This window comes from Microbacterium sp. lyk4-40-TSB-66, assembly GCF_030209475.1.
In the GTDB taxonomy this organism is placed as follows: Bacteria; Actinomycetota; Actinomycetes; order Actinomycetales; family Microbacteriaceae; genus Microbacterium.
Genome location: NZ_JARVRW010000006.1, coordinates 56,754 through 114,424, shown reverse-complemented (window position 1 = coordinate 114,424; position 57,671 = coordinate 56,754). Strand labels below are relative to the sequence as shown.

The following is a 57,671-nucleotide window of genomic DNA, read 5'->3' as shown; positions in this document are numbered from 1 at the left end:
GTGGCGGTGACGTCGAGGAAGGTGACCTCGTCGGCGCCTTGGTCGAAGTAGAGCTTGGCGAGCTCGACAGGATCACCCATGTCGCGCAGGTCGAGGAAGTTGACGCCCTTGACGACGCGACCGGCCGCGACGTCGAGGCAGGGGATGACGCGACGCGCGAGGGTCATCAGAGCCTCGCGGCGAGGATCTCGGTGACGAGGATCGCGCGGGCCCCGATCGCGTACAGCGCGTCCATGACCTGATTGACGTCGCGGCGGGGGCTCATCACGCGCACGGCCACCCACTCGGGGTCGCGGAGCGGCGAGATCGTCGGCGACTCCAGACCCGGGGCGACGGCGACGGCCTCCTCGATCAAGTGCGCGGGCAGGTCGTAATCGATCAGCACGTAGGTGCGGGCGGCGAGGACACCGCGCAGGCGGCGCAGCAGCGTCTCGGTGCCCTCGGCCTCCTGCGGGCCGGCGATGAGCACGGCATCGGATTCGAGCAGCACGGGCCCGAAGATCTCGAGCCCCGCCTGACGCAACGTCGTGCCGGTGGAGACGACGTCAGCGACGGCATCCGCGACTCCGAGCTGCACCGCGGACTCGACCGCGCCGTCGAGGGGCACGATGTCGACGGCGATGCCGCGTTCGTCGAGGAAGGCGTCGACCAGGCCCGGGTAGGCGGTGGCGACGCGAAGGCCCTCGAGGTCGGCGATGTCGCTGAAGCGCCCGGGACGGCCGGCGAAGCGGAAGGTCGAGCCGGCGAAACCGAGCGACTCGACTTCGCGGGCACCCGGCATGCGGGCGTCGAGCAGCAGGTCGCGGCCGGTGATGCCGACATCCAGCGCGCCGGAGCCGACGTAGGTCGCGATGTCACGGGGACGGAGGTAGAAGAACTCGACCTCGTTCAGGGGGTCGACGGTGTAGAGGTCTTTCGAGTCGCGACGTCCGGTGTACCCGGCCTCCGAGAGCATCTCGGCGGCGGTCTCGGCGAGCGACCCCTTGTTCGGCACGGCGATTCGCAGCATGACGGGGGCTTTCGTGTTGAAGTGAGCGGTGAAGGCGGAGCGGGGCTCAGAGATGTCGGTAGACGTCCTCGAGCGTCAGGCCCTTCGCGAGCATGAGCGTCTGCAGGTGGTACAGCAGCTGCGAGATCTCTTCGGCGGCGGCCGCGTCGGACTCGTATTCGGCGGCCATCCACACTTCGGCGGCCTCTTCGACGATCTTCTTGCCGATGGCGTGCACGCCCGCGTCGAGCTGCGCGACGGTGCCGGACCCCTCGGGTCGCTCGACGGCCTTGGCGCTGAGTTCCGCGAACAGGTCGTCGAAGGTCTTCACGGTTCCAGGGTATCGGGTCGGCGGGGGTGGGGCTGTCGCGGGGCGGTGGGGTGGGGGTGCGGGGCGGCGGCGGAATTGGGGGGCGGGTGGGGTGGCGAGGGGCTTGGGGCGGGCGGAGGCTGATCGCGCATAAACGCGATCTGTGCGCTTAAACACGACGGCAGCGTGTTTATACGCATGGATGCTGTTTATGCGTGGTCACTCGGCGTCGCACCGGCGCGCGCGGAGTCGCGGCATCTGTGTCCGAAATCGGTCGGGAGGCGCGTTTCGCGGGTGGTCCGGGCGCGTGGGTGGCTCCGGGTGGCGGTCCGCTCCGTGTGTCGCGGAGTTCGGGCGGCGAGGATGGGTCACGCATAAACGCGATCTGTGCGCATAAACAGGCCCGGAGCGTGTTTACGCGCACGGATGCTGTTTATACGTGACCGCTCGGCGGGGGCGTCGGCGGGGCACGGCGGGTGCGGGCGCAGGCGCAGCCGCGAGCGCGGGTGGCGCGGAGTTTCGGCGGGGTTGATCACGCATAAACGCGATCTGTGTGCATAAACGGGCCCGCAGCGTGTTTACGCGCATGGATGCTGTTTATGCGTGGTCGCTTGGCGCGGGCGGGGCAGCCACGGGCGCAGGCGCAGCCACGGGCGCAGGCGCAGCCACGGGCGCAGGCGCAGCCGCGAGCGCGGGTCGCGCGGAGTTTCGGCGGGGCTGATCACGCATAAACGCGATCTGTGCACATAAACAGGCCAGCAGCGTGTTTATGCGCACGGATGCTGTTTATGCGTGATCGCACGGGGCACAGGCGCCGGGCGGGGCAGGCGCAGGCGCAGGCGCGGCCGGGCGCGGGCGCCGTGGCGACGCCGTGGGAGCCGGCGGCGGAGGCCGGCGCCTCCCGTGACGCTCAGTGGCGGTGGCGGGAGGCCGTGGTGCGGAGCGACTGGATGGCGACGTCGGGGTCGTCGGCGCCGAAGACCGCGGAACCGGCGACGAAGGTGTCCGCCCCGGCCTCGGCGGCCTGCGCGATCGTGGACTCGCCGATGCCGCCGTCCACCTGCAGCCACACGCTTGAGCCGCGCCGCTTCGCCTCGTCGGCGAGCGCGCGGAGCTTGGGCATGGTCTCTGGCATGAAGGACTGGCCGCCGAAACCGGGCTCCACGGTCATGACGAGGATCTGGTCGAACTCGTTGAGCGAGTCGAAGAGGTTCTCCACGGGCGTGCCGGGCTTGACGGCGACGCCGGCGCGCGCGCCGATCGAGCGCAGTCGTCGCGCCAGGGCGATCGGGGACGCCGCGGCCTCGAGGTGGAAGGTGACGGATGCCGCGCCGAGCTCGGCGTAGGCCGGAGCCCAGCGGTCGGGATCGTCGATCATCAGGTGCACGTCGAGGGGCACCGGGCTGGTCTCCTGGATTCGCGCCACCATCTGCGGCCCGAACGTGAGGTTGGGCACGAAGTGGTTGTCCATGACGTCGACGTGCACGAAGTCGGCTCCCGCGATGCGCGCGAGCTCGGCCTCCATGTTCACGAAGTCGGCGGCGAGGATGCTCGGGTTGATGCGGGAGGCGTCGGTAGGCACTCGACCATTATGGGCGCCTTCGCCGAACGCGTGAGTCGCCAGAAATCGTCGCTTCGCGCGGCTCGGAAGCGACAGATCTTGGCCACTCACGCGGGGGGAACGGGAACGTCAGCGCTTGCGCAGCAGGGCGATCGACATCGCGTCGGTGCCGTGGCGGTGGGGCCAGAGCTGCGCGCGGAGCGAGCCGTCGGCCTGGTCGGGCAGGTCGATCTCCTCCGCGGCCACGGCCCGCACGACCGCGCGGGCGTCGAGCTCTTCGACCGCGTCGCCGAGCTCGCGTCTGACCTCGGCGAGCACACCGGAGGTCTCGGCCAGATGCGGCGAGCACGTCACGTATGCGACGACGCCCCCGGGCTTCAGGGCCTCGAAGGCCGCGAGCACCAGATCCTGCTGGAGGGCGGTGAGGTCGGGCACGTCGGACGGGGTCTTCCGCCATCTCGCCTCGGGTCGGCGCCGCAGCGCCCCGATACCGGTGCACGGGGCGTCGACGAGGATGCGGTCGTACTCCCCCGGCATCCGGGCGGCGCGCTCGCGCCCGTCCTCCTCGCTCACCTCGACCTCGAGGGGCACGGATGCCACGGCCTGTCGCACCAACCCTGCGCGCGCCGGGGAGATCTCGTTGGCGTCGAGTGTCGCACCGTGGGCGAGCGCCTCGGCCGCGAGCAGGGCGGTCTTGCCGCCGGGGCCGGCGCAGAGGTCGAGCCACCGCTCGCCCGCCTGCACCGGGAAGGCACGACTGAGGGCGAGGGCGGCGAGTTGCGATCCCTCGTCCTGCACGCGGATACGACCGCCGGTGGCGCGGATGAGGCCCTCGGGGTCTCCGCCGCGGGTGGTGAACGCGGTGGGCGCGAAGCGGGTCGTCGCCGCGTCGTCGGGCACCTCGGCGAGACCGGGAAGCGCGATCATCGCCACGCGTGGGGCGACGTTGTCGGCCTCGAGCAGGTCGGCGAGCTCGTCGGCGCGGCCCTCGGCGGTCAACGCGCGGCGCAGGGCCCGCACGATCCACACGGGGTGCGATGTGGTGAGCCCGATCCGCTCGTCGTCGCTGCGGGCGGCGGCGGCGATGCGATCCATCCACTGGCCGGGCGTGTCGCGCGAGACACGACGCAGCACGGCGTTGGCGAACCCCGCCGCGCCCTTCCCCCCGCCGTGCCGACGGGCGAGTTCGACGGACTCGTTGACCGCGGCGTGGGAGGCGACGCGAGTGGAGAGCAGTTGGTGAACGCCGAGGCGGAGCGCGTCGAGCACGGAGGGGTCGATGCGATCGACGGTGCGGTCGGCCGCGGCGGCGATGATCGCGTCGTAGGTTCCGCGGCGGCGCAGGGTGCCGTACGTCAGTTCCGTCGCGAGACCGGCGTCTTTGGCATCCAGTCTCGCCCGCACGATCGCGTGCGGCAGCAGCAGATTGGCGTAGGCCTCATCGCCCGAGACGGCGCGGAGGACCTCGTAGGCGACGGCGCGCGCTCCCTGCACGCTCATGCGCCGAGCACCGGTTCGTCGGAGCGGAGACCTCGGAACCAGTCGCCGGCGGCCATCGCCCCCTTGCCCGCGGGCTGCACGGAGTCGAGGCGCAGGGGCCTCGTCCCGGTTCCCACGATTACTTCTCTGCCGGATGCCGCGACCCTGCCCGGCGGCAGCGGCGGCGCCTCGGTGGGAGCGGCCCGCAGCACCTTGAAGCGGGCGCCGTCCAGGGTCGTGTGGGCACCGGGCTCGGGCGTCACGCCGGAGATGCGGTGGAGGAGGGTTTCGGCATCCTGGGTGAAGTCGAGGGCGCCGTCGTCGAGCGTGAGCTTGGGCGCGAGGGTCGGTTCGCCGAGCTGCGGGGTCGCGACCGCCGTGCCGTCGGAGATGCCGTCGACCACTCGAGCGAGAACGGGTGAACCGATCTCGGCGAGGGCGTCGAGGACGTCGGCGGTCGTGGCGCCGGGGGGCACGTCGTAGCGCTCCTCGTCGAACACGGCGCCCGCGTCGAGCGCCGCGACGAGCTGGAAGACGCTGGCACCGGTCACGGTGTCACCGGCGATCAGGGCGCGCTGCACGGGGGCTGCGCCCCGCCAGCGCGGGAGGAGCGAGAAATGCAGGTTGATCCACCCGTGCGCGGGGGCCGACAGCAGCGGCTCGCGCACGAGTCCGCCGTAGGCCACGATCACGCCCAGGTCGGGCGCGAGTGCGGTGATTCGCTCGGTCACGTCGGCGTCGAGGCGGTCGGCCTTGATGATCGGGATGCCGAGGTCGCCGGCGGCCTGGGCGACCGGCGACGGCGTGAGGACGCGCTTGCGTCCGAGCGGGGCGTCGTTGCGGGTGACGACCGCGACGATCTCGTGCGGGCCGGTGGCCAGGGCGCGGAGGGAGGGGACGGCGACGGCGGGAGTGCCGGCGAAGACGAGGCGCATGGTTCTCCTCAGGCGGTTCGGGGCGGGTGGATCCGGGCGGGTGCGCCGGCACGGACCACGGAGGCGTGCGGCCGGAGGCGCGCGGCGCTCACAGATCGGGCTCGGGGATGTCGAGACGGACTCTGAGCGTACTGCGCGGCTTCGGGCCGCGATCCTTGCGCGACTTTCGGGCGCGCAGCGCATCGGCGATGACTCCGGCACGTAGGGCCTCGGCCACTGCTCGTCCGTGGGCGTAATCGAAACGCACGAGCGCGCGCGAGGTCGCGACGTCGGGGGTCTCCGACGTGTCGACCGGCCCGAGGATCGCGAGCGGATCGAGGTCGGTCACCGTCTCGCGGAGAGACGCGAGCAGGGTGTCGACGCTGCGGGAGTGGCCGTCGACGCTCGCGACCCGCACCGAGGGCGGCATGCGCAGGGGCGCCCGGTCCACCAGCTCGGCGCGGGCGTAGGCGGGTTGCGTCCAGGTCGCGAGCGCACGGGCGACGGGCCCCGCGACGCCGACGAGGTGCACGGGCGCGCCGGGTGCGGCGAGAGCCGCGGCGTTGGACCACCAGCGCAGGCAGCTCTCACCGATGCGCAGGGCTTCGCTCTGCAGCATCCGGTCGCCGTCGAGCAGGATGACGGCGCGGTAGCCTCCCCGAGCGATCGGCTCGGCGCCGCGGGTGGCGATGACCAGCGCCGGCTGGCCGTCGACCTCGGCCACCGGGTGGGCCCCGTCGGCGATGATCACGCGCGTGTGGGGGAAGGCGCGGCCGAGCTCGTCGGCGGTGCGCTCGCTACCCGACGACGCCATGCGCAGCTTCGTCGAGCCGCAGTGTCCGCACGTCCAGGCGTGGGCGCTGCGACCGCACCATGCGCACACCGGGGTCGCTCCGGGGCGAGCCGCGCGGAGGGGCCCGGCGCAGTGCGCGCACCGGGCGGGGCGACGGCAGTCGGCGCACACGAGCGACGGGGCGTAGCCGGGGCGGGCGACCTGCACGAGCACCGGGCCGTTCTGCAGGGCCTCGCGCGCCGCCGCGAACGCGGACGAGGGCACCCGGGACTGGCGCTGCTCCCCCTCGCGCGTCGCGCTCAGCACGATGCGCGGGCTGGGGCGGCGGGCCTGGGCGATCTCGCGCACGTATCCCACGTCGACGAGCCTCTGCACGTCGGTCGTGCGCGTGTGCCCGGCGAAGACGAGGGCCGAGCCCTCGAGCTCCTGGCGCACCAGGGCGGCATCGCGGGCGTGAACGCCCGGAGAGAGCGGCTCCGACAGAAGGGAGTCGCCGTCGTCCCAGATCGCCACGAGGCCGGTGTCGTGCGCGGGCGCGTACACGCCCGAGCGTCGTCCGACCACGATGCAGGGGACGGATGCCAGGGTGCGCAGGTACTGCGCGTAGCGGGCGGGCCCCGACTGGTCGGCGTCGTCGCGCACGATGGCATCCGGGGTCACGAGCTCGCCGAGGGCCGCGAGCAGCTGCGCCTGGTCGCGGTAGTCGGGCACGACGAGCACGGCGCTCCTCCCCCGCGACAACGTGTGCACTGCGGCGGCGGCGAGGAGATCGGCCCAGGCGCCGCGAGGAAGCTCGGGGTGCGGGTGCGGCGGTGCGTCGAGCGCGAGACGCTCGCCGGCGTCGAGAGCTTCGGCCAGCCCCGGATACGCGCGCAGCGCGACGTCGGACCGCTCGCGGGCGGCCGGTACGACGTCGGGCGTCCCGGGCGGCGGGGCCGCGGCCCAGGCCTTCTCGGCACGGACCATGCGCCGGGGGACGGCCAGTCGCAGGACGTCGCTGACGGATCCCGCGGCGCGATCGGCGACACGGCGCGCGAGTGCGAAGAGGCGTTCGGGCAGCACCGGCATGGGCGAGACCACGGCCTCGACCGACGACAGCGGGCGCTCGGTGCCGTCGTCGGCGACCACCTCGATGACGAAGGCGTCCATCATGCGCCCGGCCGAACGCAGCGGCACCTTGACCCGCACGCCCGGGGCGACGTCGGCGACGAGCGGGTGCGGGACGGCGTAGTCGAACAGGCGATCCAGCTGCGGTACGGGCGATTCGAGCTGCACGCGGGCGACACGGCGTTCGCTCACGGGTGGACTCCGTGGGCGCCGGCGCACGAGCGGGCGCCGTCGGCGAGGGGCGTGCGGACGGCGATGCCGAGGTTCTCTCGACCGCCGGGTTGCTCCCGACCGCTGAGATGCTCTCGACCGCCGGGTCGCTCCCGACCGCCGGGTCGCTCCCGACCGCCGGGTCGCTCCCGACCGCTGAGATGCACTCGACCGCCGGGTCGTTCCCCGACGCCGCGGCGCTCCCGCAGGCTGGGGCGCCCGTCAGCCCCGGACTGCTCCCGAACCAGGGGTGCGAGGCTTGCACGAACAGGGGCGCGGCGCGCTGGGGTCGCCGTCATCACCGCACCGCCGCGTCGCCGGCTACGCCGAGCGGCGCCCGCCCGCACGCTCAGATTCCGGCGGCCGCGCGCAGCTCGTCGACGCGATCGGTGCGCTCCCACGTGAAGTCGGGAAGTTCGCGGCCGAAGTGGCCGTACTTCGCCGTCTGCGCGTAGATCGGGCGCAGGAGGTCGAGCTGCTCGACGATGGCTGCAGGCCGCAGATCGAACACGTCGCGGATCGCGCGGACGATCACGTCGTCGTCCACGTGCGCCGTTCCGAACGACTCCACGTACAGGCCGACGGGATTCGCCTTGCCGATGGCGTAGGCGACCTGCACCTCGAGGCGGTCGGCGAGGCCGGCGGCGACGGCGTTCTTCGCGACCCACCGCATGGCGTAGGCGGCCGAGCGGTCGACCTTGGACGGGTCTTTCCCGCTGAAGGCTCCGCCGCCGTGGCGGGAGGCTCCGCCGTAGGTGTCGATGATGATCTTGCGGCCGGTGAGGCCCGCATCGCCCTTGGGGCCGCCGATGACGAAGGGGCCGGCCGGGTTGATGTAGTACTTCACGTCGGGGAGCTCGAGACCGGTCTCGGCCAGCACGGGGTCGATGACCTCGGCCTGCACCTGCGCGCGCAGGTCTTCCTGCGAGATGTCGGGGTGGTGCTGAGTGGACAGCACGACGCTGTCGACGGTGCGCGGGGTGAAGCCCTCGTAGCCGAGCGTCACCTGGGTCTTGCCGTCGGGACGCAGGAACGGCAGCGCTCCGCTCTTGCGCACCTCCGCCAGCCGCTCGGCGATGCGGTGCGCCGTCCAGATGGCCATCGGCATGAGCTGGGGGGTCTCGTTAGTCGCGAAGCCGAACATGATGCCCTGGTCGCCGGCACCCTGCAGGTCGTGGGGGTCGACGGATCCGCGCTCGCGCTGCTCGAACGCCTTGTTGACGCCGGCGGCGATGTCGGAGGACTGCGCGCCGATCGAGACGGAGACGCCGCACGACTCGCCGTCGAACCCGGTGTCGCTCGAGGTGTACCCGATGCGGTTCACCACGTCGCGGACGATCGCGGGGATCTCGACGTACGCCCGGGTCGACACTTCGCCCGCCACGTGGACGAGTCCGGTCGTGACGAGGGTCTCGACGGCCACACGCCCCGTCGGGTCGTCGGTGAGGATGGCATCCAGGATGCTGTCGGAGATCTGATCGCAGATCTTGTCGGGGTGTCCTTCGGTGACGGATTCGGACGTGAACAGGCGTAGGTCGGTCAAGACGACTCCGGGAGGCTAGCGATCAGGGAACGGGCACAAGTATGCCCCGCACGGCGGTGAGCCGCCCGGGGCATCGTCACATCTGTGAACACTTCACGAGTGAGCCGGTGAAGGCGGTGGATCACTCCGCGGCGCGAAGGCGCAGCTTGTCTTCGTGGATCTCGTGCAGCGCGATCGTGAGGGGCTTGTCTTCGACGGTCGAGTCGACGAGCGGGCCGACGTTGTCGAAGAGGTTTCCCTCGTGCAGGTCGGAGTAGTAGTCGTTGATCTGACGAGCGCGCTTGGACGCGTAGATCACGAGCTGGTACTTCGAGTCGACCTTGTCGAGCAGAGCGTCGATGGGCGGGTCGATGATGCCCTTGTCACGTCCGGCCATGGGGAACCTCCTGGTTCGGCGGGATGGGGTGGATGCGGCGCCGGAAGCGCCGAAGCATCATGCCATTCTAGCCGACGCCGACCCGGCGTGTGCCGAGGGCGTCGGGGTGGGTCGTGGCGTGCCGGTTCGGGGCGGATCCTGCTCTTCGGGGCGGTGATCCCATGCCCCGAGGGGCGGATCCCGCCCCGAACCGGAAAACCATGGGTCGTCAGCGCTGCGCGGCGGCCAGCGCCACGACGTCGGCGGCGGCGGATGCCACGTCTTCGTTCACGACGCGGTAGTCGAACTCGTTCTGCGCGGCGAGCTCGACGCGGGCGGTGCGCAGACGTCGGGCGCGCTCCTCGGCATCCTCGGTCCCTCGTCCGACGAGTCGTTGCACGAGTTCGTCCCAGCTCGGCGGCAGCAGGAACACCAGCGTCGCCGAGGGGTCGGCGGCGCGCACCTGTCGTGCCCCCTGCAGATCGATCTCGAGCAGGGCGGTGCCGCCCTCCGCGAGCACGCGCTCGATCGGTTCGCGGGGCGTGCCGTAGCGGTTCTGGTTGTGCACGACGGCCCACTCCAGCAGCTCGCCCGCCGCCACCATGCGGTCGAACTCGGCGTCGTCGACGAAGTAGTAGTGCTGCCCGTCGACCTCCCCGGGGCGGGGGTTCCTGGTGGTCGCCGACACCGAGAGGTGGATCTGCGGGTAGTGCTGCTTGATGTGCGCTGCCACGGTGCCCTTACCGACCGCCGTGGGGCCGGCGAGCACGATGAGCCGACTGCGACCGTCGCGCGGACCGGGCTCGGGCCAGCGGGTGTCGAGGAAGCCGCGCAACGCGTCGCGCTGGCGCGTGCCGAGACCGCCCAGCCGCTTCACCGGCGAGATGCCGAGCGAGACGAGGATGCGATCGCGCTTGCTCTCACCGATCGCGGGGATCGCGGTGAGGAACTCGGTCACGCGCATGGCTCCGGCCGGAGACAGCGGATCGGCGAGACCCCGCCGCAGCAGCTCCTGCGGCGAGATGACGCGGCTGGACACGTCGCGTTTCAGCGCGGCGCGCTCGCGGCGCGCCTCGACGGCGCGGCGTGAGGCGGCGGCGCGGTCGACCTCGGGCGGGCGACGGGCGTCAGCCATGCAGGGTCTCCCGATACAGCGCGGCGCGCTCGTCGATGCGGGCGGCGAGACGGTCGGGTCCGACCGCGAGGATGCTTCGGCTCTCGTTGGCCACGACCGCCTTGGCGACGTATCCGAAGAGGCGACCGAGATCCGCGGGCTCGGCGCCCTGCGCACCGAAGCCGGGCGCGAGGATCGGCATTCCGGCGAGGGCCACGTCGCCGAGACCGAACGCGGCCCGGTCGACGGTCGCGCCGACGACGACGCCGATGGAGCCGAACGCCCCGGGGGCGCCGATGTTCGCCTCGTTCACGTCGTGGGCCACGCGCGCCGCGACGTGCTCGTGATCACCGACGGCGAGCACGTCGTCGACGATGGCGCTCTGCAGCGCTCGCGCTTCGGGATTGCTCGTCGCCGTGAGCACGAATGCTCCCTTGCGGTGTCGCAGGGCCAGCGAGAGCGTGTCGCGCAGCGACTCGGCGCCGAGGTACGGCGTCAGGGTCACGGCATCCGCCTCGAGGGGCGCTCCGGGTTCGAGCCAGGCGTGGGCGTAGCCCTCCATGGTCGTGCCGATGTCACCGCGCTTGGCGTCGGCGATCACGAGGAGCCCCGCTTCGCGCGCCGCGGCCATCACGTCTTCCAGAGCCGCGAACCCGCGCGAGCCGTAGCGCTCGTAGAACGCCACCTGCGGCTTCACGACACCCACGCGACCGGATGCCGCCTCGACGACGCGCAGGCCGAACGCGCGCACGCCCTCGGCCGTGGCGTTCAGCCCCCACGCCGACAGCAGCGCGGCGTGGGGGTCGATGCCGACGCACAGCGGGCCGTGCGCGTCGAGGGCGGCGCTGAGCCGCTGCCCGAACGGCTCGCTCACAGACGACCCGCGCGATCCACGGCGTATTCCTGGAGGCTTCGGACCTCGAAGCCGTCCTTCATGGCACCCAGCGCGCTCACCGCGGCACCGAGCACGGCCATCGTGGTGAACAGGGCCTTGTCGGCGGCGACGGCGGCCGCGCGGATCTCGTAGCCGTCGGCGCGCGCCGACCCGCCGCTCGGGGTGTTGACGATCATGTCGATCTCCCCGGCGTTGATGAGGTCGACGACGTTGCGCTGACCGGAACCCTGCGTCTCCGAGTACTTCTCGACGACCTGCACCCGGATGCCGTTGCGGGCCAGGATCTCCGCCGTGCCCTCGGTCGCCATGAGCTCGAAGCCGAGTTCCTGGAGGCGGTGGGCGGGCAGGATCACGGCGCGCTTGTCGGCGTCGGCGACCGAGATGAACACCGTGCCGGACGTCGGCATCCCGCCGTACGCGGCCTCCTGCGACTTCGCGAACGCGGTCGGGAAGTCGCGGTCGATGCCCATGACCTCACCGGTGGAGCGCATCTCGGGTCCGAGCACGCTGTCGACGGTGTGACCGTCGGCCGTGCGGAAGCGCTTGAACGGCAGCACGGCTTCCTTCACGGCGACGGGGGCGTCGAGCGGAACGCGCGATCCGTCCTTCTCGGGCAGCAGTCCCTCGGCGATGAGCTCGGCGACGGTGTTGCCGGCCATGATGCGGCTGGCGGCCTTGGCGAGCGGGATGCCGAGGGCCTTGGACACGAACGGCACCGTGCGGCTCGCGCGCGGGTTCGCCTCGATGACGTAGAGCACGCCGGCCGAGATCGCGAACTGCACGTTGAGGAGCCCCCGGACGCCCACGCCCTTCGCGATGGCCAGGGTCGCCTCGCGCACGCGGTCGACCTCGGTGCGGCCCAGCGAGACGGGAGGCAGGGTGCACGAAGAATCGCCGGAGTGGATGCCGGCTTCCTCGAGGTGCTCCATGACACCGCCGATGTACAGGTCGGTGCCGTCGTAGAGCGCGTCGACGTCGAGCTCGATCGCGTCGTCGAGGAAGCGGTCGACCAGCAGCGGCAGGCCCGGTCCGATGATGGCCTGGTCGGCGACGCGCACGAAGTAGTCGCGCAGCGCCTCGGTCGAGTACACGATCTCCATGCCGCGGCCGCCGAGCACGAAGCTCGGGCGCACGAGCACCGGGTAACCGATCTCCTCGGCCACCGTCACCGCACCCTCGACGTCGATGGCCGTGCCGTTGCGCGGGGCGATGAGGCCGGCCTCGTCGAGCAACCGCGAGAAGAGCTCGCGCTCCTCGGCGAGGTCGATCGCCTCGGGGCTCGTGCCCAGGATGGTGTAGCCGGCGGCCTCGATGCCCTTGGCAAGGCCCAGCGGGGTCTGCCCGCCGAGCTGGCACACGACGCCGAGGATCTCACCGGACTGCGACTCCGCGTGCAGCACCTCGAGCACGTCTTCGAGCGTCAGCGGCTCGAAGTACAGGCGGTCGGAGGTGTCGTAGTCGGTCGACACGGTCTCGGGGTTGCAGTTGACCATGACGGTCTCGTATCCGGCATCCGACAGCGCGAAGGACGCGTGCACGCACGAGTAGTCGAACTCGACGCCCTGGCCGATGCGGTTGGGGCCCGAACCGATGATGACGACCTTCGTGCGGTCGGAGGGGGTGACCTCGGTCTCGGCGTCGTACGAGGAGTAGTGGTAGGGCGTGAGCGCCGGGAACTCCCCCGCGCACGTGTCGACGGTCTTGTAGACCGGGCGCACGTCGAGCGCGTACCGCGCCTCGCGCACCTCGGCCTCGTCGAGCCCGCGGATCTGCGCGATCTGCACGTCGCTGAAACCGTGCTCCTTCGCGATGCGGAGGGTGTCGGCATCCAGGTCATCGGCCCCGCCGATGTGGGCGGCGACCTCGTTGATCAGCACGATCTGGTCGATGAACCAGGGATCGATCGCGGTGGCGTCGAACGCCTGCTCGGGCGTGGCGCCGAAGCGCAGCGCCTGCTGCAGCACGACGATGCGACCGTCGGTCGGGGTCTTCGCGATCTCGAGCAGCTCGTCGACAGAGCGGGACTCGTCGCCCCAGTGGAAGCTCGAGCCGCGCTTCTCGAGGGAGCGCAGAGCCTTCTGCAGGGCCGTGGTGTAGTTGCGGCCGATCGCCATGGCCTCGCCCACCGACTTCATGGTGGTGGTGAGCGTCGTGTCGGCGGCGGGGAACTTCTCGAAGTTGAACCGCGGCACCTTGACCACGACGTAGTCGAGCGTGGGCTCGAAGCTCGCCGGGGTCACCTTGGTGATGTCGTTGGGGATCTCGTCGAGGCGGTAACCGATGGCGAGCTTCGCGGCGATCTTGGCGATCGGGAAGCCCGTGGCCTTCGACGCCAGCGCCGACGAGCGCGAGACGCGCGGGTTCATCTCGATGACGATGATGCGCCCCGTCGCGGGGTCCACGGCGAACTGGATGTTGCAGCCACCGGTGTCGACGCCGACCGCGCGGATGATGTCGATACCGATGTCGCGCAGGCGCTGGTACTCGCGGTCGGTCAGGGTCAGCGCGGGCGCCACCGTGATGGAGTCACCGGTGTGCACGCCGACAGGGTCGACGTTCTCGATCGAGCAGACGACGACCGTGTTGTCGGCGGTGTCGCGCATGAGCTCGAGCTCGTACTCCTTCCACCCGAGGATCGACTCCTCGAGCAGCACCTCGTTGGTGGGCGAGTCGTGAAGGCCCGCGCCGCCGATGCGGCGGAGGTCGGCCTCGTCGTACGCGAAGCCCGAGCCGAGGCCGCCCATCGTGAACGAGGGGCGCACGACGAGCGGGTACCCGAGCTTCTCGGCACCGGCGATCAGCTCGTCCATCGAGTGGCAGATGACGGATGCCGCGACGTCGGCGCCCGCTTCGATGACGAGCTCCTTGAAGATCTGGCGGTCCTCGCCGCGGTTGATCGCGTCGAAGTCGGCGCCGATGAGCTCGACGTCGTACTTCTCGAGGATGCCGCGCTTGTGCAGCTGGATGGCGGCGTTCAGGGCCGTCTGCCCACCGAGGGTGGGGAGCACGGCATCCGGCTTCTCCTTGGCGATGATCGACTCGATCACCTCGGGGGTGATCGGCTCGATGTAGGTCGCGTCGGCGAAGTCGGGGTCGGTCATGATCGTCGCCGGGTTGGAGTTGACGAGGATGACGCGCACCCCCTCTTCGCGCAGCACGCGGCACGCCTGGGTGCCGGAGTAGTCGAACTCGCAGGCCTGACCGATGACGATCGGGCCGGAGCCGATGACGAGGACGGAGTTGATGTCGTCGCGCTTAGGCATTGTTGTCTTCCTGGGTCGAATCCTGAGCGTCGGTGGGCACCTGCACCGCGGCGGCCGGTCCCGGAGTCGGGCGACCGTCCATCGTCGCGAGGACCATCTCGCGGAAACGGTCGAACAGGTAGTTGGCATCGTGCGGTCCCGAGGCGGCCTCGGGGTGGTACTGCACGCTGAACGCGGGGATGTCGAGGGCGCGCAGACCCTCGACCACGTTGTCGTTGAGGCCGATGTGGCTGACCTCGACGCGTCCGAAACCGTTGGGGCTGTCGACGATCCGGTCGAGGGGGGCGTCGACGGCGAAGCCGTGGTTCTGCGAGGTGATCTCGACGCGGCCGGTGGTCTTGTCGAGCACGGGCTGATTGATCCCGCGGTGGCCGAACGGCAGCTTGTACGTGCCGAAGCCGAGGGCGCGGCCCAGCAGCTGATTTCCGAAGCAGATGCCGAAGAACGGCAGACCATCGCCCAGGACGGCGCGCAGGAGCTCGACGTGCTGATCGGATGCCGCGGGGTCACCGGGGCCGTTGGAGTAGAACGCCGCGACCGGCCCGATGGCGCGGATCTCTTCGATGGTGGCCGACTGCGGGAAGACGTGCACGTCGAAGCCGCGGGCGGCGAGGTTGTCGATCGTCGACTTCTTCACGCCCAGGTCGAGCACGGCGAGGTTGCCGATGCGCTCCGACGTGGCGGGGGTGACCTCGACGGCGGTGACGGACACCTCTGCGCTCAGGTTGCGACCGGCCATTCCGGGGGCCTCGCGGACGCGGCGCAACTGCTCGTCGGCGTCGAGGTTCGCCTCCTCGCCCGAGAACACCCCGCCGCGCATGCTGCCGAGGGAGCGGATGCGACGGGTGACGGCGCGCGTGTCGATGCCGGAGATGCCGACGATGCCGTCTTCGACGAGCGCGTCGTCGAGCGAGCGGTCGGCGCGCCAGTTCGACACCACGCGCGAGGGGTCGCGCACGACGTAGCCCGCGACCCAGATGCGGCGGGATTCGGGGTCTTCGTCGTTCACACCCGTGTTGCCGATGTGGGGGGCCGTCTGCAGGACGATCTGTCCCGCGTACGAGGGGTCGGTGATCGTCTCCTGGTAGCCGGTCATGCCGGTCGCGAAGACGACCTCGCCGAGGGTCTCACCGCGCGCACCGTACGCGCGGCCGATGTAGCGGGTGCCGTCTTCGAGCACGAGGACGGCGGGGTCTCGCGAGATCCGCGAGGAAGGGATCAGGGCGGTCATGCGTCGCTTCCTGTCGTGGTGATGAGGGGACGGATGGCGTCGGCCAGCGCTTTAGCCGAGGCATCCTGAGGTCGGAGGTAGGTGTCGACGACGGTCTCGTCGTCGATGCGCCAGCTGACGCGCGTCAGGCCGCCCGCCTCGACCACACGGTCGATGGCGACGGTGGCCTGGGCGGCATCCACGAGCCGGTCGCGGGTGAGCGCGATGCGGGGCTGACCCGGAAGGTCGAGCGCGACGCCGGCCGTGGTGACGGTGACGTCGACGCGGGAGCGGAAGCCGAGGCCCTTGATCGCGAGTCGTTCCAGCGGCTCGTCGTGTCGGGTCGTGGCGACGTAGAGACCCGGGAACACCGCGGTCTCGACGGCGTCGTCGGGCAGCTCCCCCACGGGGGCCGTGTAGCGCGCATCGCGCCGCGTTCGTCGCACCCAGGCCCACGCGAGCAGGGCCAGCGCGATCACGGCCACCGCGGCCATGACGAGCAGGGCGCCCTCACGCGTCATGAGAGCACCCCCGGCGCGTCGAGCAGGGATCCGTCGGCGACGGTGGGGATGCCGGCGCGCACGGTCCAGCGCACCTCACCGGGCAGCTCCCGGCCCAGGTACGGCGAGTTCTTGCTGCGTCCGCGCAGGTCGGCGACGGCGAAGGTGCGCGACGGGCGCGGGTCGTACAGCGTGAAGCTGGCCGGCTGACCGGCGGCGACCGGCGTGCCGTGACCGTCGAGGCGTCCGATGCGCGCGGGGGTCTTCGACAACACGCGTGCGACGTCGGCCCAGTCGAGCAGGCCGGTGTCGACCATCGCCTGCTGCACGACCCGCAGGGCGCTCTCGAGGCCCACCATGCCGTTGGCCGCCGCCGCCCACTCGCAGGCCTTCGCCTCGGCGGGGTGCGGCGCATGGTCGGTCGCGACGATGTCGATCGTGCCGTCGGCGAGACCCTCGCGCACGGCCATCACGTCTTCTTCGCGACGCAGCGGCGGGTTCACCTTGAACCGCGCGTCGTAATCGCGCACGAGCTCATCGGTCAGCAGCAGGTGGTGCGGGGTCACCTCGGCGGTGACGTTCACGCCGCGCTTCTTGGCCCAGCGGATGATGTCGACCGAACCCGCCGTGGAGAGATGGCACACGTGCAGGCGCGAGCCGACGTGCTCGGCGAGCAGGACGTCGCGGGCGATGATCGACTCCTCGGCCACCGCCGGCCAGCCGGTGAGACCGAGCTCGGCCGACACGGCACCCTCGTTCATCTGCGCGCCCTCGGTCAGGCGCGGGTCCTGTGCGTGCTGCGCGACGACGCCGTCGAAAGCCTTCACGTATTCGAGCGCTCGCCGCATGATCAGCGGGTCGAAGACGCAGAAGCCGTCGTCGCTGAAGACGCGCACGCGGGCCCGCGAGTCGGCCATCGCACCGAGCTCGGCGAGACGCTCGCCCTTCTGCCCGACCGTGACGGCGCCGATCGGCTGCACGTGCACGTAGCCGGCGGCCTCGCCGAGGGCGAGCTCCTGCTCGACGACACCCGCGGTGTCGGCGGTCGGCGAGGTGTTCGGCATCGCGAAGACGGTGGTGAAACCTCCGGCTGCGGCCGCGCGGGACCCGGTGAGGACGGTCTCGGATGCCTCGAAGCCGGGCTCGCGCAGGTGCACGTGCAGGTCGACGAGGCCGGGGAGGGCGATCAGCCCCTCGGCGTCGATGACCGTGGCACCGGCGTGCGACAGACCGGAACCGGTCTCGGCGATGACACCGTCGCGCACGAGCAGGTCGGTGGCATCCTGCCCCTCGACGCGCGCGCCGCGCACCAGAAGGGTCTGGGGGGTGGCGTGGCTCATCGGAGGTCCTCTTTCTCGGTGTCGGGCCGCTCGCCCGCCAGCAGCAGGTACAGCACGGCCATCCGCACGGAGACGCCGTTCGTGACCTGTTCGAGCACCGTCGAACGAGGCGAATCGGCGGCTTCGGCGGAGATCTCCAGACCCCGGTTCATCGGACCGGGGTGCAACACAATGCTATCGGTCGGCAGCGCGTCCAAACGTCGCGCGTCGAGACCGTAGCGACGCGAATACTCCCGTTCAGTCGGGAAATACGCCGCCGACATGCGTTCCAGCTGGATGCGGAGCATCATGAGCGCGTCGGGCCCCGCGGCGATGGCGTGGTCGAGGTCGTAATCGATCTCGACGGGCCACCCGCTCACGTCCTGGGGCACCAGCGTCGGCGGTGCCACGAGCGTGACGTGGGCGCCCAGGGCGTGCAGGAGCCACACGTTGGATCGCGCGACGCGCGAGTGCAGCACGTCGCCGACGATGGTGACCCGGATGCCGCTCAGGTCGCGGCCGCGACTGTCGTCGCCGAAGAGGCGCTTGCGGATCGTGAAGGCGTCGAGCAGCGCCTGCGTGGGGTGCTCGTGCGTGCCGTCGCCGGCGTTGACCACGCCCGCGCTGATCCAGCCGCTGGTGGCGAGGGTCCGCGGGGCACCGGAGGCGCCGTGGCGGATGACGACGGCATCCGCCCCCATCGCCTGGAGTGTCTGCGCGGTGTCCTGCAGCGATTCGCCCTTACTGACGCTGGAGCCCTTCGCCGAGAAGTTGATGACGTCGGCGGAGAGGCGCTTGGCGGCGGCCTCGAACGAGATGCGCGTGCGCGTGGAGTCCTCGAAGAAGAGGTTGACGACCGTCTTGCCGCGCAGGGTCGGGAGCTTCTTGACCTCACGGCGCTGCGTGTCGGCCATGTCTTCGGCGACGTCGAGGATCTCGAGGGCGTCGGCGCGGGACAGGTGCTGGGTGTCGAGGAGGTGCCTCATGACTCGATCGTCACCTCCTCGACGCCGTCGACTTCGGCGAGGCGCACGTTGACCCGCTCGTCGCGGGCACTGGGCAGGTTCTTGCCCACGAAGTCGGGGCGGATCGGCAGCTCGCGGTGGCCACGGTCGATGAGGGTCGCGAGGCGCACCGCCGAAGGACGCCCGATGTCCTGCAGGGCGTCGAGAGCGGCACGGATGCTCCGGCCTGAGAACAGCACGTCGTCGACCAGCACCACCGTCTTGCCGTCGATGCCGCCGGCGGGGATCTCGGTGCGCCGAGGTGCGCGGGTCGGGTTGCGGTGCAGATCGTCGCGATACATCGTGACGTCGAGCGAGCCGACCGGGACCGTTGCGCCACCGAACTCGCTCACGAGCGGGCCGATCCGGTTCGCGAGCGTGACGCCGCGAGTCGGGATGCCCAGCAGGACGAGTCCTTCCGGTCCTTTGTTGGACTCCAGGATCTCGTGCGAGATACGCGTCAAAGCGCGGGCGATGTCGGCATCGTGCATGACGGTGCGCGTGTTCATCCGCCGCTCCCTTCTCCGCCTCACGGGACGGGGTTAAAGGTTGCTGTGGTTCGGGGCAAGTCTAGCGGGTGGGGCGGGGCGGGCTTGGTCGGCGCGGCGCGGGTGCGGACGGTGCGGGGTTGGGGCGCAGGCGGCGGGGTGCGGTTGTGAGGACATTGTGGGGCGGGAGGAGATTTGGCGGAGGGAGGACGGATACCGCGGGTGTGGTCCTCCGTCGCCGGAATCCCCTCCGCAGACATAGGCGCGGACCGCGAAGAGCGGAAGCAATGGGATGCCACAGCCCCGATCCTCCGCGGACGGAATTGTCCCCGCACCTCGGTGGTGCATCGAGACCGGCCGTCGACCATCGCGCCCGGGCCCTACCGCTCGTCGGCGACGATCTCCGCCTTGAAGCCCGCGGAGTTCTCCAGCCACCCGGCGTAGTGCGTCGGACCGCCGGCGAAGGGGTATCGCTCCTGGTACAAGGGCCGCCACCCGTGTGAGGCAGCGAAGCCCACCACGGCGTCCACCTGCGCGCGGGAGCCGCCGTGAAACGCGAGATGGTTGACTCCCGGTGCACGCCGGTCATGGTCGGGCCCCGACAGGTTTGGCGACGTGGTCAGGGTCAGGTAGGCGCCGTCACCCGCCGTCCACGACTCCCCCTCGGTCCACTCACCGCTGCGCTCGAATCCGATCGTGGACAGGAGCCACCCCCATTCCGCGCGCGCCTGCGCCAGGTCGGTCACCCACACCTCGACGTGGTGGAAGCCCGGCACGGGTCAGCTCGCGGCGACCTCGACGGGTTCCTCCGCGCGCGTCGAGCGGATCGGGTGACCGGTCGTCGTGAGGCACCGACCCGTCGCGAGATCCCACTTCCAGTCGTGCAGCGAGCAGGTGAGCACGCCGTCCTCGATCTTGCCGGTCTTGGTCAGGTCGGCGCGCAGATGCGGGCACCGGCGCTGCACGGTCCAGCCGTCGATCTCGGCATCCTCGGTCTGGTCGGACTGCTCGGCGTACCAGTTCTCGACGTACTCGATGCGATCGCGCGACAGGCACTTGAGGAACGTCGTGAGGAACTCGTTGAACTTGCCCGAACGACCGACCTCGAACTGCATGGAGAGGAAGATCGAGTTCGACCAGTCGATCTCGTGGTCGCGGATGTTCGTCGAGACGAGGTCGGCGGGGATCGTGTACCAGTAGATGCAGTCTTCCCCGGCGTACTCGCGCACCTTGGCCTTCGGGAAGTCGACGACCATGTCGAGGTCGCCGATGCGGAAGCGCACCGCTCCCCCGACGCCGTTGCGGATGGTGCGGGCACGGCGCAGCAGCGGCTCCCACCACTCCTTGATCGCGGCCAGCATCTCGGCCGGCGGCAGGATCTCGGAACGGGATGCCACCTCGGCGGCGATCTCGTCGCGGCGGCTGTCGCGCTGCTCGGCCAGGTAGTTCCACTTGTCGCCGAAGACGCGTTCGATCTCGTCGTCGGTGTACAGCGTCTGCGTGACGGTCACATCGGATCCCTGCACCTCGACCTCGGTGCCGGGGAGGAACAGATACCCCTTCTGGTCGGGGCGCTGCTGTTTCATGTGCGCGAGGAACTCGCGCTGGTCGGTGAAGATCGAGTCGTTCTCGAGTCCGGTGCCGTTGTAGCGGAACAGCTCGTCGCGCAGGAACATCGGGGGCCCCGCCATCGGGAACACGTGCGGCGCGTCGACCTTGTCGATGTAATACATCGCGCGCTTGTTCTGCGCGTCGCGCTTGAGCTGGGCGAAGTTCTGCTTGGCATCCTGGGGCAGGTCGTAGACCATCGGCCACCAGATCGCGCCCGACACCTGCGTGAAATACGCGTCGGGTTTGCCGAAGTCGAAGAGCGCGTCGAGATCCAGCGGGTGCGAGTCGTTCTGATTCAGCACGGATGCCGTGCCGTCGTCGACCGAGAGGGACGAATCGCCGATGGGGCCGTCGGAGGGGGCGCGCAGGGGCGTGACCATGAGCTTCAGGTCGCCGAAGTGCAGCGGCACGCCCGCCTCGGTGCGCACGAGGTTCGTGTAGCCGAGGGCGAGGAGGTCCTGCTCGAGGTCGTCGGTGGGGTACTCGGGCAGGAGGATGCGGATGTCTTTCGACACGTACCGCTCGAGAAGAGCCGGATCGAAGTGATCGCGGTGGCGGTGCGAGATGTAGAGGAAGTCGGCCGCGCCGAAGCGCTCCCAGTCGAGGGAGCGGTTGTCGGGGAACGGGAACCACGAGCCGAAGAAGCTCGGACCGATGACGGGATCGCAGAGGATGCTGCCGCCCGCCGTCTCGATGAACATGCCTGCGTGGCCGAGGCCGGTGACTTTCATGTCGCTCCTGTGTCGTGGACGGAACCTGTTGAGTCTACGCGGGGGTCGCCTGGGCGGGCGGTGGGCGCGGACCTCTTCGGAAGACGGACGCCGCGCCGTGCCGGGATCCGCCGGCTCTCTTGCGAGTCAGAGGGCGGAATCGTGTCACGGTCCCAGCAGCCCGCGGATGTCTTCGGCGTCGAGCGCAGCGGCGAAGGCCTCGTCGTCGTCGATGACGGCCTCGGACAGCGCGGCCTTGCGTCGCTGCAGGGCGAGGACCTTCTCCTCGATCGTGCCCGCGGCGATCAGCCGGTAGACGAAGACGCTCTTGTCCTGCCCGATGCGGTGGGCGCGGTCGATCGCCTGAGCCTCGGCCGCGGGGTTCCACCACGGGTCGAGCACGAAGACGTACTCCGCCTCGGTGAGGGTCAGTCCGAACCCCCCGGCCTTGAGACTGATGAGGAACACCGGAGCGTCCCCCTCGCGGAACCCGGCGACCACGTCGCCGCGCCGGGTGGTGCTGCCGTCGAGGTGCGCGTGGGCGAGGCCCGCGGCATCCAGTCTCTGCGCCGCCATGTCGAGGAACGAGGTGAACTGGCTGAACACCAGCGCGCGGTGCCCTTCGGCGGCGATCTCGACGAGCCGGTCGAGCAGCACGTCGAGCTTGGCGGAGCCGAGGCTCGCGTCACGGTCGTCGACGAGGCCCGGCGCGAGCGCCAGCATGCGCAGCAGCGTCAGCGAGCGGAAGACGATGAACCGCTGACGGTCGAGATCGTCGAGCAGGCCGAGCACCTTCTGCCGCTCGCGCTGCAGCACCCGGTCGTACACCGCCTGATGCGCGGGTCCGAGGGGTACAGCGATCTCCTGCTCCTGCTTCGGCGGGAGGTCGGATGCCACGACGTCCTTCGTGCGGCGCAGAAGGAACGGCCGCACGCGTCGGCGCAGCTTCTCGAGCATCTTCTCGCGGTGCGCGCCGCTGGCCGCCGCCGACAGCTCGGTGGGAGCGTCGGAGGGGAGCCGTTCGATGGCCCGGGTGTAGTCCTCGCGGAACTGCCGGATCGAGGGGAACAGCCCGGGCGCGGTCAACGACAGCAGCGCCCACAGGTCGTCGAGTCCGTTCTCGATCGGGGTGCCCGTCGCTGCGAACACCGCATCGGTGCGCAGCGCCGCGATGGCGCGGTGGATGCGGGTGGCGGGGTTCTTCACGAACTGCGCCTCGTCGAGCACGACCCCCGAGAACGCCGTCGCGGCGAATTCTGCGGCATCCGCCCGCACGACGCCGTAGGACACCACGACCATGTCGGCCTCGCCGGCGATCTCGGCGATCGTGCGGTCGCGCCGCACGGCCGTCGCCTCGACGACGGCGACCCGCAGGTCGGGGACGAAGCGCGCGGCCTCGGCGCGCCACGTCGGGAGCACCGAGGTGGGGGCGACGACGAGCCACGGGCGCGCATCGCCTCGCGAACGGGTGTGCGCGATGAGAGCGAGCAACTGCAGGGTCTTGCCAAGCCCCATGTCGTCGGCCAGGATGCCCCCGAGCCGGTGCGCGTGCAGGAGCGCGAGCCACGAGAGTCCCTCGCGCTGGTACGGACGCAGGTCGGCGAGGAACCCGGGCGGCGTCGGCACCTCGGGTACCTCCGTGACGTCGCGCAGCGCCCGGGCGAGCTGCCGCCACTCCACAGCTGCATCGGACTGGTCGGCGAGGTCCTCGAACTCGGCCCAGAGAGCGAGGTGCGTACGGGGGACGCGCGGGCCCGTCTCCCACTCGTCGAGCGCGGCGGCCTCTTCCAACAACTCCCGCAAGCGCTGCAGGGAGGGGTGCGCGAGCGAGAACCACGCCCCGTCGGAGAGCTTGATGCGCGTCCGCCCGCGCGACAACGCCGTGAAGAGCACGCCGAACGGGATGAGCCGACCGTCGATGGTCACCGCGATCCCGAGGTCGAGCCAGTCGCGATCGAGTGACTCGACCATCGTGATGCGCAAGGACGGGTCGCCGCGCAGCTCGCGGAACGTCGGGCGGGTACCGCGCGTGTGCACTCGCACCTCTTCGACCACGTCGACCGCCGGGAGCACGTGGGCGCTGAAGGCTGCGGCATCCGCATCGCGCAGAGTGGCACGCGGCGACAGGGGCAGGTCGGATGCCGACATCCACGCCGTCTCGAACCGCTCGCCGATCTGCGCCTCGGCGCGGTCATCGCGGTCAGGGTGCTCGCGATCGTCGTTCCAGCCGACACGGTACCCGCCGGGGTAGACCCAGTCGAGGCGGTACTGCACCGCGTCGCCATCGACGTAGGAGACCTCGAGTGTCAGCGTGGGCCGCGCGGGGGTCGGCGCCGGCACACCGGCGCCGACCGACAACGGCGCACGGCGTGCCAACCGCGGGTAGACCTCGGCGACGAACTCGGCGGCGTCATCCGCGGGAACCTCGACCACTCCGCCCCCGAGCAGGGAGGGCAGCGGCGGGGGTAGGTCGACCGCCGCCAGCACGAGGGGCACGGGGTCGCGGTCGAGTTCGTACGCGAACAGCCCGGAGCCGCCGATCGCCCGGGCGTGGGCGGCGTCCCGGGGCCGACCGTCGATCTCGATGTCGGCGGACACGCGAAGCGCTCCCCCACCCACGGCATCCAGTGCCACGCGCGCCGTCGCGTCGGCCGCGAGGCTCACACTCTGCTGCGCGTTCATCGAGACGATCGGGACGCCGAGCGTCTCCGCCGCGCGCAGGTGGGGCCAGAGCAGGGGCGAGTCGACGGTGTCGAGGGCGATCGTGTCGCCGGAGGGGGCGAACGGTCCCGTCGTCCTCAACGCCTGGGCGAGGGCGTGCAGCTCGGCGAACCACCGCACCTGCGCCGGGTCGAAGCGGCCGGAAGATCGCCGCACGGCATCCCACGTGGCATCCGCCCGGATCCAGGTGTCTCTCGTTCCGTGCACGAGGGGGCGCGCGACGACCTGCAGGTCGTCCTGCCGGTGCGCGAGCAGGCGCGGGGTGACCGGCACGACCGCCCGGGCGTCCCACCGGGCGGGGTCGTACGCCTCGCGCTGGCGCAGCTCGATGCCGAGGGCGAGCGGCTCGAACGCGGCCGGCTCACTCCTCGGGACGAGGTCGCGCCAGGTGGTCACGCGGACATCCTGCCGCCGACGTCCGACATCGGTCGCCGTGCACGGGTGCGGCGTGCGCGGCCCGGCCTCGGCGGCGTGGCGGTCGAGCACGCATAAACGCGATCGGTGCGCGTAAACAGGCCGACAGCGTGTTTCTGCGCACGAACCGTGTTTATGCGTGATCGCCGCGCGGGCTGAGGGGCTGCGGACGATCGGCCACGACGAGCGTCGCGGCCCGGCCTTGGCGGCGTGGCGGTCGAGCACGCATAAACGCGATCGGTGCGCGTAAACAGGCCGACAGCGTGTTTCTGCGCACGAACCGTGTTTATGCGTGATCGCCGCGCGGCGACAGCACGACCGCCGCCCTCGCGAGCCCGGAAACGACGCGACGCGACCGGCCGAAGGCCGGGGCCGTGTCGGAACACGTCCGGACGGCTCAGGACGAACGCGCGATGCGCGCGAGCACGCCGTGCACGAACGAGCCGGAGTCGTCGGTCGAGAACTCCTTCGCCAACTCCACCGCCTCATCGATCGCGACCGCCGTGGGAACCTGGTCGTTGTAGAGGATCTCCCACGTGCCGATGCGCAGGAGTGCGCGGTCGACGGCGGGCATGCGCTGCAGCGACCAGTCCTTGGCGAACGTGGTGATCTGCTCGTCGATCGCGTCGCGGTTGTCGATGACGCCGTCGACGATGTCGCGGGCGTACAGCCACGAGGCCTGACGGTCGGGCTCGCTCGAGGCGCGTTTCGCCTCGGTGGCCAGCATGATAGCGAGTTCTTCGCCGCGGACGTCGGCCTGGAAGAGGATGTCGAGGGCGCGCTTGCGCGCCTTTGTGCGGGCGCTCAACGTCAGCTGATGCGGCCGAGGTACTCGCCGGTGCGAGTGTCGACCTTGATCTTCGTGCCGGTCTCGAGGAACAGCGGAACCTGCATCTCGTAGCCGGTCTCGACGGTGGCGGGCTTGGTGCCGGCCGACGAGCGGTCGCCCTGCAGGCCCGGCTCGGTGTAGGTGACCTCGAGCACGACCGACGGCGGCATCTCGACGTAGAGCGGGTTGCCGTTGTTCAGCGCGATCTGCACCTGCTGGTTCTCGAGCAGGAAGTTCGCGGCGTCGCCGACGGTGGCGGATCCGACGGTGATCTGGTCGTAGTCGGCGACGTCCATGAAGACGAAGCCGTCACCGTCGTTGTAGAGGTAGGTGAAGTCGCGGCGGTCGACGTTCTCGGTCTCGATCTTGGCGCCGGCGTTGAAGGTCTTGTCGACGACCTTGCCGCTCATGACGTTCTTCAGCTTGGTGCGCACGAACGCGCCGCCCTTGCCGGGCTTGACGTGCTGGAACTCCACGACGCTCCAGAGCTGACCGTCGATGTTCAGGACGACGCCGTTCTTGATGTCCGCAGTGGATGCCATGAGTGCCAGTGTTCCGTTTCGTGTGAGGAGAGGCGGCGCTCCGGCGCACACCCAGCGGCCCAGTCTACGCGATGCCCCGTGACGGACGCGATCGCGGCCGGGCGCTCCGATCCGACGAGGGGCTGCGACCGCCTCAGCCGTCGGCGCGGCCCGAGATGACCTCGACGAGCAGGTCGACCGCCCGCGCGTAGCCGGGGACGCCCTCGCCGATGACGTGCACGACCGCGACGTCCTCGATGTAGGAGAAGTGCCGGAACGTCTCGCGCTCCTTGATGTTCGAGATGTGCACCTCGGCGACCGGCAGGTCGACGGATGCCAGGGCGTCGCGCAGGGCGACGGAGGTGTGCGTGAGGCCCCCCGCGTTGATCACGATCCCGGCGCAGTCGAGGCGCGCGGCGTGGATCGCGTCGATCAGCACGCCCTCGTGATTGCTCTGCACGGCACGCGTCTCGACACCGTGCCGCGTGGCGGCTTCGGCGGTGACCCGCTCGACGTCGGCGAGGGTGTCGCGCCCGTAGATCTCGGGTTGGCGGGTGCCGAGCAGGTTGAGATTGGGGCCGTTCACGAGCAGCAGGCGGCGGGGCGTCGTCATGTCGGGCACGCTATCAGCGCCGCCCCTGCGCGGTGAGGCGCACGGGAGCCGTGCCCGCGCCGAAGCCGGCATAGGCGTCGATGCGCTCGACGAACTCGAAGAACACCTCGCCGATCGTGCGCGTGTAGAAGTGCAGGTACTCCCCCGCGGCATCCTGGTCGTATCCGAGGTGGAGGTCCCGCAGTTCGTCGACCGCCGCCTCCGACAGCGCGAAACGCGCGGCGATGTCGTCGTAGTAGTTGGCGGGCATCTCCAATGGCGCGAACCCGCGTTCGCGCGCCGCCCGGGCGACCGTGCGCACGTCGGCGCAGACGAAGGCGACGTGCTGCGGAAGGGCGACGCCCGCCCGCTCCGCGGCGAGGATCGGGGGTGCGACGTTCAGCGGCAGGCGCACGCCTCCGCCTGGAGCGACGAGCACGCGGCTGGCGACGAGACCCTGCGGGCCGGGGACGTCGGTGCTGCTGTCGACGCGCAGCGCGAAACCGGCGGTGTAGAACAGGGTCGCCTCTTCGACGGCGTCCCACGGCTGGCTGAGGCTCACGTGGTCGACTCCCGTGATCTCGGTCACCAGCTCGGGCTCGCCGTGCTCGAACTCCCGCACCCAGGCCGGATCCCCCTCGTCGGCGGCCTGCGCCCAGTAGACCTCGGTGCCGTCGGGGGCGATCGCCCCGTCGAGGCGCTCCTCGGTGGCGTAGGTGCGGCGATAGGCGCGCGGCACGCCCAGCTCGCGCATGCGCAGGTCGACCGCCTCGGCGTCGTCGACCTCCAGGCCGATGGCCGCCAGCCGCGGTTCCCACCCGCGGGCGTGCTGTTCGTTGAGCACGACCCGCGCCTCACCGGCGGTCCACAGGGTCACGGGCTTCGTGCGGTGGCGTCCGCGCGAGGTGAAGCCGAGCTGACCGAGCAGCTCCTCGATCGAGGAGGTGTCCTCGGCCTTCACCTCGACGAAGTCGACGGCCGAGGGGGCGGCCGAGTCGGGCAGCATCTGCAGCTCGGCCGGCGCGTCGGGCAGGGCGCGCGACACGGCGTCCTCGAGCCATCGCAACGAGCGCCGCGCGTGGCGGGCGGTGCGCCGTGCGTCGGTCTGACGGAAGGTGTCGTTGAACACCTCGAGCGACCACGGTCCGGTGTACCCGGCATCCACGATCCGCGCCGTGAAACCTGTCAGGTCGAAGTCGCCCTCGCCGGGGAAGAGGCGGTGGTGCCGGCTCCACGACAGCACGTCCATGCTGAGCCGCGGCGCGTCGGCGAGCTGTACGAAGAAGATCTTGTCGCCCGGGATGCCACTGATCGCGGCGGGGTCGTGCCCACGCGAGAGGATGTGGAACGAGTCCAGACACACCCCCACGGCGGGGTGGTCGGCGAGCTCGACGATGCGCCAGGCGCGCCGGTAGTCGTCGACGAAGCGTCCCCAGGCGAGGGCTTCGAAGGCGATGCGGATGCCGAACCCCGCGGCCAGATCGCCGAGCCGTCGCAACTGGTCGGCGGAGACGTCGTCGTCGTCGACCGTGGCGGTGGCGACGTTGCTGCAGCAGAGCACGAGGTCGATGCCGAGGCGGTCCATCAGACGGAACTTGGCCTCGGCGCGGCGCAGCACCGCGGCGAAGGTCTCTTCGTCGACCCCCTCCATGTCGCGCATCGGCTGGTAGAGGTCGAGGCTGAGGCCGAGTCGTCCCGCGAGGGCGGCGATCTCCTCCGGGCTCTCGGGGGCGGCGAGAAGATCTGGTTCGAAGATCTCCACGCCGTCGAACCCGGCCTCCGCGCACGCGTGCAGTTTGTCGGCCAGTGTGCCGCTGATACAGACGGTCGCCATCGAGGTCCTCATGGGCGCCGAATGTACCATCTGGTACAAAGCGGGTCCACTAGTCTGACCGAATGGCCGAGGCACGCAGAGACGCCGAGCGCACTCGCGCCGAACTGCTCTCCGTGGCGACCGAGGTCTTCGCCGAAGACGGCTTCTCGGGCGCTCGCGTCGACGAGATCGCCGCGCGCACCCGCACCACGAAGCGGATGATCTACTACTACTTCGGCGGCAAAGAGGGCCTCTACCGGGCCGTGCTCGAAGAGGCGTATCGTGGCATCCGCGAGGCGGAGAAGGCGATCGATGTCGATCACGCCGATCCCGTGGATGCCATCCGCGCCCTGGCCGAGCTGACGTTCGACCACCACGTGGGGCACGAGGCCTTCATCCGCCTGGTCGCGATCGAGAACATCCATCGGGGTGAGTTCATCCGTCAGATCGAGGGAGTCCGCACGCTCTCGCAGCCGGCCAAGGGCCTGCTCGACGAGATCCTGGAGCGCGGGCGCGAGGCCGGAGTCTTCCGCTCCGACGTCGACGCGATCGACGTGCACCTCGTGATCAGTTCGTACTGCGTGTTCCAGGTCGCCAACCAGTACACCTTCGGTCACCTCTTCGACGTCGACCTCGCCTCCCCCGAGCGTCGGGCGCACCTGCGCACCGCCCTCGGTGACGTGGTCGTTGGCTGGCTGACCGCGCCCGCGCGCTGACGCCCACGGCCCGTGTGAGGCTTGTTGAGTGTCCACGACACGCCGCTGGTGCGCGGTGGGTGCGGCGTGTTGTGGACGCTCAACGGGCTTCGGGCGGTGCTCGGCGTATCCCCCGGCAGGCGAGGAAGCACGACGCCGACGTCCTGCGACGCGGGCGAGCTCACGGCGGGCGCCGAGGCGCGGCATCCGGGATCCGTCGTTGACAGCGCGCCGCGCTCGTGGTTTCCTCTGAACGTACCGGTTAGTACATAACCGGCCCACGGACACGAAGGAGTACCGTGATCGACGCGCACCCCTACCTCGTCGGCCTCATCGGCACCGGGGTCCTCCCCTCGCTCACCCCGCCGATGCACATGGCCGAAGCGCGCGCCCTCGGGATGACCTACGTCTACCGCCCGCTCGACCTCACGGCCCTCGGCATCGACCCCGAGCGCATCGGCGACGTCCTCGCCTGGGCGGAACGCCTCGGCTACGACGCCGTCAACGTCACCCACCCCTGCAAGCAGAGCGTGCTCGCCCACCTCGACCGTATCGACCCGGTCGCCGCCGCCCTCGGTGCGGTGAACACCGTGCTGTTCACGCCCACCGGGCGGGTCGGCCACAACACCGACACCACCGGCTTCGCGGCCGCGTTCGTCGACGGGCTTCCGGATGCCGAGACCCGGCACGTCGTCCAGCTCGGCGCGGGAGGCGCGGGGTCGGCCGTCGCCGACGCCCTGCTGCGCCTGGGCACCGCGCGCCTGAGCATCGTCGACCTCGACCCCGTGCGCGCCGCCGCCCTCGCCGACGACCTGGCGTCGCGGCATCCGCTCGCCGTCGTCGACACCGCCCTGCCCGACCGGCTCGCCGACGTGCTCGCCGGTGCCGACGGCCTCGTGCACTGCACGCCGGTCGGCATGGCCGAGCACCCGGGACTCCCCCTCGACGCCGCCCTGCTGCGTCCTGAGCTCTGGGTCGCCGACATCGTCTACCGCCCGCTCGACACCGAACTCCTCATCACCGCGCGCGAGCGCGGTTGCCGCACCCTCAGCGGCGGACGCATGGCGGTCCACCAGGCCGTCGACGCGTTCGCCCTCATCACGGGGACGCGACCCGACCCCGACCGCATGACCACCCACTTCCTCGACCTCGTCGCCGCCGACACCACCGTCGGACCGGCCGTCGCCCGCTAAGGAGCAACCGTTCATGACCACCACCGCAACGACGCGGAAGACTCCCGTGAAGGCGGCCACCGCCAGCTTCATGGGCAGCGCCGTGGAGTACTACGACTTCTTCCTCTTCGGCTCCGCCGCCGCTCTCATCTTCCCGACGGTGTTCTTCCCCTCGGGCGACCAGGCGGCCCTCGTGATGTCGTTCGCGACCTTCGGGTTCGCCTACATCGCGCGTCCCTTCGGAGCCGTCATCCTCGGCCACTTCGGTGACCGCATCGGGCGCCAGAAGGTGCTGATGTTCACGCTGCTGCTGATGGGTCTGTCGACCTTCATCATCGGCTGTCTCCCCGGCTTCGCGCAGATCGGCTGGTTCGCGCCGGCCCTCCTGGTGCTGTGCCGACTCGCGCAGGGGCTGTCCGCGGCCGGCGAGCAGGCCGGGGCGTCGTCGCTGACGCTCGAGCACGCCCCCGACTCGCGTCGCTCCTTCTTCACGTCGTGGACCTTGACGGGCACGCAGGGCGGCCAGATCCTCGCCGCGCTCATCTTCATCCCCGTCGTCGCCCTGCCCGACGACATCAAGTTCTCGTGGGGCTGGCGCGTGCCGTTCTGGCTCAGCGCCGTGGTCGTGGTCGTCGCGTTCTTCATCCGTCGGAGCCTGCACGAGACCCCCGAGTTCGAGCAGGCGAAGGCCACCGGACAGATCGCCCGGATGCCGCTGGTGCCCCTGCTGAAGAACCACTGGCGCGACGTGCTCCGCGTGATCTTCTGCGCGTTCATCGCGGCCGTCTCCACCGTGTTCGGCACCCTCGCCATCGCCTACGGCAAAGAGGTCGGTCTCGCCGCCAGCGTGACGCTGTGGCTGGTCGTCGTCGCCAACGTGGTCGCGCTGTTCACCCAACCGCTGTTCGGCCGCCTCGCCGACCGCATCGGTCGCAAGCCCGTCTTCATCTACGGCGCGCTGTCGTCGGCGGTGTTCATGCCGTTCTACATGCTGTCGATGGGCGCCGGGAACGACCTGCTCACCTTCGGTCTGGCGATCCTGACGTTCTCGTGCGGTTACGCTGCGGCCAACGCCGTCTGGCCGTCGTTCTACGGCGAGATGTTCAGCACCCGCGTGCGCTTCTCGGGCATGGCGATCGGCACGCAGCTCGGCTTCCTGATGGCCGGGTTCGCGCCGAGCATCGTCGCCGCCCTCGGTGGTGGCGGTGCGGGCGGCTGGGTCGTCATCAGCATCTTCACCGCGGTGATCGCCGTCATCGCCTCGGTCAGTGCGTTGACCGCTCGCGAGACGAAGAACGTCCCCACCGACCAGCTCGGCCTCGCCGCCGAGCGTCGCGAGACCGTCTCGGTCTGATTCCGCACGCAGAACGGCCCCGACTCCACGTGGAGGCGGGGCCGTTCCGCGTGCCCGCCGCGGTGCGGCTGCGTCCGCGGGACGCAGCTCGCAGGGACGACGGTTCCTCGCGGAGAATGCGGCGGGTTCTGCGAGATCCGCGCGGATCCGCGAATCTGCGGGAGTATGCGAGCCCGGCGCGATCGCGAGACGACCCGACGTGGCGCGACCCCCGCACTCTCGCGCGACAGCCCGACGCGGTGCGAGCTACGCCCCGACCTCCTGGTACGCCGCGAACAGCAGCGACTCGTCGGGCGCCTGCAGCACGGTCGGGCGCGCCAGATCGTCGAGCACGATGAAACGCAGCATCGCTCCGCGGCTCTTCTTGTCGCGCTGCATGGTGGCCTTCAGCGTCTGGAACGCCCCGGCGCGGTAGGTCGTCGGCAATCCCAGCGATTCGAGAACGGTGCGGTGGCGTTGCGCGACGTCGTCGGAGAGACGCCCGGCCAGGCGCGACAGCTCGGCTGCGAACACCATGCCGACCGAGATCGCGGCACCGTGGCGCCAGCGGTAGCGCTCGGCGTGCTCGATCGCGTGGCCGAGCGTGTGCCCGTAGTTGAGGACTTCGCGCAGCCCCGCTTCGCGAAGGTCTTCGCCCACGACGCGCGCCTTCATGTCGACGGCCAGTTCGATGCACCGGCGGAACGCATCGCCGCGCGGGTCGACGATGCCCTCGGGATCGGCCTCGATGAGGTCGAGGATCTCCGGATGCCAGATGAACCCGGCCTTCACCACCTCGGCGAATCCGGCGGTCGCCTCGTTCTTCGACAGCGTGTCGAGCAGGTCGAGGTCGCAGACCACGGCGGTCGGGGGCCAGAACGCGCCGACGAGGTTCTTGCCCTCGGCGGTGTTGATCCCGGTCTTCCCGCCCACCGCGGCATCCACCATTCCGAGCACGGTCGTGGGGACCTGCACGAGGGCGACACCGCGCAACCAGGTCGCGGCGACGAAGCCGGCGAGGTCGGTGACGGATCCCCCGCCGAACCCGATGACGACGTCGGTGCGCGTGAAGTCCGCTTGGCCCATCACCTGCCAGCAGAACGCCGCCACCTCGACGCGCTTGCCGGCTTCGGCGTCGGGGATCTCGGCGAGCAGCACCTGCCGGTCGCCCATCAGCTGCGCCCGCAGCGCCTCGGCCTGCTTCGCGAGGGTCGGCGGGTGCACCACGAGCACCTTGCGGGCCGCCGCGGGCAGCTTCTCGCCCAGCGACGCGAGCAGTCCGCGGCCGATCGTGATGTCGTAGCCGGCGTCGCCGGCGACGCTGATGGTGGTGGTGTCGGTCATGCCGTCTCTCCGGCCGGCACACGGCGTGCCCAGGCCACGATGTCGTCGACGACGCGCACGAGCGGTCCCGACGAGGTGTCGAAGGTGATGTCGGCGGTCCGCTCGTACACGGATCTCCGCTCGTCGTAGATGCGCTGCCAGCGCGCGACGGGGTCCTCGCCGCCGAGCAGCGGACGCTCGTCGCCGTGGATCCGGGATGCCACGACATGCGGCGCCACGGTCAGCAGCACCACGCGGTGGGCGGTGAGCCGGTCCCTGGTCACCGGGTCGAGCACGGCGCCGCCGCCGAGGGCGACGACTCCGCCGCGGGCGAGAGCCTCGGCCACGGCTTCTCGTTCGAGGGCGCGGAAGTGGGGCTCGCCGTGGGCGACGAACAGGGCCGGGATGGGCCCGTGGTCGCGTACGACGAGCTTGTCGGTGTCGGTGAACGGCGTGCCCAGCGCGCGGGCGACGCGGCGGCCGACACTGGTCTTGCCCGCACCCATCGGTCCGATGAGCACGACGGCCGACCCGGGCGCCGCGTCGGGAGCGACCTCAGGCGAGGTCATGCGCGAGGAGCCCCGCGTCGGACGCGTCGGTCGTGCGCAGCGTCTCGGGCAGATTCGCGAGGTAGGTCTCGAGGTTGCGACGCGTCTCGACGATGTTGTCGCCGCCGAACTTGTCGAGCACGGCGTCCGCGAGGGTGACCGCGACCATCGCCTCGGCCACGACGCCGGCGGCCGGCACGGCGCACACGTCGGATCGCTGGTGGTGGGCCGCGGCGGTGTCGCCGGTGGCGACGTCGACCGTGCGCAGGGCCTTGGGGATCGTGGCGATCGGCTTCATGCCGGCGCGCACGCGCAGCACGGTGCCGGTCGACATCCCGCCCTCGGTGCCGCCCGCGCGGTCGGACGAGCGCGTGATGCCCTCCCCCGTGGCGAACAGCTCGTCGTGGGCCTGCGACCCGCGACGGGTCGTGGTGAGGAAGCCGTCGCCGACCTCGACGCCCTTGATGGCCTGAATGCTCATCAGGGCGTGCGCGAGCTTGGCATCCAGTCGGCGATCCCACTGCACGTGCGAGCCCAGCCCCGGCGGCAGGCCGTAGGCGAGCACCTCGACGATGCCGCCGAGCGTGTCACCGGCTTTCTTGGCGTCGTCGACCTCGGCCACCATGGCGGCGCTGGTCTCGGGGTGGAAGCAGCGCAGCGGGTCGGCGTCGAGCAGGTCGACGTCGTCGGGGGTCGGGAACGCGGCGTCGTCGGGCACGCGCACGGGGCCGATCGAGAGGGTGTGGCTCACGAGGCGGATACCGAGCTCGTTCAGGAACGACCGCGCGATGGCGCCGAGGGCGACGCGCGCCGCGGTCTCGCGGGCGGAGGCGCGCTCGAGGATCGGACGCGCCTCGTCGAAGCCGTACTTCTGCATGCCCACCAGATCAGCGTGGCCCGGACGCGGACGCGTGAGGGCCGCACCGCGGCCGCGCGAACGGTCGGACAGCTCGATCGGTTCGGGGCTCATGACCTCGGTCCACTTCGGCCACTCGGTGTTGCCGATGCGCAGGGCGATCGGGCTTCCTATCGTGAAGCCGTGCACGATGCCGGTCGAGAGCGTGAGCTCGTCCTCCTCGAACTTCATCCGCGACCCGCGACCGTAACCCAGGCGGCGCCGCGCGAGTTCGGCGCGGATCTGCGCGGATGAGACGGGGACGCCGGCCGGCATCCCCTCCATGAGGGCGATCAGTTCGGGGCCGTGGGACTCGCCGGCCGTGAGAACGCGAAGCATTCCCCTAGTCTCCCACGAGCGCGGTCCGCATCGCGGACAGCGCCGCGTCCTCGCCGTCGAGCGGGCGATCGGGGTCGCCCCGCACGAAGACGCGCACCTGCAGGAGCGCCTGGTGCAGCAACATTCCGAGACCGTCGTGCGCGGCGACGCCGGCACGGCGCCACGCCTGGGCGAGGGGCGTGGGCCATCCGCCGTAGACGACGTCGACGAGGGGACCGGATCCGGATGCCAGGAGGTCGGCGACCGGGCCGAGGTCGGTCCCTCCGGGGAGAGCGGCGATGGTGGCGTCGACCGAATCGATCGTGTCGTCGTCGATCGCGCGGACGCTCAGCTCCACGCCGAGCGCATCGCCGAGCGCACGGAGGGGCTCGGCGGCTTCCGGGCGGCGTGCGCGCACCTCGATGAGCTGCGCGCCCACGCGGGCGGCGGAGACGACGGCCGACGTGGCCGTCGCCCCGGCGCCCAGCACGCGCACCGCGCCCGGTGCGTGCACGCCGATCTCCGCGAGGGCGCGGGCGAGTCCCCCGACGTCGGTGTTGAAGCCGTGCGGTCCGTCGTCGGTGAGCAGGAAGGTGTTGACCGCGCCCGTCCGGCGCGCGTCACTGTCGAGGGATCGGGCCGTCCGCGCGGCGACCGTCTTCAGCGGCATCGTGAGCGAGAGACCGCGCCAGGTGGCATCCAGGTCGGCGAGGTGATCGGCGAACGCGTCGGCCGTCACCTGCCGGCGCCCGTACTCCCAGTCCAGCCCGAGCACGCCGTACGCCGCCGCGTGCAGCCGGGGCGACCGCGAGTGCGAGATCGGGTCGCCCCAGACGGCCAGGCGCGTGGGGCCGGTCAGCATCCCGAGTTCGGGTTGTCGGAGCACCACGCCCGCCACTGGGCGACCGCCTTCTCGTGCTCGCTGTACGTCGAGGTGAAGACGGTCTCGCCGGTGTCGAGGTTGACCGTCACGAAGTACAGCCACGGGCCGTCGGCGGGCTTCATCGCGGCGTCGATCGCGAGATCGCCCGCGTTCGCGATGGGTCCGATCGGCAGGCCCGGGTACATGTAGGTGTTCCACGGGTTGTCGCTGTTTCGCGCCTCCTCCGACGTGCTGACCGTTCCGCTGCCCATCTCCCCGGCGCCGTACTGGACCGTGGAATCCATCTCGAGCTTGCCGAACGTCTCCTGGTTGGAGGGCTGGAGACGGTTCTCGATGACGCGCGAGACCTTGTAGAAGTCTTCGCTGCTGCGGGCTTCCCGCTCGATGATCGAGGCGATGATGAGGATCCGCTCGCGGTCGGCCTCGGGCACACCCGCGGCGTCGAGCGACTGCACGGTGCGCTTGACCATCGTGTCGATGACCTGCGTGGCGGTGACACCCTCGTCGAAGTCGTACGTGGCAGGGAAGATCCAGCCCTCGAGCGTGGAGGCCGGCACGCCGTACTGCGACGGGTCGGCGACGGCCGCGTCGAGGTCGGCGCGTGCGAGGCCGAGCTGCTCGGAGATGAGATCGAGCGACTGCGCGAGCGTCAGTCCCTCGCGCAGCTGCACCGAGTAGTCGAGGCGGTTCTCGGGCAGGCGGAGGGCGGCGAGCACGGCTTCGGAGGTCATCTGCTGCTGCAGCTTGTACACCCCGGGCTGGAAGGTGAAGGCGACCGAGTTGTCGACCATGTACTTGTACAGCGAGTTCGACGCCTTCGTGACGCCGGCCTCGAACATCTTCGGGGAGACCGATTCGCCGGTGTCGCCCGCGACGATCGTGACGCGGGTCTCACCGGTGGCCTGTCCGGCCTCGAAGTCGACCGGTTCTTCCTCACCGAGGAAGGCCTGCACGCGGTCGCCGTAGGTGTTCCACAGAGCCATCCCGCCGCCGGCGATGCCGCCGATCAGGAGGACGACGACGGCGAGGGCGATCCACCGGCCGACGTGTCGGCGTTTCCGCGACGGCCGGGGCGCGGCCTGACCGATGTCGTGCGTGGTGGTCTGGCCCGTGAAGAGCTGCTCGAGGGATCCGGATGCCGCCGGCCCCGGGGCCGATGTCGCGGTGGCGGAGGCGGCACCGACGCCCACGAGCGCGGGCTCGCGCGCGGAGTCCTCGCGCGTGGAGTCGACGTCGCGCGACGGGGCACTGCCTCGGCGCGGACCGGGCGCTGCCTCGCGTCCGCCCACGGTGCGGCGCGATCCCGCGGCCGGCGCGGCGTCGCGCGGACGGGAGGGGACGTCTCGGGGCTCAATGCCGGATGCCGGGTCGCTGCTGCGGACGGCGGGTCGCAGTGCGGCTTCCGGAGAGGTCCCGGCGTCGGAGCCGGCGACCTGAGCGTCTGGGATAGGTGCGGGTTCGCCGGGGGCGGGGGCGGACGGCGTGTCGTCGGGGGCTCGACGAGCGGCGTCGGGCCCCGCGTTCTCCGGGGCGGCGGGTGCATCGCCTCCGGCCGCGCGGGCCTCGCGGGCGGCGCGGCGCGAGGGCGGAGCGTCGTCGGCGCGTGCCCCCTTGCGCGGGTCGGGCAGACGCCCGTAGAGGTCGGCGAACGGATCGCTCTCGGGCGGCTGATTCTCGGGCATGTCAGGCGGGCTCCTGTCCCGGTGATACGGCGGGTCCGGCCGGCTCACCGGACTGTCGCTCCACGTCGAGCGCCTGCTGCAGCAGCACCACAGCGGCGACTTGGTCAACAATGCTACGAGAGTCACGCTGGGAACGGCCTGCCTCTCGCAGAACGCTGTGCGCCGACACGGTGCTGAGACGCTCGTCGACGAGCCTCACGGGCATCGGCAGGGCCGCCGCGAGCGCTTCCGCGAAGCCCCGTGCGTCGGTCGTCGACGGCGTGTCCTCTCCGCGGAGGTTCAGCGGCAGACCGACGAGCACCTCGAACGCCTCGTACTCGGCCGCGAGGGCCGCGATGCGACGCACCGGTTCGCCCTTTCGCGGCACCGTCTCGACGGGAACGGCGAGCACCCCGTCGGGGTCCGACCGCGCCACGCCCACACGGGCGCGCCCGACATCGATCCCCAACCGGATGCCGCGCCGGAACGCCGTCACGCGGTGGTCGCCCGCACGTCCGCGACGATGCCCTCGAGGGCCTGCGGCACGGCCGCGGCATCCGTTCCCCCGCCCTGGGCCACGTCGGGGCGACCGCCGCCGCCTCCGCCGAGGACGCCGGCGGCACCCTTCGCCAGAGCGCCTGCGGCCAGGCCGCGTTCGCGAGCGGAGTCGTTCGTGACGACGACGACCGTGGCGCGACCGCCGGTGACGCTGGCCAGGGCGACGACCGCGGGGTCGGAGCCCAGGCGGTCGCGCACCTGCAGAGCGAGCGAGCGTACGTCGTCGGCCGACGCCCCCTCGCCCAGGCTCTGGGCGACGACGCGGACCGTGCCGACGGCGACGGCCGACTCGACCAGCTGCGGCAGTCGCCCGGTGAGGGCCTGCGCTTCGAAGGCGGCGATCTTCTTCTCGGCGGCCTTCAGGCTCGCCGCCAGCTCCGAGATGCGGGTGGTCAACTGCTCGCGAGGGGTCTTGAGCGATGTCGACAGCTGCGACACGATCGCGCGCTCGGCGGCGAGGTCGCGGAAGGCGTCGAGGCCGACGAGGGCTTCCACGCGCCGGTTGGAGGCCCCGACCGACTGTTCGCCGACGAGGTTGACCAGACCGATCTCGGAGCTCCGGGCGACGTGGGTGCCACCGCAGAGTTCGCGCGACCAGGGTCCGCCGACGTCGACCATGCGCACCGTGTCGCCGTACTTCTCACCGAACAGCGCCATGGCGCCCGCGGCCTTGGCTTCGTCGAGCGACATCACGCGCGTGGTCACCTCGAGGTTGTCGCGCACGGCGTTGTTGGCGATGTCCTCGATCTCGGTGCGGGTCTCGGGCGACAGGGCGGAGCCCCAGCTGAAGTCGAACCGCATGTAGCCGGCGCGGTTGAGCGAACCGGTCTGCGTCGCCGTCTTGCCCAGGGTGTCGCGGATCGCGGCGTGCACGAGGTGCGTCGCGGTGTGGGCCTGCTGGGCCGAGTGGCGGTTCAGTGCGTCGACGACGGTCGTCGCCGGGGCGCCGACCGACACCTCGCCGGTGGTGACCTCGACGGTGTGGCTGATCAGGCCCGGCACCGGACGCTGCACGTCGAGCACTTCGAGCGCGTAGCCGGGGCCGACGATGGAGCCCTTGTCGGCGACCTGCCCGCCCGACTCGGCGTAGAGGGCGGTCTCGGCGGTGATGATCTCGGCGATCTGGCCCTCGGAGGCGCGATCGGTGCCGTGACCAGCGATCAGGATGCCGAGGACCTTCGACTCCGTCTCCAGCTCGGTGTAGCCGGTGAACACCGTTTCGCCGAGGGCGCGGAACTCGCGGTAAGCGCTCTGATCGGCGATGGCGCCCTTACGGGCACGGGCGTCGGCCTTGGCTCGGGTGCGCTGTTCGAGCATGAGCTGGTCGAAGGAGCCGCGGTCGACGGTGAGGCCCGCCTCCTCGGCGATCTCGAGGGTCAGGTCGATGGGGAACCCGTAGGTGTCGTGGAGGAGGAACGCCTCGGATCCCGACAGGGTGGTGCCGCCGCCGGTCTTCGCCTCGGCGACGGACTGGTCGAGGATGGCGGACCCGGCCGCGAGGGTGCGCAGGAAGGTCTGCTCCTCGGCGATGGCATAGGCCGAGAGGCGGGCGTAGTCCGCCTCGACCTCGGGGTAGGACTCCTTCATCGCGTCGCGTGACGCGGCGAAGAGCTCGGGGAACGTGGCGCCCTCGACACCCAGCAGGCGCATCGAGCGGATGGCACGGCGCATGATGCGGCGCAGGATGTAGCCGCGACCCTCGTTCGAGGGGGTCACGCCGTCGGCGAGCAGCATGAGGGAGGAGCGCACGTGGTCGGCGACGATGCGCAGACGCACGTCGTCTTCGTGGGACTCGTGGCCGTAGGACTTGTTCGCGAGCGTCGCCGCGAGGTCGAGCACCGGGCGCACCTGGTCGGTCTCGTACATGTTGTCGACGCCCTGCTTGATGAACGCGATGCGTTCCAGACCCATGCCGGTGTCGATGTTCTTCGCGGGGAGCTCGCCGGCGATGTCGAAGTCGTACTTGGAGCGGACGTTCGTGATCTCGTACTGCATGAACACGAGATTCCAGATCTCGACGTAGCGGTCGTCGTCGGTGGCAGGACCGCCGTCGATGCCGTAGTCGGGTCCGCGGTCGAAGAAGATCTCCGAGCAGGGGCCCGCGGGGCCTGGGAGGCCGGTCGACCAGTAATTCGTGTCCTTGCCGAGTCGCTGGATGCGTTCCTCGGGCAGGGGGGTGAGGGAGCGCCAGAGGTCGTGCGCCTCATCGTCCTCTTCGTAGACGGTGACCCACAGGTCTTTCGGGTCGAAGGCGAGACCGCCCTCCGACTCGGGGCTGGTCAGCAGCTCCCACGCGAAACGGATGGCGTCCTCTTTGAAGTAGTCGCCGAACGACCAGTTGCCCAGCATCTGGAAGAAGGTGCCGTGGCGCGGGGTCTTGCCGACCTCTTCGATGTCGTTGGTGCGGATGCACTTCTGCACGTCCGCCGCGCGCGGGTAGGGCGGCGGCACGACGCCGCTGAGGTACGGGATGAAGGGCACCATGCCCGCCACGGTGAAGAGCAGGGCCGGGTCGTCGGTCACGAGCGAGGCCGAAGGGACGATCGTGTGATTCTTCTTCTCGAAGAAGTCGAGGAAGCGCTGGGCGATCTCGGCGGTTTTCATGGCGGGTCTTTCCGTGCGCGTGCGCGCCTCGTCCCGCGGCGGCGGGGCGGAGGTCGCAGAGAGGTCAGTCGGAGGGCGAAACGGTCTTCTTGGCCGCGGCGGCGGCACTGCCGACGGCGTCGGTGGCGTGGTCCACGGCTTCCGCGACGTGACCCGCCGCCGAGGCGGCGACACCCTTGGCGTCGTCGAGGATGTCCGACAAGCGGGTCTCCTGCTCGTGGTAGGCATCGCTCATGTGGTCGGTGAACTCGCCGATGCGGGAGTCGAGCTGCGCGAGCAGCTCCTGCCCGCGGGGGTCTTTGTTGACGAGGTGGGCGGCGACGAATCCGCCGGCGATACCCAACGCGAACCAGACGAGGCTTTTCACGATCACCACTTCTTCCTCGATACGACGCCGCGTTCGCGGCATCCTTCATCGTAGGCGACGGCCCCTGTGCACCGCGCGCGAGTCGATGCGGAGGATTGTGGGACGCGGGCCTCGCCGCCGTGCGCTCCGCGCAGGAGCGCGAGTCGAAACGACGAAGGGCGCCGGGGGAACCCCGACGCCCTTCTCTGCTCGCTGGATCAGCGGGCGGCGTAGTACTCGACGACGAGCTGCACGTCACAGGTGACGGGCACTTCGGCGCGCTTGGGACGACGGAGCAGGCGCGCCTGCAGCGTCGAGAGGTCGACCTCGAGGTAGCCCGGAACGGGGGGCAGAACCTCGGCGTGACCACCGGCGGCGGCGACCTGGAAGGGCTCGAGGCCCTCGCTCTTGGTCTTGACGTGGATCAGCTGACCGGCCTTGACGCGGAACGACGGGCGGTCCACGAGCTGACCGTCGACCATGATGTGGCGGTGCACGACGAGCTGGCGAGCCTGCGCGGTGGTGCGGGCGAAGCCCGAACGCACGACGAGGGCGTCCAGACGCATCTCGAGCAGCTCGACCAGGTTCTCACCGGTCAGGCCGTCGGTGCGGCGGGCCTCGTTGAACGCGATGCGCAGCTGCTTCTCGCGGATGCCGTACTGCTCGCGCAGACGCTGCTTCTCACGGAGACGGACGGCGTAGTCGCTGTCGGCCTTGCGCTTGGTGCGGCCGTGCTCGCCGGGAGCGTAGGGACGCTTCTCGAGGTAGCGGGCGGCCTTGGGGGTGAGTGCGACGCCGAGGGCGCGCGACAGACGCACCTTGCGGCGGTCCTGAGACTTCGTGGTCACGAAGTTCTCCTTCCGATGACGTGGCCGCGCCTTTCACGGCTCACGGGCGTATCGCCCCCTTCCGCCCGATCCGAAGCGCACGCCGGGGCGCACCGGAAGGTGATCACAGGAAGGAGGGGATGCCCGAAAACCCTGTTTCGAGCCGGTTCATGCTATCAGAGCCCACCGGAAGGCCCGGGTGCGGCGCTCAGGTGCCGTCGAGGATGCGACGGATCTTCTCCAGCCGCGTCGATACGTCGCGCTCGGCGCCGTGGTTCGTGGGCTCGTAGTACCGGCGGCCGCGCAGCTCGTCGGGAAGATACTGCTGCGTCACGATCCCGATCTCGCTGTCGTGGGCGTACTTATATCCCTTGCCGTGGCCGAGACGCTTCGCACCGGGGTAGTGCGCGTCGCGCAGGTGCATCGGCACGCGGCCGAAGCCCCCCGCACGGACGTCGGCGATCGCGGCGTTGATGGCGTTGTACGCCGCGTTCGACTTCGCTGTCGTGGCGAGGTAGACGGTCGCCTCGGCGAGGGGGATGCGTCCCTCGGGCATGCCGATGAAGGCGACGGCGTCGGCGGCGGCGACGGCGATCTGCAGCGCCTGGGGGTCGGCCATGCCGATGTCTTCGGCGGCGGAGATCACGAGGCGACGCGCGATGAAACGCGGGTCTTCCCCGGCCTCGATCATGCGCGCGAGGTAGTGGATCGCCGCATCCGGGTCGGAGCCGCGCACCGACTTGATGAACGCGCTGATGACGTCGTAGTGCTCGTCGCCCTGGCGGTCGTAGCGCAGGAGGGCGCGATCGACGGCCTGGGCGATGTGATCGGCCGTGATGACCGTCGGGGGTGCGGTGCCGTCACCGGCATCCGTACGGGGGTCCTCGTCTTCGTCGTCGTCGGTCTCGCCTGCGGCGGGGGCGGGGGCTCCCGCGTCGAGGTCTCCCGCGACGGCGGCGGCCGCTTCGAGGGCGGTGAGCGCTCGGCGGGCGTCTCCCGAGGCCAGGCGTACCAGGGCGGCGCGGGCGTCGTCGTCGAGCTCCACCCTTCCGGCGAGGCCCCGCGGATCGCGCACGGCGCGGTCGACGAGCGCTCCGAGGTCGTCGTCGCCGAGCGGGCGCAGCGTCAGCAGGAGCGAGCGCGACAACAGCGGCGAGATGACCGAGAACGAGGGGTTCTCGGTCGTCGCGGCGATGAGCACGACCCACCCGTTCTCGACACCCGGCAGCAGCGCGTCCTGCTGCGCCTTGGTGAAGCGGTGGATCTCGTCGAGGAAAAGAATCGTCGACTGTCCGTAGAGGTCGCGCTGCGTCAGGGCCTCCTGCATGACTTCGCGCACGTCTTTCACGCCCGCCGTGATCGCGGACAGTTCGACGAAACGCCGCCCCGACGACCGGGCGATCGCCTGGGCGAGCGTGGTCTTGCCCGTGCCGGGCGGACCCCACAGGATGACGGAGACGGCGGAGACGGATGCCGAGGAGTCCGTCGTGGCGAGGGTGACGAGTGGTGAACCGGGACGCAGCAGATGTCCCTGCCCGGCGACCTCGTCGAGGCTCGCCGGCCGCATGCGCACGGCGAGCGGCGTCTGGCCCTGGAAGAGCGCCGAAGAAGGGGTCACCGCTCAAGGCTAACCGGGGGCTCCGACAACGGACCCGTCCCCGCCGCCGCCCGCGGTGGGCGGACGAGGAGACGACGGTTCCGGTGTTTGTAGGATCGACGAGTCCGGACGGGCAGAGGAGGTCGACGTGGCGACGCGCGGAAATGATCGACAGACGCGGGAGCAGCGTGAGCGCGCCCGCGCCTACCAGGCTCGCGTCGAGCTGCACGAACGGCAGGGACGCCGGCGCACGCGCGACAATGCGATCGCGCCCGTCGTGGGCCTCGTCGTCATCCTCGGCGCGATCGGTGCGCAGACCGCCTACTTCGTCGCCGGACCCGGGATGCCCGCGCCGGAGCCCACGTCGACCCCTGCCCCGAGCACCCCCGCGCCGAGCACCCCCGCGACCGAGACCCCGGCGACCCCGGCACCGGATGCCACGGAGTCCACCGCACCCTGATCCTGTGTCGACGGGGCCGCTCGTACTAGGCTCGGAGGGTCCTTCTCCCCCAGGCGGCTCTGCCGCGATGAGGTGCTATTCGTGTCTTCCGCTTCCACCCCCGAGACCTCCGACCCGCGCGACGCCGCGAGCAACGTCGAGGCCGACGATTCCTCCACGACCGAGGTGCTGACCGACGACGTCTCCACCGCCGGTGAGCAGACGGCTTCCGCCGCCGGTGTCGCCGCCGACGCGGTGCCCGACAGCGACCCGAGCGCCGGGGGCGAGCCCGTCCCGGACGACGAGGCCGCCGCCGCCGAATCGCTCGAGGGCGAGCCCGTCGCCGACGTCGAGACGGTCGCAGACGAGCCCGTCGCCGACGTCGAGACGGTCGCAGACGAGCCCGTCGCCGATGCGGAGACCGCAGCCGAGGCCGAGGCCCAGGAGCCCGAGACCGCCGCCGCAATCGACGCCGAGCCCGCCGGCGACACCGAGACGGCCGCTGACGAGCCCGCTGCGGACGCGGAATCCGCGCAGGATGCCGAGCCGGCTCCCGCCGCACCCTCCCCCGCACAGCCGGCGGCCCGCCCCGGCCCCCGTCTGCCCGGACCGCCCCCCGGGGCGACGGCGTCGAAGACCACGACCCCGCCGTGGGGTCGCGTCGACGACGACGGCACCGTGTCGGTCCGCGAAGGAGACGACTGGCGCGAGGTCGGCCAGTACCCCGACGGCACGCCCGCCGAGGCCCTCGCGTACTTCCAGCGCAAGTTCTCCGACCTGGCCGGCGAGGTCACGCTGATCGAGACCCGTCACCGCCGCGGTGGTGCATCGGCGTCCGATCTGCGCTCCACCGCGAAGACGCTGCGCGCGAAGCTCGACGGCGCTGCGGCCGTGGGCGATCTGGCCGCCCTCATCGCCCGCGTCGACGCCCTCACCGCCGAACTCGCCGAGGCCAGTGAGACCGAGGCCGTCGCCGCCAAGCAGGCGAGCGAAGAAGCCGTGCGCGAGCGCACCGCGATCGTCGAAGAAGCCGAGGCCCTCGCGGCCCGCGATCCGCAGACCGTGCAGTGGAAGCAGATGACCGCCGACATGACGGCGCTGTTCGACCGGTGGCAGGCACACCAGCAGAACGGCCCGCGCCTGTCGAAGTCGACCGCCCAGCAGCTGTGGCGTCGCTTCCGCGACGCACGCGCCACGGTCGACCGTCACCGCCGCGAGTTCTTCTCGTCGCTCGATGAGACGCACAAGTCCGCCCGCGAGGCCAAGACGCGTCTGGTCGAGCGTGCCGAGGCGCTCGCTCCGCGCGGCGAAGACGGGATCAACGCCTACCGCGACCTGCTCGACGCGTGGAAGGCGTCGGGACGTGCGGGCCGCAAGGTCGATGACGCGCTGTGGGCGCGCTTCAAGGCCGCCGGCGACGCCCTCTACGGGGCGCGCATCGAGCGCGAGTCCGCGGAGAGTGAGGCGTCGATCGAGAAGATCGAGCAGAAGCGCGCTCTTCTCGAGGAGGCGGCCACGATCGTCGACGAGAAGAACCTCGCGACCGCCCGTCAGAAACTGACCGCGATCCAGCGTCAGTGGGACGAGATCGGACGCATCTTCCCGCGCGACAAGGAACGCACCCTCGACGACGAGCTCCGCAAGATCGAGCAGAGCGTGCGCACGCGCGAAGACGCCGACTGGAAGCGCAACGATCCCGAGCAGAAGGCCCGCGCCAACGACATGACGCGTCAGCTGACCGACGCGATCGACAAGCTCGAGGCCGAGGTCGCCGAGGCCGAAGCCCGCGGCGACAAGCGCGCCGTAGCGCAGGCCAAGGAGGCCCTCGAGGCGCGTCGCACCTGGCTGCGCGCGCTCGGCGGCTGATCGGTTCTCCACAGGTCCGACGCTCCGGCGTCCTGGGCGACATCACCCCGCCACACTGACGGGATGGTGTCGCCCTTCCTGTTCTTCGTCGACGAGCGACTCTCGCTCGCCGAACTGTCCGCCGCCTGCCTCGACGGCCTGCTCGTACCCCTCGGCGAGGGGTTCATGCCCGCCGACGCCGCCGAGACGCCGTGGATGCGCGCCCGCAGTCTGCTTCCCCTGCTGGGCGATCGGTGGGCTGCCGTGCGTGCCAGTGCGGCGTGGATCCACGGGGCGGTGTCCGAGGAGCCGACGCCGCACCACGTGCAGAGGGCGGGGGCGACACGTGCGCGTGCGCGTTCCGACGCCCGCACCGTCTTCCACGACGTGCGTCTGGAGCCCGTCGACGTGTGCGCGGTCGCGGGCGTGCACGTGAGCTCGCCCGGGCGGACGCTCGTCGACCTCGCCCGCTCCGACGACGGCGCCGACCAGGCGCTCGCGCGCACCTGGGCGGTCGCCGATCCGCTCGTGCGCGGCGCGGCCGAACAGTGGCTCGCGCGGCATCCGCGATTCCCTCACGGACGACGCGCGGCGCTCCTGCTGTCGGGGGTTACGACGAGGTGACGCGATAGACGTCGTAGACGGCGTCGATGCGCCGGACGGCGTTCAGCACGCGGTCGAGGTGCACGGTGTCGCCCATCTCGAAGACGAACTTGCTGAGGGCCAACCGGTCGTTCGTGGTCGACACCGTCGCCGACAGGATGTTGACGTGATGCTCGCTGAGCACCCGCGTGACGTCGCTGAGCAGCCCCGAGCGGTCGAGGGCCTCGACCTGGATCTGCACGAGGAAGACGCTCTTGGTCGTTGGAGCCCACTCGACCTCGATCAGACGGTCGGGCTCCTCTTTGAGCGCGCGCACGTTGGTGCAGTCGCCGCGGTGCACGGAGACGCCGCTGCCTCGGGTCACGAATCCGACGATCTCGTCGCCGGGGACCGGGGTGCAGCACTTCGCGAGCTTCACCAGGATGTCGGGGGCACCGCGCACGAGCACGCCGGAGTCGCCGCCACGCGGAGCCCGGCTGCGTCCGACGGGGATGTCGATGGGACCGGTGTTGGTCTCTTCGACGCTGACCAGGGCCGTGACCTTCTCGATCACCGACTGGGTCGAGACGTGTCCCTCGCCGACCGCGGCGTACAGTGCCGAGACGTCCTCGTAGTGGAAGAGTCTCGCGACCTCGGTGAACGAGTCCTGGCTCATCAGGCGCTGCAGCGGGAGGTTCTGTCGGCGCATCGCGCGGGCGATGGAGTCCTTGCCCTGCTCGATCGCCTCTTCGCGACGCTCCTTCGTGAACCATCCGCGGATCTTGTTGCGCGCGCGCGTGCTCTTGACGAAGCCCAGCCAGTCCTGGCTGGGGCCGGCGTCGGGGTTCTTCGAGGTGAAGACCTCGACCACGTCGCCGCTCTGCAGTGTCGACTCCAACGGAACGAGACGCCCGTTGACCTTGGCCCCCATGGTGCGGTGGCCGATCTCGGTGTGCACCGCGTAGGCGAAGTCGACCGGTGTCGCACCGGTGGGAAGACCGACGACACGGCCCTTCGGGGTGAAGACGTAGACCTCTTTCGCGCCGATCTCGAACCGCAGAGAGTCGAGGAACTCCCCCGGATCAGCGGTCTCCGCCTGCCAGTCGGAGATGTGGGCGATCCACGCCATGTCGGCGTCGACGGCCTTGGCATCCGACTTCGTGCCGGCCATGCGCTCTTTGTACTTCCAGTGCGCGGCGACACCGAACTCGGCCTGCTGGTGCATCTCGTGCGTGCGGATCTGGATCTCGACGGTGCGTCCGCCGGGACCGATGACCGTGGTGTGGAGCGACTGGTAGAGGTTGAACTTCGGGGTCGCGATGTAGTCCTTGAAGCGGCCGGGCAGCGGCGTCCACCGGGCGTGGATCGCGCCGAGCACGGCGTAGCAGTCGCGCACGGTACCCACCAGGATGCGGATGCCGATGAGGTCGTAGATGTCGTCGAACTCGCGACCTCGCACGACCATCTTCTGGTACACGGAGTACAGCTGCTTCGGCCGTCCCATGACGCGGCCGCGCACGCGCAGCTCGCGCAGGTCGGCGTCGACGGCGTCGATGACGTTCTGCACGTACTGCTCGCGCTGCGGGGTGCGCTGCTTGACGAGGCTTTCGATCTCGGCGTAGAGCTTGGGGTGCATCACGGCGAACGAGAGGTCTTCGAGCTCGCTCTTGATGGCCTGGATGCCGAGGCGGTGCGCGAGCGGCGCATAGATCTCGAGCGTCTCGGTGGCTTTCTTCGCCGCCTTGTGCGGGGGGACGAAGCCCCAGGTGCGCGCGTTGTGCAGGCGGTCTGCGAGCTTGATGAGCAGGACGCGGATGTCTTTCGACATCGCCACGATCATCTTGCGGACGGTCTCGGCCTGGGCGCTGTCGCCGTACTTGACCTTGTCGAGCTTGGTGACTCCATCGACCAACATCGCCACTTCGTCGCCGAAGTCGGCGGCGAGTTCGTCGAGGGGATAGCCGGTGTCCTCCACCGTGTCGTGCAGGAGGGCGGCCGCGATCGCCTTGGGGCCGAGGCCGAGTTCGGCGAGGATCTGCGCCACCGCGAGCGGGTGGGTGATGTACGGCTCACCGCTCTGACGCTTCTGACCGTCGTGCGCCTTGTCGGCGACGGCATAAGCCCGCTCGATGATCGCGAGATCGCCCTTGGGGTGATGAGTGCGTACGGTGCGCAACAGCTTGTCGACGTCGTCGCGGCGGGCCGCGCGGGAGAAGATGCGCGGAACGAGGCGTCGCAGAGAAGACGGCGGCGGCGCGGAAGACGTGGTCTCGGTCATCGCCACCTCTCCCTAGGGCCGTTCTTCCCAGTCTACGCCCCGACAGGTGAGGCCCCGACATGCTGTCGGGGCCTCACCGGGGAACGGGGTGCTGTGATGCGGGTCCGGCCTCAGGCCGGAACCCCTGCCTTCTCGCGAGCGGCTCGCACGCGCGCGTCGCGCTGGGCCACCGGCTGCTCCTTCTCGCGCAGGAGGGCGTACATCGGCACGGCGACGAACAGCGTGGAGTACGCCGCGACGATGGTTCCGACGAAGATCGACAGCGAGATGTCGCTCAGCGTGCGGGCGCCCAGGGGCACGCCGATGAAGAGGATCGCGCCGACCGGCAGGATCGCGACCACGGTGGTGTTGATCGAGCGGATGAGCGTCTGGTTGGCGGCGAGGTTGACCGACTCCGCGAACGTGCGGCCGGATATCTCGCCGTCCTCCCGGGTGTTCTCGCGCACCTTGTCGAAGACGACGGTGGTGTCGTACAACGCGTACGAGAGGATCGTCAGGAAGCCGATGACGGCGGCCGGCGAGATCTCGAACCCGAAGACGGCGTACACGCCGATGGTGATGACGAGCACGTCGACGAGACCGATGATCGCCGCGACGGACATCTTCCACGTGCGGAAGTAGATCGCGAGGATCAGGAACGTCAGCGCGAGGAAGATCGACAGACCCCACAGCGACTGGCGCGTGACGTCGTTGCCCCAGGTCGGGCCGATGAACGAGTTCGTGATCTCGGACGACGGCACGTCGTACGCGGTGGCGAGGGCGGCCGACACGGCCTGGGCCTCGTCGTTGTCGAGCTGGTCGGTCTGGACGCGTACGGCCTGGTCGTTGATCGTCGACACGCGCGTGGTGGCACCCGGGAGAACCGAGGTGACGGCCCCCGTCGCGAGCGACTGGTCGAGGGAGGCCGGGTTCGACACGGTGAACTGCGCACCGCCGGTGAACTCGATGGAGAACTGCACCGGGCGGAACAGCGGCACGAGCGCGGCACCGATGACGAGCACCGCGGCGATGATGAACCACAGGCGGCGACGCTGCACGAACGGGAAGGAGGTCTTTCCCGAATAGAGGTCGTTACCGAGTTGCGTCATGGAGCGCATCAGTCGTCTCCCTCCTTCGTGGAGCGGCTATCGCCGCGGCCGGCGGCAGCGAGCTCGGCCTGCTTGCGTTCCGCGATGGTCTGACGGCGCTGGGCCTCGCCACGCGACCGCTTGACGCGTGACGCGTCGGCGACGGGGGCGCGGAACTGGGCGCGTCCGCGGTAGACGGCTCCCAGCGCGTGGGGGTCCATACCGGAGAGCGGGTGGCCCGAGCCGAAGAACCGGGTGCGGGCCAGGAGCTGCATGACCGGGTGGGTGAACAGGATGAAGATCAGGATGTCGATCGCCGTCGTCAGACCCAGGGTGAATGCGAAGCCCTTCACCGTGGCATCCGCGAGGATATACAGCACGACCGCGGCCAGGATGTTGATCGACTTCGAGATGTAGATCGTGCGCTTCGCGCGGGCCCAGCCGTCTTCGACAGCCGCCGTGATCGACTTGCCGTCGCGCAACTCGTCTCGGATGCGCTCGAAGTAGACGATGAACGAGTCCGCGGTGAAGCCGATAGTGACGATCAGACCCGCGACGCCGGCGAGCGACAGACGGAACCCGGCCCGCCATGCCAGGATGCACAGCGCCACGTACGTCAACACCGCCATGACGCCGAGCGAGGCGATGATCACGGTGCCGAGGGCGCGGTAGACGATGAGCGAGTAGATCGCGACCAGGCCGAGGCCGATGAGGCCGGCGATGAATCCGATCTGCAGCTGCTGCGATCCGAGGGTGGCCGAAACGGTGTCGGAGCTGACCACGGTGAAGCTCAACGGAAGGGCACCGTACTTCAGCTGGTCGGCGAGAGCCTTGGACGACTCCTGCGTGAAGCTGCCGGTGATGCTCGGACGGCCGTCGAGGATGGTCCCCTGCATGACGGGCGCCGAGAGCACCGAGCCGTCGAGGACGAACGCGAACTGATTGAGCGGCGGCTGCAGGGCCACCAGGCGCTGGCTGATCTCGCCGAAGGTCTGGGTGCCCTGGTCGTTGAAGACGAGGTTCACGGCCCAGCGGCCCGTGTTCTGCTCCTGACCGTTGGTCGCGTCGGTGATGTCGGTGCCGTTGAGCTCGACGGGCCCGAGGATGTACTTTCCGCCGTCTTCGATGCCGCACGTGATCATGGGCTGGTCGGCCGGAGCCTCGGCGGGGTTCGACGGGGGGTTCGCGCAGTCGTACGCGAGGAACTCCGCCTGCAGTGCCGGCGTGATGTACGCAGGATCGCTGGCATCGGTCGGTGCGGCGGTCGGTGTCGACGGCAGCGCGGGATCAGGCGTGGGGTACGGCGTCGAGGTGCCGTCGGCGCCGACGAACGAGGTTCCCTGCGCACCGGTGAAAAGCACCGGACGCAGCTGCAGCTGCGCGGAGCTCTGAATGCGCTCGCGTGTGGCCTCGTCGGCCTGGCCGGGGATCTGCACGACGATGTTGCGGCCACCCTCGGTCGCGACGTCGGTCTCACCGACACCGGAGGCGTCGACGCGCTGGCGGATGATCGTGACGGCCTGCTGCAGCTGCTCGCTGTCGGGCGCTGCGCCGTCGGTGGTCTGGGCCTGCAGGATGATCTGCGTGCCGCCCTGGAGGTCGAGGGCGAGGTCGGGGGTCCAGGAACTGGCATTGAAGGTGTACACACCCAGGGCGTTGATGCCGAACAGCACGCCGGTGATGGCGAGCAGTCCGGTCAATACGCGCCAGGCATGACGGACAGGAGTCGAGGGCGCCACGGAGTCGGCTTTCTGTGCGGCGGTGAACGAGAAGGAGTGGGGAGGCGATCAGACTGCGGGGCGGTCCTTGTCGTCGCGCTCGATGTCGACGGTGTTCTGGCGCGCGGCGCGCTTGTCGTCGCTGATCGAAGTGGTGTCGCCGTCGGCGACACCCGCGATGTACTCGGCCTCGGACTCTTCGGCCTCGATGAACTCGTCTTCGGTGACGGCTCCCTCGATCGGGTCGACGATGCGCAGCACGGCCTGGCTGTGCACCTTGATGACGATGCCGGGGGCGATCTCGACGAGCGCGGGCTTGTCGAGGTCTTCGCCGTCGTACTCGACGATGGTGCCGTACAGGCCACCCTGCAGCAGCACCTCGGCGCCGGGGACGGTGTCGCGGGCCTTCTTCTCCTGCTCGGCCTTCTGCTTCTTCATGCGGCGACGCGAGCTCACGAACATGAAGACGAGCAGGCCGGCTAGCAGAAGGGGAAGGAGGAGACTGTCCATGGAGGCGGTGCACCTTTCAAATCAGGCGCGCCGTGCGGCACTGCCTAGCGAGGGTCGGGGAATCCCCCGCCGAGTATAGGTCATACGCCCTGGCTGAACCGGAGCAGGCCGTCGGGGTGGGGGGCGCCGAGGTGGTCGTAGGCGTCGGGTGTCGCCACGCGGCCGCGGGGCGTGCGCCCCATGAATCCGATGCGCACGAGGTAGGGCTCGACCACCGATTCGATGGTCTCGGGCTCCTCGCCGACGGCGACGGCGAGTGTGCTCAGACCCACCGGACCCCCGCGGAAACGACGGACGAGGGCGTCGAGCACCGCACGGTCGAGGCGGTCGAGGCCGATCGAATCGACGTCGTAGAGATCGAGCGCGGCTCCGACCGTGCGGAGGTCGGCGTGGCCGTCGTCGGCGCCGGCGGAGGGGCCGTGCACGACGAGGTAGTCGCGAACGCGACGCAGAAGGCGGTTGGCGATACGGGGTGTGCCGCGGGAGCGGCGGGCGATCTCTGAACGAGACGTGCCCGGGAGTCCCACGTCGAGCATGGACGCCGAGCGCGAGACCACCAGCTCGAGCTCCTCGGGCTCGTAGTACTCCAGGTGGGCGGTGAATCCGAAGCGGTCGCGCAGCGGGTTGGGCAGGAGGCCCGCTCGCGTGGTGGCACCCACGAGGGTGAACGGGGACAGGTCGAGGGGGATGCTCGTCGCACCCGCGCCCTTGCCGACCATGATGTCGATGCGGAAGTCCTCCATCGCGAGGTACAGCATCTCTTCGGCCGAGCGCGCCATGCGGTGGATCTCGTCGATGAACAGCACCTCGCCCGGTGTCAGCGACGACAGCAGCGCGGCGAGGTCGCCCGCGTGCTGGATGGCCGGACCGCTCGAGAGGCGCAACGGACGGCCGCTCTCGTGGGCGACGATCATCGCGAGCGTCGTCTTGCCCAGGCCCGGTGGGCCCGACAGCAGGATGTGGTCGGGCGAGCGCTGCTGGATGCGGGCGGCGTCGAGCAGGAGCTGCAGCTGCGCCCGCACTTTGTGCTGACCGACGAATTCAGCGAGCGAGACGGGGCGCAATGCCCCCTCGATCGCCAGCTCGGTCTCGTCGTCGGGCGTGCCGGCGTCGCGGACGTCAGCCACCCACGGTCTCCTTGCGTGTCGGGCCGAGCAGAGCCAGCGTGAGGCGGAGAAGGGCCTGCACCGACGCGCGGTCGCCCTCGGAGGCGCTCTCGGCGACGGATGCCACGGCTTCGGCCGCGGTGCGTTCGCTCCATCCGAGCCCGATCAGCGCCTGCGTGACCTGCACGGGGACCTGCCCGTGCGCGCGGACGGCGGCGGGAGCGGTCGCCGGGACGACGGCGAGTTTGCCCGCGAGCTGCACGACGATGAGCTTGGCGGTCTTGGGGCCGATGCCCGACACGCGCCGGAAGGGCGCATCGTCGTCGTCGGCGACGGCCTGGGCGATCTGCGGCACCGTCAGCGACGACAGCACGCCGAGGGCGGACTTTGGTCCGACGCCCGTCACGCTGATGAGCTGCGTGAAGACGGTCAGCTCTTCGCGACTCTCAAAACCGAACAGCGACAGGGCGTCTTCGCGCACGATCAGGTTCGTGTGCAGGTGCACATCTGATCCGACGTGAACCGTGCGCGCCAACTGCGAGGTGACGGCGACCGAGAAGCCGACACCGCCCACCACGACCACGAGCGAGTCGTCGGCGACGTGGGCCGCCGTCCCGTGCAGCGAAGAAATCATGTAACCAGCCTACGCGCCGGTTCGTACATTCGTTCGAGCGACACGGGGCTGTGGAGAACGACGCTTCTCGGCGTCGCGCCACGCACGCTGGGCGGGCGTCAGGGTGGTCTCTCCCGAGGCCGGGGCGGCTCCCCCTCGCCACGCGTGGCACAGCGCGATGGCCAGCGCGTCGGCGGCATCCGCGGGCTGGGGAAGGACGTCCAGGCGTAGCACCCGCGCGACCATCGTCTGCACCTGCAGCTTGTCCGCGGAACCGTAACCGGTGATCGCCGCCTTGACCTCGCTCGGGGTGTGGGTGGCGGCCGGGATGCCGTGTTCGGCGGCCAGCAGGAGCGCGATGCCGCTGGCCTGGGCCGTCCCCATCACCGAGTGACGGTTGTTCTGCGCGAAGACGCGCTCGACGGCGACCACGCCCGGATCGTGCTCCGCGAGCACGAGACGGATACCGGCGGCGATCGCCGCCAGCCGCTTCTCGATGGGGTCGGTCGTCAGGGAGCGGACGACGCCCACGTGCACCAGCGACGCGGTGCGGTTCGGCGAGACGTCGACGACCCCGACGCCGCATCGGGTGAGGCCGGGGTCGATGCCGAGCACGCGGAGATTACGGGACACGGCCCCCACGCTAAGCGCAGGGGCCGTGTGCGAATCGAGGGCGCGCCCTTACTCGTCGTTCTCGAGCTCGGCCTGCACCTCGGCGGTGAGGTCGAAGTTCGTGTAGACGTTCTGCACGTCGTCGCTGTCTTCGAGGGCGTCGATGAGGCGGAACACCTTGCGGGCGGTGTCGGCGTCGACCTCGACCTTGAGCGAGGGGACGAACTCGACGTCGGCCGAGTCGTATTCGATGCCGGCCTCCTGCAGAGCGCTGCGCACGGAGACGAGGTCGGTGGCTTCGGTGATGACGCCGAACCCTTCGCCGTGCGGCTCGACCTCTTCGGCACCGGCCTCGAGCACGGCGAGCATGACGTCGTCTTCGGTCGTCCCCTCGGCGGGGACGACGATGACGCCCTTGCGGCTGAAGTTGTAGGCGACGCTGCCCGGGTCGGCGAGGGTTCCGCCGTTACGACTGAGGGCCGTACGCACCTCGGCGGCGGCGCGGTTCTTGTTGTCGGTCAGACACTCGATGAGGAATGCCACGCCGTTGGGGCCGTAGCCCTCGTACATGATCGAGGCGTACTCGACCGCTTCGCCGCCGATGCCGGCGCCGCGCTTGATGGCGCGGTCGATGTTGTCTTTGGGGACCGAGGTCTTCTTGGCTTTGAGGACCGCGTCGAACAGCGTCGGGTTGCCCTGGAGGTCGGCTCCACCGAGCTTCGCCGCGACCTCGATGTTCTTGATGAGCTTGGCCCACGACTTGGCGCGACGCGAGTCGATGACCGCCTTCTTGTGCTTGGTCGTGGCCCATTTGGAGTGTCCGGACATGTCTTCCAGTCTAGAGCGCGGGCGCGTCCGTGCCGCGTCGGGCGTTCACGTGATCGAGGAAGCGGCGGTGGAAACGCGTCTCGCCCGTCGACTCGGGGTGGAATGCCGTGCCGAGCAGCGCGCCCTGCTCGATGGCGACGACACGCCCGTCGGGAAGGGACGCCAGGGGCATGGCATCCGGTCCCCACTCCACGACCGCGGGGGCACGGATGAAGACGGCGTGCACGGGCGGCTCACCCAGCGCCGGCACCTCGAGGTCGGTCTCGAACGACGCGGTCTGGCTCCCGAAGACGTTGCGCGCGACGCGCGCGTCGATGCCTCCGAACGTCCGCTGACCGGCGATGGCTCCGTCGATGCGGTCAGCCAACAGGATCAGGCCCGCGCACGTGCCGTACATCGGCAGCCCCGCGGCGATCGCCGCGCGGATCGGGTCGAAGAGGCCGAAGGCGCGCGCGAGCTTGTCGATGACGCTCGACTCGCCGCCGGGGAGGACGAGACCCTCCACGGCGGCGAGCTCCTCGGGCCGACGCACGGGACGCGCGTCTGTGCCGAGGGCGGTCAACATCGACAGGTGCTCGCGCACATCGCCCTGCAGGGCGAGGACTCCGACGCGCGGGCTGTTACCAGCCACGCTCGGCCAGGCGGTGCGGGGCGGGGAGGTCGGCGACGTTGATGCCGACCATCGCCTCGCCGAGTCCGCGGGACGCCTCGGCGACGATCTTCGGGTCGTCGTGGAAGGTGGTGGCCTTCACGATCGCCGCGGCGCGCTGGGCGGGGTTGCCGGATTTGAAGATGCCGGAGCCCACGAACACGCCGTCTGCGCCGAGTTGCATCATCATGGCGGCGTCGGCCGGGGTCGCCACTCCCCCGGCGGTGAACAGCACGACGGGCAGCTTTCCGGTCTCGGCGATCTCGGCGACGAGGTCGTAGGGCGCCTGCAGCTCCTTCGCGGCGACGTAGAGCTCGTCCTTCGTCTTGGCGCGCAGGGAGTTGATCTCTCCGCGGATGGTGCGGATGTGCTTGGTCGCCTCCGACACGTCGCCGGTGCCGGCCTCGCCCTTGGAGCGGATCATCGCCGCCCCCTCGGTGATGCGGCGGAGAGCCTCGCCGAGGTTGGTCGCACCGCACACGAACGGCACCGTGAAGCCGTACTTGTCGATGTGGTTGACGTAGTCGGCGGGCGAGAGGACCTCGGACTCGTCGATGTAGTCGACGCCGAGCTCCTGCAGGATCTGCGCCTCGACGAAGTGGCCGATGCGGGCCTTGGCCATGACCGGGATCGACACGGTGGCGATGATGTCGTCGATGAGGTCGGGGTCGCTCATGCGGGCGACGCCGCCCTGGGCGCGGATGTCGGCGGGGACGCGTTCGAGGGCCATGACGGCGACGGCTCCGGCGTCTTCGGCGATGCGGGCCTGCTCGGCGGTGACGACGTCCATGATCACGCCGCCCTTGAGCATCTCGGCGAGACCGCGCTTCACGCGGGAGGTTCCGGTGTCGGTCATGTCCACTCCGTTCCGCGCCTGTGGGCGCGAGGTTCCGCGCTTCGGGGCGCGATCTATTGGCTTAGGCCAAACCGTAGCATGGCGCAGGACATAGGCTGGCGGTGAGTCGAGGGGGCGTATGAGCATCGATCTGACCGGCAGTTCGGCATCCGGGATCGCCGCCGATCTGCGTACGCGCATCGAACGCGGCGAGCTGGCCCCGGGCACATTGCTGCCCTCCGTGCGCGCCGTCGCCGTGGATCTCGGTATCAATCGCAACACCGTGGTCGCCGCCTACCGGCAGCTCGCTCAGGCGGGCCTCGTGGAAGCGCGCGGGCGCGGCGGCACACGCGTCGCCGACCGCACCGCGGTCGCCCAAGAGGGCTACGCGCCCGACACCGTGCTGCGCGACGTCGGAACGGGCAACCCCGACCCCGCCCGCATCCCGGATCCGACCGCGGCCCTCGCCCGCTCGACCCGACCCGTGCTCTACGGCGAGCCCGTCATCGACCCCGGTCTCGAGGCCTGGGCGCGCGCCTGGATGACCGATCAGCTCCCCCACGACGACGTGCGCATCACCGTCACCAGCGGCGCGAGCGACGCGATCGAACGTCTGCTCGCCCAGGCCCTCCAGCGTGACGACGCGGTCGCCCTCGAAGACCCCTGTTTCCTCTCGGCCCTGCACACCGTGCGCACCGGCGGATACCGGGCCGTCCCCGTCGCGGTGGATGCCGAGGGCATGACCGTCGACGGACTCCGCGCCGCGCTCGAGGCGGGAGTTCGGGCCGTGATCTGCACGCCGCGGGCGCACAACCCCACGGGCGCGAGCCTGAGCGCCGCGCGCGCGGCGTCGCTGCGCGCGGTGCTCGAGGACCACCCGTACGTCCTCGTCATCGAGGACGACCATTTCTCCCTCCTCTCGCGGGCGCCGCTGCATTCGGTCATCGGTCCCGCGCAGCGGCGATGGGCGCGCATCCGGTCGATGTCGAAGTTCCTCGGGCCCGACACGTGCCTCGCCGTGACGGCATCCGATCCCGACACCGCCGACGGCCTCGCCGTGCGTCTGACGCCGGGCACCACATGGGTGAGCCACATCCTCCAGCGACTGACTCTCGCGCTCGTGACGGACGACGCCGTCCGCGCCGACATCGAACGCGCGGCCGAGCACTACGCCGCCCGAAACGCCGCGTTCGCGCGGGCGCTGACGGAGCGGGGACTCCCCACCACCCCCGGGGACGGGCTCAACCTGTGGGTGCCGCTTCCCGCTCCGGCGGGGATCGTGCGCGAGGAGCTCATGCGACGGGGCTGGCTCGTCCGCGAGGGCGACCCGTTCTTCCTCTCACCCGATCATGCGGGGGCGTTCCTCCGGCTCACCGTGCACGACCTCGACGATTCCTCGGCCGCAGCCCTCGCCGACGACATGGCCCTCGCGGCCGGGACGCGTCGCCCGGGCGTGCGAAGTGGAAGGATCGAGGCATGAAGGTTCTCTCGATCCAGTCCGCCGTCGCGTACGGGCACGTCGGCAACTCCGCCGCGGTCTTCCCCCTCCAGCGCATCGGCGTCGA

52 protein-coding genes (2 of these 52 cut by a window edge) are annotated in these 57,671 nt (G+C 70.5%); 8 read left to right on the top strand and 44 right to left on the bottom strand.

Going from position 1 to position 57,671, the window contains the following annotated elements; translation table 11 throughout:
* The 24 genes from hisF to QRO03_RS10575 form a co-directional block, all read right to left on the bottom strand.
* A protein-coding gene (gene hisF / locus QRO03_RS10690) for an imidazole glycerol phosphate synthase subunit HisF (protein WP_285137480.1) crosses the window boundary here: on the bottom strand, positions 1-167 show its start. 598 nt of this gene lie to the left of the window's left edge; the window shows 167 of its 765 coding nt (coding positions 1-167); the start codon lies at positions 165-167; its stop codon lies off the left edge, out of view.
* Complete coding sequence (hisG, locus tag QRO03_RS10685) at positions 167-1,009, bottom strand: ATP phosphoribosyltransferase (RefSeq protein WP_285137479.1); 843 nt, start codon at positions 1,007-1,009, stop codon at positions 167-169. Before hisG ends, hisF begins: the two co-directional genes overlap by 1 nt.
* A gap of 46 nt (positions 1,010-1,055) precedes the next feature.
* Positions 1,056-1,319: a phosphoribosyl-ATP diphosphatase gene (locus QRO03_RS10680; protein WP_043361677.1), complete on the bottom strand. Its 264-nt coding sequence runs from the start codon at positions 1,317-1,319 to the stop codon at positions 1,056-1,058.
* Between the two features lie 889 nt (positions 1,320-2,208).
* Positions 2,209-2,880 (bottom strand): ribulose-phosphate 3-epimerase, encoded by a 672-nt coding sequence (rpe, locus tag QRO03_RS10675; RefSeq protein ID WP_285137478.1) that lies wholly within the window; start codon positions 2,878-2,880, stop codon positions 2,209-2,211.
* A 108-nt stretch (positions 2,881-2,988) separates the two neighbouring features.
* Positions 2,989-4,359 (bottom strand): RsmB/NOP family class I SAM-dependent RNA methyltransferase, encoded by a 1,371-nt coding sequence (locus tag QRO03_RS10670; protein ID WP_285137477.1) that lies wholly within the window; start codon positions 4,357-4,359, stop codon positions 2,989-2,991.
* Positions 4,356-5,273 (bottom strand): methionyl-tRNA formyltransferase, encoded by a 918-nt coding sequence (gene fmt, locus QRO03_RS10665; protein WP_285137476.1) that lies wholly within the window; start codon positions 5,271-5,273, stop codon positions 4,356-4,358. Before fmt ends, QRO03_RS10670 begins: the two co-directional genes overlap by 4 nt.
* Before the next feature lie 88 nt (positions 5,274-5,361).
* Positions 5,362-7,344, bottom strand: a complete 1,983-nt coding sequence (locus tag QRO03_RS10660; RefSeq protein WP_285137475.1) for a primosomal protein N' family DNA-binding protein — start codon at positions 7,342-7,344, stop codon at positions 5,362-5,364.
* A gap of 367 nt (positions 7,345-7,711) precedes the next feature.
* On the bottom strand, positions 7,712-8,905 hold the full coding sequence (gene metK, locus QRO03_RS10655) for a methionine adenosyltransferase (RefSeq protein ID WP_285137474.1): 1,194 nt from the start codon (positions 8,903-8,905) through the stop codon (positions 7,712-7,714).
* A gap of 121 nt (positions 8,906-9,026) precedes the next feature.
* Complete coding sequence (rpoZ, locus tag QRO03_RS10650; protein ID WP_055837405.1) at positions 9,027-9,281, bottom strand: DNA-directed RNA polymerase subunit omega; 255 nt, start codon at positions 9,279-9,281, stop codon at positions 9,027-9,029.
* 208 nt (positions 9,282-9,489) lie between these two features.
* Positions 9,490-10,395, bottom strand: a complete 906-nt coding sequence (gene gmk / locus QRO03_RS10645) for a guanylate kinase (RefSeq protein WP_285137473.1) — start codon at positions 10,393-10,395, stop codon at positions 9,490-9,492.
* Positions 10,388-11,248, bottom strand: a complete 861-nt coding sequence (pyrF, locus tag QRO03_RS10640) for an orotidine-5'-phosphate decarboxylase (RefSeq protein ID WP_285137472.1) — start codon at positions 11,246-11,248, stop codon at positions 10,388-10,390. The genes gmk and pyrF overlap by 8 nt, the downstream gene beginning before the upstream one ends.
* On the bottom strand, positions 11,245-14,532 hold the full coding sequence (gene carB, locus QRO03_RS10635) for a carbamoyl-phosphate synthase large subunit (protein WP_285137471.1): 3,288 nt from the start codon (positions 14,530-14,532) through the stop codon (positions 11,245-11,247). The genes pyrF and carB overlap by 4 nt, the downstream gene beginning before the upstream one ends.
* Entirely contained in the window at positions 14,525-15,763 is a 1,239-nt protein-coding gene (gene carA, locus QRO03_RS10630) for a glutamine-hydrolyzing carbamoyl-phosphate synthase small subunit (protein ID WP_285137470.1), read from the bottom strand. Before carA ends, carB begins: the two co-directional genes overlap by 8 nt.
* Positions 15,760-16,263, bottom strand: a complete 504-nt coding sequence (locus QRO03_RS10625) for a PH-like domain-containing protein (protein ID WP_285137469.1) — start codon at positions 16,261-16,263, stop codon at positions 15,760-15,762. Before QRO03_RS10625 ends, carA begins: the two co-directional genes overlap by 4 nt.
* Positions 16,260-17,582: a dihydroorotase gene (locus QRO03_RS10620; protein ID WP_285137468.1), complete on the bottom strand. Its 1,323-nt coding sequence runs from the start codon at positions 17,580-17,582 to the stop codon at positions 16,260-16,262. The genes QRO03_RS10625 and QRO03_RS10620 overlap by 4 nt, the downstream gene beginning before the upstream one ends.
* A complete protein-coding gene (locus QRO03_RS10615; protein ID WP_285137467.1) occupies positions 17,579-18,547 on the bottom strand; it encodes an aspartate carbamoyltransferase catalytic subunit in 969 nt (322 codons plus the stop codon). Before QRO03_RS10615 ends, QRO03_RS10620 begins: the two co-directional genes overlap by 4 nt.
* Positions 18,544-19,074, bottom strand: coding sequence for a bifunctional pyr operon transcriptional regulator/uracil phosphoribosyltransferase PyrR (gene pyrR, locus QRO03_RS10610; protein WP_285137466.1), 531 nt, complete (start codon positions 19,072-19,074; stop codon positions 18,544-18,546). Before pyrR ends, QRO03_RS10615 begins: the two co-directional genes overlap by 4 nt.
* Positions 19,075-19,433: 359 nt before the next feature.
* Positions 19,434-19,829, bottom strand: a complete 396-nt coding sequence (locus QRO03_RS10605; RefSeq protein ID WP_285137465.1) for a VOC family protein — start codon at positions 19,827-19,829, stop codon at positions 19,434-19,436.
* A 3-nt stretch (positions 19,830-19,832) separates the two neighbouring features.
* Entirely contained in the window at positions 19,833-21,395 is a 1,563-nt protein-coding gene (locus QRO03_RS10600; protein ID WP_285137464.1) for a Rieske 2Fe-2S domain-containing protein, read from the bottom strand.
* A 144-nt stretch (positions 21,396-21,539) separates the two neighbouring features.
* Positions 21,540-24,491 (bottom strand): DEAD/DEAH box helicase, encoded by a 2,952-nt coding sequence (locus QRO03_RS10595; protein ID WP_285137463.1) that lies wholly within the window; start codon positions 24,489-24,491, stop codon positions 21,540-21,542.
* A gap of 415 nt (positions 24,492-24,906) precedes the next feature.
* A complete protein-coding gene (gene nusB / locus QRO03_RS10590; protein WP_285137462.1) occupies positions 24,907-25,317 on the bottom strand; it encodes a transcription antitermination factor NusB in 411 nt (136 codons plus the stop codon).
* A gap of 2 nt (positions 25,318-25,319) precedes the next feature.
* Positions 25,320-25,880 carry an elongation factor P gene (gene efp / locus QRO03_RS10585; RefSeq protein ID WP_183419607.1) on the bottom strand — a complete coding sequence of 187 codons (561 nt, stop codon included), beginning with the start codon at positions 25,878-25,880 and terminating at the stop codon, positions 25,320-25,322.
* 133 nt (positions 25,881-26,013) lie between these two features.
* Positions 26,014-26,472, bottom strand: a complete 459-nt coding sequence (locus tag QRO03_RS10580; RefSeq protein WP_285137461.1) for a type II 3-dehydroquinate dehydratase — start codon at positions 26,470-26,472, stop codon at positions 26,014-26,016.
* 13 nt (positions 26,473-26,485) lie between these two features.
* Entirely contained in the window at positions 26,486-28,297 is a 1,812-nt protein-coding gene (locus tag QRO03_RS10575) for a bifunctional sugar phosphate isomerase/epimerase/4-hydroxyphenylpyruvate dioxygenase family protein (RefSeq protein ID WP_285137460.1), read from the bottom strand.
* A 50-nt stretch (positions 28,298-28,347) separates the two neighbouring features.
* Here QRO03_RS10575 and QRO03_RS10570 point away from each other — a divergent pair, with 50 nt between their 5' ends.
* The 3 genes from QRO03_RS10570 (at position 28,348) to QRO03_RS10560 (ending at position 31,485) form a co-directional block, all read left to right on the top strand.
* Positions 28,348-28,980, top strand: coding sequence for a TetR/AcrR family transcriptional regulator (locus QRO03_RS10570; protein WP_285137459.1), 633 nt, complete (start codon positions 28,348-28,350; stop codon positions 28,978-28,980).
* Between the two features lie 278 nt (positions 28,981-29,258).
* Positions 29,259-30,152 carry a shikimate dehydrogenase gene (locus tag QRO03_RS10565; RefSeq protein WP_285137458.1) on the top strand — a complete coding sequence of 298 codons (894 nt, stop codon included), beginning with the start codon at positions 29,259-29,261 and terminating at the stop codon, positions 30,150-30,152.
* Between the two features lie 13 nt (positions 30,153-30,165).
* Complete coding sequence (locus tag QRO03_RS10560; protein ID WP_285137457.1) at positions 30,166-31,485, top strand: MFS transporter; 1,320 nt, start codon at positions 30,166-30,168, stop codon at positions 31,483-31,485.
* A gap of 246 nt (positions 31,486-31,731) precedes the next feature.
* On the opposite strand, the gene aroB is transcribed toward QRO03_RS10560, so the two are convergent.
* The 10 genes from aroB to QRO03_RS10510 all read right to left on the bottom strand — a co-directional run bounded on the left by aroB (position 31,732) and on the right by QRO03_RS10510 (position 43,045).
* Positions 31,732-32,808 (bottom strand): 3-dehydroquinate synthase, encoded by a 1,077-nt coding sequence (gene aroB, locus QRO03_RS10555; protein ID WP_285137456.1) that lies wholly within the window; start codon positions 32,806-32,808, stop codon positions 31,732-31,734.
* Positions 32,805-33,356, bottom strand: coding sequence for a shikimate kinase (locus tag QRO03_RS10550; protein WP_285137455.1), 552 nt, complete (start codon positions 33,354-33,356; stop codon positions 32,805-32,807). The genes aroB and QRO03_RS10550 overlap by 4 nt, the downstream gene beginning before the upstream one ends.
* Entirely contained in the window at positions 33,343-34,569 is a 1,227-nt protein-coding gene (gene aroC, locus QRO03_RS10545; protein ID WP_285137454.1) for a chorismate synthase, read from the bottom strand. The genes QRO03_RS10550 and aroC overlap by 14 nt, the downstream gene beginning before the upstream one ends.
* Before the next feature lie 4 nt (positions 34,570-34,573).
* The gene (locus tag QRO03_RS10540; protein ID WP_350224133.1) at positions 34,574-35,437 is read right to left on the bottom strand and encodes a shikimate dehydrogenase family protein; all 864 of its coding nucleotides are present in this window, start codon (positions 35,435-35,437) and stop codon (positions 34,574-34,576) included.
* Complete coding sequence (gene mltG / locus QRO03_RS10535; protein ID WP_285137453.1) at positions 35,404-37,113, bottom strand: endolytic transglycosylase MltG; 1,710 nt, start codon at positions 37,111-37,113, stop codon at positions 35,404-35,406. Before mltG ends, QRO03_RS10540 begins: the two co-directional genes overlap by 34 nt.
* Position 37,114: 1 nt before the next feature.
* Positions 37,115-37,588, bottom strand: a complete 474-nt coding sequence (gene ruvX, locus QRO03_RS10530) for a Holliday junction resolvase RuvX (RefSeq protein WP_285137452.1) — start codon at positions 37,586-37,588, stop codon at positions 37,115-37,117.
* The gene (gene alaS / locus QRO03_RS10525; protein ID WP_285137451.1) at positions 37,585-40,254 is read right to left on the bottom strand and encodes an alanine--tRNA ligase; all 2,670 of its coding nucleotides are present in this window, start codon (positions 40,252-40,254) and stop codon (positions 37,585-37,587) included. Before alaS ends, ruvX begins: the two co-directional genes overlap by 4 nt.
* Before the next feature lie 64 nt (positions 40,255-40,318).
* Entirely contained in the window at positions 40,319-40,663 is a 345-nt protein-coding gene (locus tag QRO03_RS10520) for an ATPase (RefSeq protein ID WP_285137449.1), read from the bottom strand.
* A 155-nt stretch (positions 40,664-40,818) separates the two neighbouring features.
* On the bottom strand, positions 40,819-41,448 hold the full coding sequence (gene rpsD / locus QRO03_RS10515; protein ID WP_285137448.1) for a 30S ribosomal protein S4: 630 nt from the start codon (positions 41,446-41,448) through the stop codon (positions 40,819-40,821).
* Between the two features lie 187 nt (positions 41,449-41,635).
* Positions 41,636-43,045 (bottom strand): replication-associated recombination protein A, encoded by a 1,410-nt coding sequence (locus QRO03_RS10510; RefSeq protein ID WP_285137447.1) that lies wholly within the window; start codon positions 43,043-43,045, stop codon positions 41,636-41,638.
* Positions 43,046-43,172: 127 nt separating this feature from the next.
* Here QRO03_RS10510 and QRO03_RS10505 point away from each other — a divergent pair, with 127 nt between their 5' ends.
* The 3 genes from QRO03_RS10505 (at position 43,173) to QRO03_RS10495 (ending at position 45,932) form a co-directional block, all read left to right on the top strand.
* On the top strand, positions 43,173-43,484 hold the full coding sequence (locus QRO03_RS10505; RefSeq protein WP_285137446.1) for a dioxygenase: 312 nt from the start codon (positions 43,173-43,175) through the stop codon (positions 43,482-43,484).
* Positions 43,485-44,063: 579 nt separating this feature from the next.
* Positions 44,064-45,329 carry a DUF349 domain-containing protein gene (locus QRO03_RS10500; RefSeq protein ID WP_285137529.1) on the top strand — a complete coding sequence of 422 codons (1,266 nt, stop codon included), beginning with the start codon at positions 44,064-44,066 and terminating at the stop codon, positions 45,327-45,329.
* Positions 45,330-45,392: 63 nt separating this feature from the next.
* Positions 45,393-45,932: a type IV toxin-antitoxin system AbiEi family antitoxin gene (locus tag QRO03_RS10495; RefSeq protein WP_285137445.1), complete on the top strand. Its 540-nt coding sequence runs from the start codon at positions 45,393-45,395 to the stop codon at positions 45,930-45,932.
* On the opposite strand, the gene QRO03_RS10490 is transcribed toward QRO03_RS10495, so the two are convergent.
* From QRO03_RS10490 to pdxS, 10 genes are all read right to left on the bottom strand, one after another.
* Positions 45,919-48,168 carry a RelA/SpoT family protein gene (locus tag QRO03_RS10490; protein WP_285137444.1) on the bottom strand — a complete coding sequence of 750 codons (2,250 nt, stop codon included), beginning with the start codon at positions 48,166-48,168 and terminating at the stop codon, positions 45,919-45,921. The two genes, QRO03_RS10495 and QRO03_RS10490, sit on opposite strands and share 14 nt — an antisense overlap.
* Before the next feature lie 110 nt (positions 48,169-48,278).
* Entirely contained in the window at positions 48,279-49,265 is a 987-nt protein-coding gene (secF, locus tag QRO03_RS10485; RefSeq protein ID WP_285137443.1) for a protein translocase subunit SecF, read from the bottom strand.
* A complete protein-coding gene (secD, locus tag QRO03_RS10480; protein ID WP_285137442.1) occupies positions 49,265-50,974 on the bottom strand; it encodes a protein translocase subunit SecD in 1,710 nt (569 codons plus the stop codon). Before secD ends, secF begins: the two co-directional genes overlap by 1 nt.
* Positions 50,975-51,022: 48 nt before the next feature.
* A complete protein-coding gene (locus QRO03_RS10475) occupies positions 51,023-51,463 on the bottom strand; it encodes a preprotein translocase subunit YajC (RefSeq protein ID WP_285137441.1) in 441 nt (146 codons plus the stop codon).
* An 80-nt stretch (positions 51,464-51,543) separates the two neighbouring features.
* A complete protein-coding gene (gene ruvB / locus QRO03_RS10470) occupies positions 51,544-52,590 on the bottom strand; it encodes a Holliday junction branch migration DNA helicase RuvB (RefSeq protein ID WP_285137440.1) in 1,047 nt (348 codons plus the stop codon).
* Complete coding sequence (ruvA, locus tag QRO03_RS10465; protein WP_285137439.1) at positions 52,583-53,203, bottom strand: Holliday junction branch migration protein RuvA; 621 nt, start codon at positions 53,201-53,203, stop codon at positions 52,583-52,585. The genes ruvB and ruvA overlap by 8 nt, the downstream gene beginning before the upstream one ends.
* Before the next feature lie 9 nt (positions 53,204-53,212).
* Positions 53,213-53,824 carry a crossover junction endodeoxyribonuclease RuvC gene (gene ruvC, locus QRO03_RS10460; RefSeq protein ID WP_502883030.1) on the bottom strand — a complete coding sequence of 204 codons (612 nt, stop codon included), beginning with the start codon at positions 53,822-53,824 and terminating at the stop codon, positions 53,213-53,215.
* A gap of 39 nt (positions 53,825-53,863) precedes the next feature.
* Positions 53,864-54,622 carry a YebC/PmpR family DNA-binding transcriptional regulator gene (locus tag QRO03_RS10455; protein WP_183419632.1) on the bottom strand — a complete coding sequence of 253 codons (759 nt, stop codon included), beginning with the start codon at positions 54,620-54,622 and terminating at the stop codon, positions 53,864-53,866.
* Between the two features lie 10 nt (positions 54,623-54,632).
* The gene (gene pdxT / locus QRO03_RS10450; RefSeq protein ID WP_285137437.1) at positions 54,633-55,253 is read right to left on the bottom strand and encodes a pyridoxal 5'-phosphate synthase glutaminase subunit PdxT; all 621 of its coding nucleotides are present in this window, start codon (positions 55,251-55,253) and stop codon (positions 54,633-54,635) included.
* The gene (pdxS, locus tag QRO03_RS10445; RefSeq protein WP_285137436.1) at positions 55,243-56,127 is read right to left on the bottom strand and encodes a pyridoxal 5'-phosphate synthase lyase subunit PdxS; all 885 of its coding nucleotides are present in this window, start codon (positions 56,125-56,127) and stop codon (positions 55,243-55,245) included. Before pdxS ends, pdxT begins: the two co-directional genes overlap by 11 nt.
* Positions 56,128-56,245: 118 nt before the next feature.
* On the opposite strand from pdxS, the gene QRO03_RS10440 reads away from it, so the two are divergent.
* Both QRO03_RS10440 and pdxY read left to right on the top strand, forming a co-directional pair.
* On the top strand, positions 56,246-57,586 hold the full coding sequence (locus QRO03_RS10440; RefSeq protein WP_285137435.1) for an aminotransferase class I/II-fold pyridoxal phosphate-dependent enzyme: 1,341 nt from the start codon (positions 56,246-56,248) through the stop codon (positions 57,584-57,586).
* On the top strand, positions 57,583-57,671 hold the 5' portion of the coding sequence (pdxY, locus tag QRO03_RS10435) for a pyridoxal kinase PdxY (RefSeq protein ID WP_285137434.1). Its footprint extends 766 nt past the window's final position; 89 of the gene's 855 nt are visible here — the first part of the coding sequence; it begins with the start codon at positions 57,583-57,585; the stop codon falls past the right edge of the window. Before QRO03_RS10440 ends, pdxY begins: the two co-directional genes overlap by 4 nt.

Bases quoted from the DNA above. Each gene is read 5' to 3' on its own strand.
- QRO03_RS10580 (WP_285137461.1), bottom strand. From the start codon at position 26,472: ATGACGACGCCCCGCCGCCTGCTGCTCGTGAACGGCCCCAATCTCAAC.
- QRO03_RS10575 (WP_285137460.1), bottom strand. From the start codon at position 28,297: ATGAGGACCTCGATGGCGACCGTCTGTATCAGCGGCACACTGGCCGAC.
- QRO03_RS10570 (WP_285137459.1), top strand. From the start codon at position 28,348: ATGGCCGAGGCACGCAGAGACGCCGAGCGCACTCGCGCCGAACTGCTC.
- QRO03_RS10490 (WP_285137444.1), bottom strand. From the start codon at position 48,168: ATGACCGAGACCACGTCTTCCGCGCCGCCGCCGTCTTCTCTGCGACGC.
- QRO03_RS10520 (WP_285137449.1), bottom strand. From the start codon at position 40,663: ATGCCGCGAACGCGGCGTCGTATCGAGGAAGAAGTGGTGATCGTGAAA.
- QRO03_RS10560 (WP_285137457.1), top strand. From the start codon at position 30,166: ATGACCACCACCGCAACGACGCGGAAGACTCCCGTGAAGGCGGCCACC.
- QRO03_RS10495 (WP_285137445.1), top strand. From the start codon at position 45,393: ATGGTGTCGCCCTTCCTGTTCTTCGTCGACGAGCGACTCTCGCTCGCC.
- hisG (WP_285137479.1), bottom strand. From the start codon at position 1,009: ATGCTGCGAATCGCCGTGCCGAACAAGGGGTCGCTCGCCGAGACCGCC.
- QRO03_RS10440 (WP_285137435.1), top strand. From the start codon at position 56,246: ATGAGCATCGATCTGACCGGCAGTTCGGCATCCGGGATCGCCGCCGAT.
- QRO03_RS10625 (WP_285137469.1), bottom strand. From the start codon at position 16,263: ATGACGCGTGAGGGCGCCCTGCTCGTCATGGCCGCGGTGGCCGTGATC.
- secF (WP_285137443.1), bottom strand. From the start codon at position 49,265: ATGCGCTCCATGACGCAACTCGGTAACGACCTCTATTCGGGAAAGACC.
- fmt (WP_285137476.1), bottom strand. From the start codon at position 5,273: ATGCGCCTCGTCTTCGCCGGCACTCCCGCCGTCGCCGTCCCCTCCCTC.
- ruvA (WP_285137439.1), bottom strand. From the start codon at position 53,203: ATGATTTCTTCGCTGCACGGGACGGCGGCCCACGTCGCCGACGACTCG.
- QRO03_RS10670 (WP_285137477.1), bottom strand. From the start codon at position 4,359: ATGAGCGTGCAGGGAGCGCGCGCCGTCGCCTACGAGGTCCTCCGCGCC.
- carA (WP_285137470.1), bottom strand. From the start codon at position 15,763: ATGACCGCCCTGATCCCTTCCTCGCGGATCTCGCGAGACCCCGCCGTC.
- QRO03_RS10615 (WP_285137467.1), bottom strand. From the start codon at position 18,547: ATGAGGCACCTCCTCGACACCCAGCACCTGTCCCGCGCCGACGCCCTC.
- rpoZ (WP_055837405.1), bottom strand. From the start codon at position 9,281: ATGGCCGGACGTGACAAGGGCATCATCGACCCGCCCATCGACGCTCTG.
- alaS (WP_285137451.1), bottom strand. From the start codon at position 40,254: ATGAAAACCGCCGAGATCGCCCAGCGCTTCCTCGACTTCTTCGAGAAG.
- pyrR (WP_285137466.1), bottom strand. From the start codon at position 19,074: ATGAACACGCGCACCGTCATGCACGATGCCGACATCGCCCGCGCTTTG.
- carB (WP_285137471.1), bottom strand. From the start codon at position 14,532: ATGCCTAAGCGCGACGACATCAACTCCGTCCTCGTCATCGGCTCCGGC.
- QRO03_RS10550 (WP_285137455.1), bottom strand. From the start codon at position 33,356: ATGACCTCGCCTGAGGTCGCTCCCGACGCGGCGCCCGGGTCGGCCGTC.
- efp (WP_183419607.1), bottom strand. From the start codon at position 25,880: ATGGCATCCACTGCGGACATCAAGAACGGCGTCGTCCTGAACATCGAC.
- aroB (WP_285137456.1), bottom strand. From the start codon at position 32,808: ATGACCGACACCACCACCATCAGCGTCGCCGGCGACGCCGGCTACGAC.
- QRO03_RS10455 (WP_183419632.1), bottom strand. From the start codon at position 54,622: ATGTCCGGACACTCCAAATGGGCCACGACCAAGCACAAGAAGGCGGTC.
- QRO03_RS10475 (WP_285137441.1), bottom strand. From the start codon at position 51,463: ATGGACAGTCTCCTCCTTCCCCTTCTGCTAGCCGGCCTGCTCGTCTTC.
- mltG (WP_285137453.1), bottom strand. From the start codon at position 37,113: ATGCCCGAGAATCAGCCGCCCGAGAGCGATCCGTTCGCCGACCTCTAC.
- pdxS (WP_285137436.1), bottom strand. From the start codon at position 56,127: ATGACCGACACCGGAACCTCCCGCGTGAAGCGCGGTCTCGCCGAGATG.
- aroC (WP_285137454.1), bottom strand. From the start codon at position 34,569: ATGCTTCGCGTTCTCACGGCCGGCGAGTCCCACGGCCCCGAACTGATC.
- gmk (WP_285137473.1), bottom strand. From the start codon at position 10,395: ATGGCTGACGCCCGTCGCCCGCCCGAGGTCGACCGCGCCGCCGCCTCA.
- QRO03_RS10620 (WP_285137468.1), bottom strand. From the start codon at position 17,582: ATGAGCCACGCCACCCCCCAGACCCTTCTGGTGCGCGGCGCGCGCGTC.
- QRO03_RS10600 (WP_285137464.1), bottom strand. From the start codon at position 21,395: ATGAAAGTCACCGGCCTCGGCCACGCAGGCATGTTCATCGAGACGGCG.